Annotated in this window: 53 protein-coding genes and 1 other RNA gene (2 of these 54 running past the window's edge); 32 read left to right on the forward strand and 22 right to left on the reverse strand. The window is 58.8% G+C overall.

What is annotated here, in order from left to right:
* From ACN0Q0_RS13510 to ACN0Q0_RS13525, 4 genes are all read left to right on the forward strand, one after another.
* On the forward strand, positions 1-618 hold the 3' portion of the coding sequence (locus tag ACN0Q0_RS13510) for a GAF domain-containing protein (protein ID WP_417243929.1). It extends 333 nt beyond the left edge of the window; only the last 618 of its 951 coding nucleotides appear in the window; the start codon falls outside the window, past its left edge; it ends in the stop codon at positions 616-618.
* 179 nt (positions 619-797) lie between these two features.
* Positions 798-2318, forward strand: coding sequence for an aldehyde dehydrogenase (adh, locus tag ACN0Q0_RS13515; RefSeq protein ID WP_417243930.1), 1521 nt, complete (start codon positions 798-800; stop codon positions 2316-2318).
* Positions 2319-2467: 149 nt separating this feature from the next.
* Positions 2468-2827: a DUF779 domain-containing protein gene (locus tag ACN0Q0_RS13520; protein ID WP_417243931.1), complete on the forward strand. Its 360-nt coding sequence runs from the start codon at positions 2468-2470 to the stop codon at positions 2825-2827.
* A gap of 100 nt (positions 2828-2927) precedes the next feature.
* The gene (locus tag ACN0Q0_RS13525) at positions 2928-4964 is read left to right on the forward strand and encodes a DEAD/DEAH box helicase (RefSeq protein WP_417243932.1); all 2037 of its coding nucleotides are present in this window, start codon (positions 2928-2930) and stop codon (positions 4962-4964) included.
* A 142-nt stretch (positions 4965-5106) separates the two neighbouring features.
* Here ACN0Q0_RS13525 and rpsU read toward each other — a convergent pair whose 3' ends face one another.
* The gene (gene rpsU, locus ACN0Q0_RS13530; protein WP_058263026.1) at positions 5107-5313 is read right to left on the reverse strand and encodes a 30S ribosomal protein S21; all 207 of its coding nucleotides are present in this window, start codon (positions 5311-5313) and stop codon (positions 5107-5109) included.
* Positions 5314-5424: 111 nt separating this feature from the next.
* Here rpsU and ACN0Q0_RS13535 point away from each other — a divergent pair, with 111 nt between their 5' ends.
* Positions 5425-6117 carry a COQ9 family protein gene (locus ACN0Q0_RS13535; RefSeq protein WP_417243933.1) on the forward strand — a complete coding sequence of 231 codons (693 nt, stop codon included), beginning with the start codon at positions 5425-5427 and terminating at the stop codon, positions 6115-6117.
* 21 nt (positions 6118-6138) lie between these two features.
* Positions 6139-7125 (forward strand): NAD(P)H-quinone oxidoreductase, encoded by a 987-nt coding sequence (locus ACN0Q0_RS13540; RefSeq protein WP_417243934.1) that lies wholly within the window; start codon positions 6139-6141, stop codon positions 7123-7125.
* A 5-nt stretch (positions 7126-7130) separates the two neighbouring features.
* On the opposite strand, the gene ACN0Q0_RS13545 is transcribed toward ACN0Q0_RS13540, so the two are convergent.
* Positions 7131-7772 (reverse strand): ribonuclease T2 family protein, encoded by a 642-nt coding sequence (locus ACN0Q0_RS13545; RefSeq protein ID WP_417243935.1) that lies wholly within the window; start codon positions 7770-7772, stop codon positions 7131-7133.
* Positions 7773-7911: 139 nt separating this feature from the next.
* Here ACN0Q0_RS13545 and ACN0Q0_RS13550 point away from each other — a divergent pair, with 139 nt between their 5' ends.
* Positions 7912-8661: a DUF1013 domain-containing protein gene (locus ACN0Q0_RS13550; RefSeq protein WP_417243936.1), complete on the forward strand. Its 750-nt coding sequence runs from the start codon at positions 7912-7914 to the stop codon at positions 8659-8661.
* Between the two features lie 84 nt (positions 8662-8745).
* Here the strand turns inward: ACN0Q0_RS13550 and ACN0Q0_RS13555 are convergent, their stop codons facing one another.
* From ACN0Q0_RS13555 to ACN0Q0_RS13590, 8 genes are all read right to left on the reverse strand, one after another.
* A complete protein-coding gene (locus tag ACN0Q0_RS13555; RefSeq protein WP_417243937.1) occupies positions 8746-10341 on the reverse strand; it encodes a calcium-binding protein in 1596 nt (531 codons plus the stop codon).
* Between the two features lie 102 nt (positions 10342-10443).
* Complete coding sequence (recR, locus tag ACN0Q0_RS13560) at positions 10444-11091, reverse strand: recombination mediator RecR (protein WP_417243938.1); 648 nt, start codon at positions 11089-11091, stop codon at positions 10444-10446.
* On the reverse strand, positions 11051-11395 hold the full coding sequence (locus tag ACN0Q0_RS13565; RefSeq protein WP_417243939.1) for a YbaB/EbfC family nucleoid-associated protein: 345 nt from the start codon (positions 11393-11395) through the stop codon (positions 11051-11053). Before ACN0Q0_RS13565 ends, recR begins: the two co-directional genes overlap by 41 nt.
* Before the next feature lie 26 nt (positions 11396-11421).
* The gene (locus ACN0Q0_RS13570) at positions 11422-12660 is read right to left on the reverse strand and encodes a hypothetical protein (RefSeq protein WP_417243940.1); all 1239 of its coding nucleotides are present in this window, start codon (positions 12658-12660) and stop codon (positions 11422-11424) included.
* A gap of 71 nt (positions 12661-12731) precedes the next feature.
* On the reverse strand, positions 12732-14507 hold the full coding sequence (locus tag ACN0Q0_RS13575) for a DNA polymerase III subunit gamma/tau (RefSeq protein ID WP_417243941.1): 1776 nt from the start codon (positions 14505-14507) through the stop codon (positions 12732-12734).
* A gap of 61 nt (positions 14508-14568) precedes the next feature.
* Positions 14569-15612: a ribosome small subunit-dependent GTPase A gene (gene rsgA / locus ACN0Q0_RS13580; RefSeq protein ID WP_417243942.1), complete on the reverse strand. Its 1044-nt coding sequence runs from the start codon at positions 15610-15612 to the stop codon at positions 14569-14571.
* Between the two features lie 78 nt (positions 15613-15690).
* Positions 15691-15789: signal recognition particle sRNA small type (ffs, locus tag ACN0Q0_RS13585), an RNA gene on the reverse strand.
* Positions 15790-15905: 116 nt separating this feature from the next.
* Positions 15906-17816 carry a bifunctional 2',3'-cyclic-nucleotide 2'-phosphodiesterase/3'-nucleotidase gene (locus ACN0Q0_RS13590; protein WP_417243943.1) on the reverse strand — a complete coding sequence of 637 codons (1911 nt, stop codon included), beginning with the start codon at positions 17814-17816 and terminating at the stop codon, positions 15906-15908.
* Positions 17817-18165: 349 nt separating this feature from the next.
* Here ACN0Q0_RS13590 and nudC point away from each other — a divergent pair, with 349 nt between their 5' ends.
* Together nudC and ACN0Q0_RS13600 are read left to right on the forward strand one after the other, a co-directional pair.
* A complete protein-coding gene (nudC, locus tag ACN0Q0_RS13595; protein WP_417243944.1) occupies positions 18166-19134 on the forward strand; it encodes an NAD(+) diphosphatase in 969 nt (322 codons plus the stop codon).
* 37 nt (positions 19135-19171) lie between these two features.
* Entirely contained in the window at positions 19172-19645 is a 474-nt protein-coding gene (locus ACN0Q0_RS13600; RefSeq protein WP_417243945.1) for an SRPBCC family protein, read from the forward strand.
* 61 nt (positions 19646-19706) lie between these two features.
* Here the strand turns inward: ACN0Q0_RS13600 and ACN0Q0_RS13605 are convergent, their stop codons facing one another.
* Complete coding sequence (locus ACN0Q0_RS13605; RefSeq protein WP_417243946.1) at positions 19707-20537, reverse strand: prephenate dehydratase; 831 nt, start codon at positions 20535-20537, stop codon at positions 19707-19709.
* Between the two features lie 121 nt (positions 20538-20658).
* Here ACN0Q0_RS13605 and ACN0Q0_RS13610 point away from each other — a divergent pair, with 121 nt between their 5' ends.
* The 5 genes from ACN0Q0_RS13610 (at position 20659) to ACN0Q0_RS13630 (ending at position 27064) form a co-directional block, all read left to right on the forward strand.
* Positions 20659-21174 carry a c-type cytochrome gene (locus ACN0Q0_RS13610; RefSeq protein ID WP_417243947.1) on the forward strand — a complete coding sequence of 172 codons (516 nt, stop codon included), beginning with the start codon at positions 20659-20661 and terminating at the stop codon, positions 21172-21174.
* Between the two features lie 194 nt (positions 21175-21368).
* The gene (locus tag ACN0Q0_RS13615) at positions 21369-23228 is read left to right on the forward strand and encodes an extracellular solute-binding protein (RefSeq protein WP_417243948.1); all 1860 of its coding nucleotides are present in this window, start codon (positions 21369-21371) and stop codon (positions 23226-23228) included.
* Between the two features lie 32 nt (positions 23229-23260).
* On the forward strand, positions 23261-24352 hold the full coding sequence (locus ACN0Q0_RS13620) for a microcin C ABC transporter permease YejB (RefSeq protein ID WP_417243949.1): 1092 nt from the start codon (positions 23261-23263) through the stop codon (positions 24350-24352).
* A 1-nt stretch (position 24353) separates the two neighbouring features.
* Positions 24354-25460 (forward strand): ABC transporter permease, encoded by a 1107-nt coding sequence (locus ACN0Q0_RS13625; RefSeq protein ID WP_417243950.1) that lies wholly within the window; start codon positions 24354-24356, stop codon positions 25458-25460.
* Positions 25457-27064: an ABC transporter ATP-binding protein gene (locus ACN0Q0_RS13630; protein ID WP_417243951.1), complete on the forward strand. Its 1608-nt coding sequence runs from the start codon at positions 25457-25459 to the stop codon at positions 27062-27064. The genes ACN0Q0_RS13625 and ACN0Q0_RS13630 overlap by 4 nt, the downstream gene beginning before the upstream one ends.
* Positions 27065-27110: 46 nt before the next feature.
* On the opposite strand, the gene ACN0Q0_RS13635 is transcribed toward ACN0Q0_RS13630, so the two are convergent.
* Together ACN0Q0_RS13635 and ACN0Q0_RS13640 are read right to left on the reverse strand one after the other, a co-directional pair.
* On the reverse strand, positions 27111-28586 hold the full coding sequence (locus tag ACN0Q0_RS13635; protein ID WP_417243952.1) for a D-alanyl-D-alanine carboxypeptidase family protein: 1476 nt from the start codon (positions 28584-28586) through the stop codon (positions 27111-27113).
* Positions 28587-28909: 323 nt separating this feature from the next.
* A complete protein-coding gene (locus ACN0Q0_RS13640) occupies positions 28910-29617 on the reverse strand; it encodes an HAD family hydrolase (protein ID WP_417243953.1) in 708 nt (235 codons plus the stop codon).
* A gap of 134 nt (positions 29618-29751) precedes the next feature.
* Here ACN0Q0_RS13640 and clpS point away from each other — a divergent pair, with 134 nt between their 5' ends.
* Genes clpS through ACN0Q0_RS13655 form a run of 3 tightly spaced genes read left to right on the forward strand, consistent with a single transcriptional unit; the run spans position 29752 to position 31922 of the window.
* Positions 29752-30078, forward strand: a complete 327-nt coding sequence (clpS, locus tag ACN0Q0_RS13645) for an ATP-dependent Clp protease adapter ClpS (RefSeq protein WP_417243954.1) — start codon at positions 29752-29754, stop codon at positions 30076-30078.
* Between the two features lie 26 nt (positions 30079-30104).
* Entirely contained in the window at positions 30105-31070 is a 966-nt protein-coding gene (locus ACN0Q0_RS13650; RefSeq protein ID WP_417243955.1) for a methyltransferase, read from the forward strand.
* A gap of 39 nt (positions 31071-31109) precedes the next feature.
* Positions 31110-31922 (forward strand): SDR family NAD(P)-dependent oxidoreductase, encoded by an 813-nt coding sequence (locus ACN0Q0_RS13655; RefSeq protein WP_417243956.1) that lies wholly within the window; start codon positions 31110-31112, stop codon positions 31920-31922.
* A gap of 30 nt (positions 31923-31952) precedes the next feature.
* On the opposite strand, the gene ACN0Q0_RS13660 is transcribed toward ACN0Q0_RS13655, so the two are convergent.
* On the reverse strand, positions 31953-32330 hold the full coding sequence (locus ACN0Q0_RS13660) for a hypothetical protein (RefSeq protein ID WP_417243957.1): 378 nt from the start codon (positions 32328-32330) through the stop codon (positions 31953-31955).
* Positions 32331-32467: 137 nt separating this feature from the next.
* Here ACN0Q0_RS13660 and hemF point away from each other — a divergent pair, with 137 nt between their 5' ends.
* Positions 32468-33373 (forward strand): oxygen-dependent coproporphyrinogen oxidase, encoded by a 906-nt coding sequence (hemF, locus tag ACN0Q0_RS13665; protein WP_417243958.1) that lies wholly within the window; start codon positions 32468-32470, stop codon positions 33371-33373.
* 182 nt (positions 33374-33555) lie between these two features.
* Here the strand turns inward: hemF and ACN0Q0_RS13670 are convergent, their stop codons facing one another.
* Entirely contained in the window at positions 33556-34056 is a 501-nt protein-coding gene (locus ACN0Q0_RS13670) for a GNAT family N-acetyltransferase (RefSeq protein ID WP_417243959.1), read from the reverse strand.
* A complete protein-coding gene (gene hemE, locus ACN0Q0_RS13675; protein ID WP_417243960.1) occupies positions 34056-35090 on the reverse strand; it encodes a uroporphyrinogen decarboxylase in 1035 nt (344 codons plus the stop codon). The genes ACN0Q0_RS13670 and hemE overlap by 1 nt, the downstream gene beginning before the upstream one ends.
* A 111-nt stretch (positions 35091-35201) precedes the next feature.
* On the opposite strand from hemE, the gene hemC reads away from it, so the two are divergent.
* Entirely contained in the window at positions 35202-36146 is a 945-nt protein-coding gene (gene hemC, locus ACN0Q0_RS13680; protein ID WP_417243961.1) for a hydroxymethylbilane synthase, read from the forward strand.
* Positions 36147-36149: 3 nt separating this feature from the next.
* On the opposite strand, the gene ACN0Q0_RS13685 is transcribed toward hemC, so the two are convergent.
* From ACN0Q0_RS13685 to hemN, 3 genes are all read right to left on the reverse strand, one after another.
* Positions 36150-37361 (reverse strand): MFS transporter, encoded by a 1212-nt coding sequence (locus tag ACN0Q0_RS13685; protein WP_417243962.1) that lies wholly within the window; start codon positions 37359-37361, stop codon positions 36150-36152.
* Complete coding sequence (locus ACN0Q0_RS13690; RefSeq protein ID WP_417243963.1) at positions 37358-38758, reverse strand: FAD-binding oxidoreductase; 1401 nt, start codon at positions 38756-38758, stop codon at positions 37358-37360. The genes ACN0Q0_RS13685 and ACN0Q0_RS13690 overlap by 4 nt, the downstream gene beginning before the upstream one ends.
* Before the next feature lie 152 nt (positions 38759-38910).
* Positions 38911-40266 (reverse strand): oxygen-independent coproporphyrinogen III oxidase, encoded by a 1356-nt coding sequence (gene hemN, locus ACN0Q0_RS13695; RefSeq protein ID WP_417243964.1) that lies wholly within the window; start codon positions 40264-40266, stop codon positions 38911-38913.
* 85 nt (positions 40267-40351) lie between these two features.
* On the opposite strand from hemN, the gene fnrL reads away from it, so the two are divergent.
* Positions 40352-41092 (forward strand): transcriptional regulator FnrL, encoded by a 741-nt coding sequence (gene fnrL, locus ACN0Q0_RS13700; RefSeq protein WP_417243965.1) that lies wholly within the window; start codon positions 40352-40354, stop codon positions 41090-41092.
* Between the two features lie 86 nt (positions 41093-41178).
* On the opposite strand, the gene ACN0Q0_RS13705 is transcribed toward fnrL, so the two are convergent.
* A complete protein-coding gene (locus ACN0Q0_RS13705) occupies positions 41179-42018 on the reverse strand; it encodes a universal stress protein (protein WP_417243966.1) in 840 nt (279 codons plus the stop codon).
* A gap of 369 nt (positions 42019-42387) precedes the next feature.
* Between ACN0Q0_RS13705 and ccoN the strand changes: the two genes are divergently transcribed.
* The 8 genes from ccoN to ccoS all read left to right on the forward strand — a co-directional run bounded on the left by ccoN (position 42388) and on the right by ccoS (position 50407).
* Positions 42388-43983: a cytochrome-c oxidase, cbb3-type subunit I gene (ccoN, locus tag ACN0Q0_RS13710; protein ID WP_417243967.1), complete on the forward strand. Its 1596-nt coding sequence runs from the start codon at positions 42388-42390 to the stop codon at positions 43981-43983.
* 14 nt (positions 43984-43997) lie between these two features.
* Positions 43998-44723 (forward strand): cytochrome-c oxidase, cbb3-type subunit II, encoded by a 726-nt coding sequence (ccoO, locus tag ACN0Q0_RS13715; protein WP_417244015.1) that lies wholly within the window; start codon positions 43998-44000, stop codon positions 44721-44723.
* 12 nt (positions 44724-44735) lie between these two features.
* Positions 44736-44918, forward strand: coding sequence for a cbb3-type cytochrome oxidase subunit 3 (locus ACN0Q0_RS13720; protein WP_417243968.1), 183 nt, complete (start codon positions 44736-44738; stop codon positions 44916-44918).
* Entirely contained in the window at positions 44915-45772 is an 858-nt protein-coding gene (gene ccoP, locus ACN0Q0_RS13725) for a cytochrome-c oxidase, cbb3-type subunit III (protein WP_417243969.1), read from the forward strand. Before ACN0Q0_RS13720 ends, ccoP begins: the two co-directional genes overlap by 4 nt.
* Positions 45773-46111: 339 nt before the next feature.
* Complete coding sequence (gene ccoG, locus ACN0Q0_RS13730) at positions 46112-47545, forward strand: cytochrome c oxidase accessory protein CcoG (protein ID WP_417243970.1); 1434 nt, start codon at positions 46112-46114, stop codon at positions 47543-47545.
* A gap of 1 nt (position 47546) precedes the next feature.
* Entirely contained in the window at positions 47547-48032 is a 486-nt protein-coding gene (locus ACN0Q0_RS13735) for a FixH family protein (RefSeq protein WP_417243971.1), read from the forward strand.
* A gap of 25 nt (positions 48033-48057) precedes the next feature.
* Positions 48058-50244, forward strand: a complete 2187-nt coding sequence (locus ACN0Q0_RS13740; protein ID WP_417243972.1) for a heavy metal translocating P-type ATPase — start codon at positions 48058-48060, stop codon at positions 50242-50244.
* 1 nt (position 50245) lies between these two features.
* Positions 50246-50407 carry a cbb3-type cytochrome oxidase assembly protein CcoS gene (ccoS, locus tag ACN0Q0_RS13745; protein WP_417243973.1) on the forward strand — a complete coding sequence of 54 codons (162 nt, stop codon included), beginning with the start codon at positions 50246-50248 and terminating at the stop codon, positions 50405-50407.
* Positions 50408-50413: 6 nt separating this feature from the next.
* Here ccoS and ACN0Q0_RS13750 read toward each other — a convergent pair whose 3' ends face one another.
* A complete protein-coding gene (locus ACN0Q0_RS13750) occupies positions 50414-51118 on the reverse strand; it encodes an arylesterase (RefSeq protein WP_417243974.1) in 705 nt (234 codons plus the stop codon).
* On the opposite strand from ACN0Q0_RS13750, the gene ACN0Q0_RS13755 reads away from it, so the two are divergent.
* Both ACN0Q0_RS13755 and ACN0Q0_RS13760 read left to right on the forward strand, forming a co-directional pair.
* Positions 51117-51803 carry an ABC transporter ATP-binding protein gene (locus ACN0Q0_RS13755; protein WP_417243975.1) on the forward strand — a complete coding sequence of 229 codons (687 nt, stop codon included), beginning with the start codon at positions 51117-51119 and terminating at the stop codon, positions 51801-51803. The genes ACN0Q0_RS13750 and ACN0Q0_RS13755 overlap by 2 nt on opposite strands.
* Positions 51800-54322, forward strand: coding sequence for an ABC transporter permease (locus tag ACN0Q0_RS13760; protein ID WP_417243976.1), 2523 nt, complete (start codon positions 51800-51802; stop codon positions 54320-54322). The genes ACN0Q0_RS13755 and ACN0Q0_RS13760 overlap by 4 nt, the downstream gene beginning before the upstream one ends.
* Positions 54323-54334: 12 nt before the next feature.
* On the opposite strand, the gene ACN0Q0_RS13765 is transcribed toward ACN0Q0_RS13760, so the two are convergent.
* Positions 54335-55270: a LysR substrate-binding domain-containing protein gene (locus ACN0Q0_RS13765; RefSeq protein ID WP_417243977.1), complete on the reverse strand. Its 936-nt coding sequence runs from the start codon at positions 55268-55270 to the stop codon at positions 54335-54337.
* Between the two features lie 181 nt (positions 55271-55451).
* On the opposite strand from ACN0Q0_RS13765, the gene chvE reads away from it, so the two are divergent.
* A complete protein-coding gene (gene chvE, locus ACN0Q0_RS13770; RefSeq protein ID WP_417243978.1) occupies positions 55452-56504 on the forward strand; it encodes a multiple monosaccharide ABC transporter substrate-binding protein in 1053 nt (350 codons plus the stop codon).
* Between the two features lie 127 nt (positions 56505-56631).
* On the forward strand, positions 56632-57029 hold the 5' end (the start) of the coding sequence (mmsA, locus tag ACN0Q0_RS13775) for a multiple monosaccharide ABC transporter ATP-binding protein (protein WP_417243979.1). It continues 1117 nt past the right edge of the window; the window shows 398 of its 1515 coding nt (coding positions 1-398); its start codon is at positions 56632-56634; its stop codon lies off the right edge, out of view.

Here is a 57029-nt window from a genome sequence, read left to right on the forward strand (position 1 = left end):
TGGTACGGCGCCGATTGGTCGGAGGGAGCGGAGGGGACCAACGGTATCGGCACTTGCATCGCAGAGGCCCGCCAGATCACCATCCATCGTGATGAGCATTTCCTGAGCCGCAACACTGCGATGTCGTGTATGGATGCGCCGATTTTCGGTCCCGATGGGGAATTGATCGCGGCGTTGGATGTCTCGTCATGTCGCGCCGACCAAACCGAAGCCTATTCGCGACTGATTGCGGGCGTCGTCGCCCAAACCGCCAAACAGATCGAAACCGAAGCCTTTCGCGCGGCCTTTCCCAAGGCCCGTATCGTGACCTCGCCCGAGGAGCGTCCCGAGGGGGCGGTGTTGTTGGCGGTGGATCGTGACGACCTTATCGTCGGAGCAACCCGCGCGGCGCGGCGTGTGTTCGGGTTGGGACAGGGCGGTGCGCTCACACCGCGCCCTGCGTCGGATATTTTGGGACGTGACACAACCGCATCCGCCTTGGAACGGGCCGAACGTGCCGCGCTCAAACGCGCCATCGCACGTTCTGGCGGCAACCTGTCAGCGGCGGCGCGTGCGTTGGGAATCGGTCGGGCAACGCTTTATCGTCGCATGGGCCGGCTTGGCCTCGATGCGACCTGATCGGGCCATAGGGTGACCTGATCTGTTCGCTCGCAACGCCAATCTGTATCAAACTGTCTCACCCGTGAGACACTTTTGATCTGTTGTGGGAGAGAGGGGGCTGACGCAGCCGCGTGCGGCTTGTCATGATCCGGGTATACCGGCGGGAGGACGCCGGCATTCTTGGAGGAGAAAACCCTATGAACGTTCAGTCCAAAACTGATAGCAAATACACCAACCCGTTTAAGGCCAAATACGACAACTTCATTGGCGGGAAATTTGTCCCCCCTGTGAATGGTAAGTATTTTGAAAACATCACCCCGATCACAGGCCACAAAGTCTGTGACGTGGCGCGTTCGGACGCGGCGGATGTCGAACTGGCACTTGATGCTGCGCACGCCGCCAAGGCCGCATGGGGCAAACGCTCCGCGACCGACCGCTCCAACCTCTTGCTCAAAGTGGCTGACATCATCGAGGCGAACCTCGAACTGATCGCGACCGCAGAGACATGGGACAACGGTAAGCCGATCCGCGAAACAATGGCTGCCGATATTCCGTTGGCTGCTGACCACTTCCGCTACTTTGCATCCGTACTGCGCGGGCAAGAAGGTTCGATGTCCGAAATCGACGAAGACACCGTGGCCTACCACTACCATGAGCCGCTCGGCGTTGTCGGCCAGATTATCCCGTGGAACTTTTCCATCCTGATGGCCGCGTGGAAAATCGCACCGGCCCTGGCTGCGGGCAACTGTATCGTGCTGAAGCCCGCCGAACAGACACCTGCCGCAATCATGGTTCTGGCCGAGTTGATTTCCGAGGTGCTGCCCGCAGGGACGCTCAACATCGTCAACGGTTACGGTGCCGAAGTGGGCGCGCCGCTCGCACGTTCGCCCCGCATTGCCAAAATCGCATTTACCGGCTCCACCGCGACGGGCCGCATGATTATGCAATACGCCACAGAAAACCTCATTCCTGTGACGCTCGAGCTTGGCGGCAAGTCGCCAAACATCTTCTTTGCCGATGTGATGCGCGAAGATGACGCCTTCCTCGACAAGGCCGTTGAGGGCTTTGTTCTGTTCGCGTTCAACCAGGGCGAGGTTTGCACCTGTCCATCGCGCGCACTGATCCACGAGGATATCTACGAAGAGTTCATGAAGCGCTGTATCGCCCGCGTCGAGGCGATCGTGCAAGGCGACCCGCGCGACATCAACACGATGGTCGGCGCACAGGCCTCGCAAGAACAGCAGGAAAAAATCCTGTCCTACCTCACAATCGGTCGTGAAGAGGGCGCAGAAGTCCTGACCGGTGGCGATGCGGCAAAATTTGATGGCGATCTGTCGGACGGCTATTACATCCAGCCGACAATCCTTAAAGGTCACAACAAGATGCGTGTGTTCCAAGAGGAAATCTTTGGCCCCGTTGTGTCCGTGACAACGTTCAAAACCGAAGAGGAAGCCTTGGAGATTGCAAACGACACCATGTATGGCCTCGGTGCCGGTGTGTGGTCGCGTGATATGAACACCTGTTACCGCTTTGGCCGCCACATCGAGGCGGGTCGCGTGTGGGTCAACAACTACCACGCCTATCCTGCACATGCGGCCTTCGGTGGCTACAAACAGTCGGGTGTCGGTCGTGAAAACCACAAAATGATGCTCGATCACTACCAACAGACGAAAAACATGCTCGTCTCCTACAACCCCAACAAACTGGGCTTTTTCTAAACGCCTCGGTTGCGGGTTCCGGGCCGCCATTCGGGCGCCCTCCCTAAGAGACGTGCGGCTTCGCCTCAAGCTTTGCCGCACGTCTCGTCCCTGTTTTCCGGTGGTCCCGTTCCGTGGGGCCACCGTTTTTAATTCGGAAAGGATGCGAGATGACTGTTGAACGTGTTGTGGCGACCGAGGCGGCTCTGGCGCTTTTGGCGGATATTCGGGCCGATCATGGCGATGTGATGTTTGTCCAGTCGGGCGGGTGCTGTGACGGCTCTTCGCCGATGTGTTACAAAGAGGGTGATTTTAAAGTCGGGCCGCGCGACGTCCATCTGGGCGATGTTGCCGGTGCGCCGGTCTGGATTTCCGAAAGCCTGTTCGAGATTTGGCGCCATAGCCAGATGATCCTCGACGCCGGTGCCGGTAATGGCGCGGGCTTTTCACTCGATACGGGGCGTGGCACCTGCTTTCACTCCAAGGCGCGTTTGTTCACGGACGAGGAAAGCGCACAACTGAGCGCCTAGCGTTCACCCTTTTTCGTGACGGCAATGGACAAACGCGGCAAAACCCTTTAAATGGGCCCAAATTGCGCAGATTGACTGCGCGCCGATTGGACATTCCCACATGATTACGCCCCTCTCTGACGCGCTTGCCGAGCGCGGTTATGACACTTTGACCGATGTACAAACCGCTGTTACAGCTCCTGAATTGGAACAGGCCGACTTGCTTGTTTCGGCTCAGACAGGGTCGGGTAAAACGGTGGGCTTTGGTCTGGCCATCGCCAAAACCCTTTTGGGTGACGAGATTCGTTTTGGCCCCGCCGCCTCGCCGCTCGCTCTTGCGATTGCGCCGACACGCGAATTGGCCATGCAGGTCGCCCGCGAACTGGAATGGCTCTATGCCAAGACGGGCGCCAAGGTTGTGACCTGTATCGGTGGTATGGATGCCCGCACCGAGCGGCGTTCGTTGGAACGTGGTGCGCATATTGTTGTCGGGACCCCCGGGCGTTTGCGCGACCACATCATGCGCCGTGCGCTTGAGCTCGATGATATTCGCGCTGTGATCCTTGATGAAGCCGACGAGATGCTTGATCTGGGGTTCCGCGAAGATCTTGAATTTATGCTTGGCGAATGCCCTAAGGACCGTCGCACGTTGATGTTCTCGGCCACCGTGTCCAAGTCGATTAGCCAGATTGCCACAAATTTCCAACGCGATGCCGTGCGGATTTCCACCGTGTCCGAGCGCAATCAGCACTCCGATATTTCGTATCAGGTGATCCAGTGTGCCCCGCGCGATGCCGAGCATGCGATTATCAACCTGCTGCGCTATCACGATAGCCAAACGTCGATCGTGTTCGCCAATACCCGTGCCGCCGTGGCCCGTTTGACGGCGCGGTTTGCCAACCGTGGTTTCTCGGTTGTGAGCCTGTCGGGTGAGTTGTCGCAAGACGAGCGTAGCCATGCGTTGCAGGCGTTGCGCGACGGGCGTGCGCGTGTCTGTGTGGCTACCGATGTTGCGGCGCGCGGGATTGATTTGCCGAATCTGGAACTTGTGATCCACGCGGATATCCCGACCAACACCGAAGGCCTGTTGCACCGCTCCGGCCGCACAGGGCGTGCAGGTCGCAAAGGGACATCCGTGCTGATCGCGCCCGATAATGTCGCGAAAAAAGCGCAGCGCCTTTTGAAGTGGGCCAAGATCGAAGCCGAATGGCGCGGTGCGCCGACAGCCGAAGAGATTCTGGCGCTCGACGAGACCCGTTTGATGGATGACGCGGCATGGACCGAAGCGTTAACGGAAACCGAGACGGTGTTTGCGGCCACGCTTCTGGCCAAATATAGCCCCGAGCAAATCGCAACGGCCTGTTTGCGTCTCTACCGTGCGGGCCTGTCCGCGCCCGAAGAGATCAATGTCCACACAGGGTCGCGTCCGCAAAAAGACCCGCGCGAAACCTTTGGCCCGTCCAAATGGGTTGCGCTGTCCGTGGGGCGTGACAAGAACGCCGAGCCGCGTTGGCTCCTGCCATTGCTGTGTCGTGCGGGAAACATCGACAAGTCGAAAATCGGCAAGATCAAAATGGAGAACACGGAAACCTTCGTTGAACTTCAGGAAGCTGCTTTCCCTGATTTCATGAAACAGCTTGGTGCCGGTGGCGAGCTTGAGGATGGCGTGACTGCGCGCGCCGTCGAGGGGACGCCAACGTTTAGTTCCGGTGGACCGCGTTCGCCGAAGGCCCGCTTTGACGGCCATAGTGGCAAGCCACGCGGCGAAAAACCGGCCTACGACAAGCCCAAGTATGACAAACCGCGTGGTGACAAGCCCAAGTATGACAAACCGCGTGGTGACAAGCCGGGCTATGACAAGCCGAAGTATGACAAGTTCGAAAAGCCGGCACGCAAGGAGCGCGATGACGCTGTTCACGCCCCTGTAAAGCCACGCAAGGACAAGCCAAGCGATAAGCCCGCAGGCAAGTTCAAGGGCAAGCCGAAACCCGCAGGCACGGGTGGCAAGCCCGCCGGAAAACCGGCAGGCAAGCCCAAGGGCGGCAAGCCCGCAGGCAAGTTCGACAAAGCGGGCGCGGGTAAAAAGCCCCATCGCAAAGGTGCGGCCCCCAAAGGCGGACCAAAGGGCGGCGATGCGGTTTTGACACGTAAGAAATAAACGCAAGTTGCGATGACATCGATAGGGGCGGCGCGATCAAAACAAAACCCCCGCGGCGCAAAAGGCAGCGGGGGTTTGTATTCTTTTAATGTCCTCGCACTTGCGTGCTTCGGACCGTTCTAACATCGAACGGCTTTAGCTCTTAGAGCATGCCTTCGCGTTGAGCTTTTTTACGAGCCAACTTGCGAGCACGACGTACGGCTTCAGCTTTCTCGCGTGCCTTCTTGACGGAGGGCTTTTCGAAATGTTGCTTGAGCTTCATTTCACGAAAAACGCCTTCGCGTTGAAGTTTTTTCTTCAGAGCACGGAGTGCCTGATCGACGTTGTTATCACGAACGCTAACCTGCATGTGGTGTCACCACCTTCCTAGTTAGATTTGCATGAATTGCAGGAAGCCGCCGTATAGCAAAACGCCCCTACCTTGTCTACTATGTCCATAACCCCAAACAGGAGTGATCCGATGCAAACCACTGCTTATCTCGACCCGACCCGCGAAAAACTGCTTGATGCGGCGCTTGCGCACGTGGTGTTCGACGGATGGGGGCCCGAGACGTTCAAGTCGGCGGTTGCTGATTCGGGTATCTCGGAGGGATTGGCCAATGTGTCTGCGCCTCGCGGGGCCGCCGATTTGGCCGCTGCCTACCACAAGCGGGGGGATCGCACGATGCTCGCTGCGCTTGCGGATGCCGATCTGGGCGCGATGCGGTTTTCGGACCGGATCGGTCATGCGGTCTGGTTGCGATTGCAGGCGGTGGACCGCGAGGTGGTGCGCCGTGGCATGTCGCTGTTCTCCTTGCCGCATTACGCGCCTGAGGGGACCAAGCTACTTTGGGAAACGAGCGACGCAATTTGGAACGCGATGGGCGATACCTCGCGCGATGTGAACTGGTACACGAAACGCGCTACGCTTTCGGGTGTTTTTGCCTCCTCCGTGCTGTTCTGGCTTGGCGATGAGAGCGAAGAGTTCACCGAGACGCGGGCCTTTATCGACCGCCGCATTGCCAATGTCATGCAGATCGAAAAAGCCAAGGCTACTGTGCGCGAGAACAAGGCGCTTTCGGCGCTGTTCGCGCTGCCGACCGCGATCCTCGGCACGATCAAGGCCCCTGCGGGTGTGGGGCGTGACGACATTCCCGGCACGCGTTCTGATTAATTCGAGACCACGGAGAACCCTATGAGCCATTCCACCACCATGCGTGCCGTTGAAATCTCACAGGCGGGTGGTCCCGATGTGCTGCGCCTGTGTACGCGGCCCGTGCCAGTGCCGCGCGTCGACGAGATCGTGATCAAGGTGGCCTATGCGGGGGTGAACCGTCCCGATGCGTTGCAACGTGCGGGGATGTATAATCCTCCCGCAGGCGCGTCCGATTTACCCGGTTTGGAAGCGGCGGGCGAGGTTGTGGCCGTTGGTGCATCTGTGTCGATGTGGTCCGTGGGCGATCAGGTCTGTGCGCTCGTGCCCGGTGGGGGGTACGCCGAATATGTCGCGACCCCTGCGGCCCATGCGTTGCCTGTTCCCGCGGGTTTGACCCTTGAGCAGGCGGCCTGTCTGCCCGAGACGTTTTTCACTGTTTGGTCGAATGTGTTCGAGCGCGGCGGGTTGCGGGCGGGTGAGCGGTTTTTGGTGCATGGCGGTTCATCCGGCATCGGCACGACCGCGATCCAGTTGGCGCATGCGTTCGGCGCGCGGGTCTTTGCCACGGCGGGATCTGATGCGAAATGTGCGGTCTGTGCGACCCTTGGGGCGGAACGGGCGATCAACTACCGTGATGAGGATTTCGTTGAGGTGATGAAGGCGGAGGGCGGGGCCGATCTGATCCTTGATATGGTCGGGGGTGATTACATTCCCCGCAATGTCAGGGCGTTGGCGATGGAAGGGCGGCTCGTCAATATCGCCTTTTTGCAAGGGGCCAAAGCGGAGCTGAATTTTGCCGCCGTTATGATGCGGCGTCTGACGCTGACTGGCTCGACGTTGCGCCCGCAACCGGACGCGCAAAAGGCGCGGATCGCGGCGGAGCTACGCGACAGGGTCTGGCCGTTGCTCGCATCGGGTCGCATCGCGCCGGTGATGGACAGCCGCTATGCCTTGGCTGATGCAAGTGCCGCCCATGCCCACATGGAAAGCGGCGCACACATCGGGAAAATCGTGCTCGAGATTTGAGACGGCTATTCGATGTCCTGTAAAAGGGCATCGGTCAGTGTGCAGTCGCGAATTGTATCCGCGCCGCATGTGCGCGGTTCCAGTTCGGGCGTCAGGCAGACGCGCACCTCCTGGATCCGGTAGTCTTTGCAGGTCACTGTGATCTCGTTGGCGTCCAACCCCTCGTTCACGTTCATAAACGCCTCTTCGATGACCGCGGCGGGGACTTTGATATCGTGGGGCAATTTCATAAAGGCCGAGGGGCGTTTGATTTTGTCATAGGCGGCACGCGACAGGTCAAGGAACGCCTGAGCCTCTAGGCCCGAACATCGCCCGTGCTTTTTCCACTGATACCACGCGGCCCCACCGGTCCCCATGATGTCCTCCATCGCTTCGGTTTGACGCCGTGACGGGTCGCGCACCGAGGTGTGACAATAGGAGGGCCAACCGTCCTCGTATTGTGGCCAAAGCCCGTGCAGGACCCACCCGAGCTTGCGGTCGCATTGCGGGGAGTTGCGTGCATCGCCCTCAAGGGCGCACCACGTTGGCGACCACGACAGTGACAAGACGTAGTAGTCGAAATCGCCCGCTGCCTCGCCATCTGCCCATGCGGTCAGTCCAAACGTGGATGCGGCCAGTGCGACTGCGGTCACCAATCGTTTACTCATTTTCTCTTCCCCTTACGCAATTTCCGCACTATACACCGGCCAAGCTCCCTTACAACGGATACGTCCCCAAAGCGGGAAAGCCTTTTCAGGCGGCGCAGAAGTTCTGTTCGGGGCATAGGCATCGCAAGGAGAGTATTCCATGGCAAAACCAATTATGGCGAAAGCCACCGCCGTTTGGCTCGTCGACAACACGACGTTGAGCTTTAAACAGATCGCTGATTTTTGTGGCCTTCACGAGCTTGAAGTTCAGGGTATCGCAGACGGGGATGTGGCCGCCGGTGTGAAAGGGTTTGACCCGATCTCGAATAACCAGTTGACCTCCGACGAGATCAAAGCGGCTGAAGGTAATCCGGCACAAAAGCTGAAGTTGAAATTCAACCCCGCCGCCTCTGGTGAGGAAAAGCGCCGTGGTCCACGCTACACGCCGTTGTCCAAACGTCAGGACCGTCCCAATTCGATCTTGTGGCTTGTGAAATTCCACCCCGAGTTGGCGGATTCCCAGATTGCCAAGCTCGTCGGCACGACGAAACCGACAATCCAGTCGATCCGCGAGCGCACGCACTGGAACATTGCCAACATGCAGCCGATTGATCCGGTTGCCCTGGGTCTGTGTAAGCAGACCGAGCTTGATGCCGCTGTGCAAAAGGCCGCTGCGAAACGGGCCGCGGAAGGTGCTGCAATGACCGATGACGAGCGCCGCAAACTGTTGTCGACCGAGCAATCTCTGGGCATGGGGACCGAACCCAAAATGCCAACGGCCATTTCGGGTCTCGAAGCCTTCTCCTTGTCGGGTGATCTTGACGATGACGAAAAAGAGGGTCCGATCCCTGACGCCGACAGCTTCTTTAACTTGCCGGATAATGACGGCGATGAGGGCGACGATGATTGACGCCTGACCGAAACAAGGTCACGCCATTAAAAAAGCCCGCCAATCTGGCGGGCTTTTCTGTGTACGCATGTTCGTAGATCCAGCTTAGAAAATCCCGAAGAAGTTGAGATCTTGATACCCTGTCACATCTTCAAAGATGATGACCGTCCCGCTTTCAAGGGTCATGGTGGTATCGACCCCGTCATCGTTAAACGTCTCATACCGGCCTTCACTGATGCCGAGGATATCCCCGCCCACGACAAAGTCGGTGATGATATTCGTGCCTTCATTGACGGCGCTATCAAAGATAAATGTGTCGACGCCGCTACCGCCACTGAGCCTGTCATTGCCAGTGCTGCCTTTCAGCACGTCATCGTCATTCCCGCCATAGAGTTTATCATTGCCGGAGCCGCCATAGAGGATGTCGTCACCGTCATACCCTTTGAGCGTGTCTCTGCCGGAGCCGCCTTTGAGTTTGTCGTTGCCCGAGCCGCCCACAACCGTGTCGTTGCCCGAGCCACCATCCAGAGAGTCGTTGCCGGATCCGCCATCGAGGCTGTCATTGTTGTTGCCGCCGTAGAGTTTATCTTTGCCGGCGCCGCCACTCAGAGCGTCGTCGCCATCATAGCCCTTCAGGCTGTCGTTGCCATCGCCGCCTTTAAGGGTGTCGTTGCCTTTGCCACCAACCAAAGTGTCATTGCCTTTGCCGCCATCCAGAAGGTCGTCGTTTGTGCCGCCGTCCAAGGTGTCGTTGTCATTGCCACCGTAGAGTTTGTCTTTTCCGGATCCGCCATTCAGAATGTCGTCGCCGTCATAGCCTTTGAGTTTGTCGCTACCGGAGCTGCCTTTCAAGACGTCGCTGCCTTGACCGCCGGTCAGGCTGTCGTTGCCCTTGCCGCCTTCAAGAATGTCGTCGTCATCGCCGCCATCGAGTGCGTCGTTATCATTGCCACCGTAGAGCCTGTCCGCGCCGGAACCGCCAACAAGGGCATCGTTGCCGTCATAGCCCTTGAGGGTGTCGTCGCCCTCATTGCCCAAAAGGGTGTCGTTGCCCGCCCCGCCTTTGATGTCATCGTTCCCGCCAAGGCCGTAAACGATGTCGTCGCCGTCGCCCGCGTTGAACGCATCGGCAACTTCGGTGCCTTTGAATGTGTCATCTTCGCTTGAGGAGACAAAGCCTGCCACGTCAGTCAAATCGATCACATCGCCCGCGCCGTATCCGGTAGGGGGGGCGAAGCTGACATTGGTGATTGTTGTATAAAATGCCATAAAGTCCGCGGGACTGGATAGGGTTGGGAGTGTGTCGCCTGCGATAGCGATCATCAGGCCAACACTGTCCCAGCCGCCTGCATCCTGGTTCTCCCACTCCAGGAATGTAGACAGAAGTGTCGTTGACTTGGATCCCCCCCACTCAACCGTAAATGTCTCCATAGATACGTAATCCGCATCAAGAACAGAGGCGCCGCCCGTGCTGTCAGAGGCGTAGAGAAGCTCACCAATGCCGCTGAGCAAGATATCCGCGCCGGAAAATCCTGTGTCCTCTTCTGTATACAGGCCTTCGACCGTGTACGTCACTGATGTGCCTGACACGTCAGTGACGTAGTTGATTGTGTCGGAATACATTTCTACGACTGCAAATTCGTCGGTTTCCCAATCGTAGAATCCGACTTCGACCCATCCGTTAAAAGTATATGTTGTCATAATTCAAACCTTCCCCAGTGATACCCTAATGGCGTCAGGTTACCTTCCGAGGGGTGAATATGTAAACGGCAAATTAACCTTGAAGCACCCTTAGGGTGCGCTCTACACACCCTTTCGAGCGCGCAGGGCGGCGGTAATTGTCCCGTCGTCAAGGTAGTCAAGCTCACCGCCGATCGGCACGCCTTGGGCCAATGAGGTCACGGCGCAACGATTCGAGAGTTGATCCGCGATGTAGTGGGCCGTGGTCTGGCCGTCGACGGTGGCATTGAGCGCAAGGATCACCTCGGTGACCTGTTCATCGGCGACGCGGCGCACGAGGGCAGGGATGCGTAGGTCCTCGGGGCCGATGGCGTCAAGGGCGGAGAGCGTCCCGCCAAGGACGTGATAGCGCCCGCCAAAGACGTTTGCGCGTTCCATTGCCCAAAGATCGGCAACGTCCTCGACCACGCAGATTTCACCATTGGCACGTTTGCCCGAGGTACAGATGTCACAGATGTCAGAGGTACAGATATTGCCGCATTGCAGGCACTCGCGAGCGCTGTCGGCCACGCCCTGCATCGCGGTGGCGAGCGGCGCCATCAGGCGGGCGCGTTTCTTGATCAGGTGGAGGACCGCCCGCCGCGCCGAACGCGGGCCGAGACCCGGAAGCCGTGCCATAAGGTCGATCAGCGCCTCGATGTCCTGTGTCGCGTCCCCCACCCCCGTTGCCTCAGAACGGCATTTTGAAATCAGCAGGCAGGCCGAGACCATCGGTCACTTGTGCCATTTCCGATTGGGCGCGCTCGGCGGCTTTGGCCTGTGCGTCCTTGATCGCGGCGAGGATCAGGTCCTCGACCACTTCTTTTTCGTCGGGGTTGAAGATCGACGGATCGATGTCGAGCGCGGTCAACTGACCTTTGACGGTGGAGGTGGCTTTGACCAGACCCGCGCCGCTTTCGCCGACAACGGTCATGTCGGCCATCTTGTCTTGCAGGTCAGCCATTTGCTGCTGCATCTCTTTGGCTTTTTTCATCATGCCGGCCATATCGCCGAGATTGCCAAGTCCTTTGAACATCTTTGTGTCTCCTCTTCGGTTAAGCGTTAGATACGCGCAGCGGCTGCAGTTCTCAAGGTCAGCCATGCGTTGAGCCGCCACATCCCCCACGCCAGGGGAATAGCCGACAAGCCCGCGATGACATAGGCGAGGGGCTCGGTCGCAAAGCTTTCGAACATCTGGGTATAGGCGTGGATCGCGCCAAAGGTCACGGCGGTGTTGAACAGGCCGCGCAGGTTGCGGTGTGCCGCGAAGGCTGCAACCGCGATCAGGGCAAGCGCCCAAAGCACGGCGTAAATCTGTTCGGAGATCACCACTGCCGTGGCCTTAAACGCCTCACGCGCAGCTTGAACGGTGTCGTAATCATAAGGCTCTGACCCGTTGGTTTGCGGCCCCCAAAGGGTTTCGCCTACGACATCGCCCCAAAGCGAGCCGACAAGGGCGCACATGTTGGCGACGACAAAGGCCATGATCGCGAGGATAAGGGTATGGCGTCCGATGCGGCCCCCCCAACGGTCGCGGGTGACAACGGCCACCGTTATGAGGGCGGTCATTTGCAGGATCGAGAGCGTCGGTTCCCCGGAATAAAAGGCGTAAACGGCGTGGTAATATCCGGTGTTGGCGTCGAGCATTTGTGCAAACGGGATGATTGCGAGGGCTGTGATAAACCGCACGTCCACAAACATCCCCGCTGCCGCGATGAGGCCCGCGCCATAGAGTAAAACGGCGGCTTTGGGCCATCCGGTCACGTGGCTTTCGCTGATCCAGTAGGCGCATCCCGAGAGGTGTAGGGCACCCCCCATGATGACAATGGCCCCGACGACAAACGGATGGCGGGTCGGGCGGCGCAGTATCCATGCTGCGGGCCATGCGACCGCTGCGCCCGCGATCACGGTCACCGGCCCCGCGACCGCTGCGCCCGCGATCACGGTCACCGGCCCCGCGACCTGTTCATAGCTGATGAACGCCTCCGCGCCAAATCCGCCGACCAACAAACCTGCTCCGATGAGCGTTGCGGCCTGTCCGAACATGGCGAAGCTGTTGCTTTTCCGGCGTAGAATAAGAGATCCGAGGGCCAATAGAGCCGCGCCCAGAACGGCAACGGATAGCGCATCCGCGAGCCATGAGATCAGGCCGACAGTTGCCGCAAAAATACCACCGGCCAAGATAACGTTTACGATGAGTTGCGTCATCACGTTACGGGCGCGGGCCTCGATTTGCGCGGCTTGTTCAGGCGTGATGATGCCATCGTCTACGAGTTTGGTGGTGTCGGCAAGTGCGTGCATGATGCCCTTTCACGAGCGATCCGCGAGGTGCGGAATAGGTCTGGCCATGTCGCGCGGTCGGTCGCGCGGCATCAGTCCTCTTCGAACGGATCCCATTCGTCCTCGACTTCCTCAAGCGCCTCCGAGGCGGCTTGGGCCGCGATCTTTTCGGGCGTGCGGATGTCCGCGATTTTGGCCTCGGGGAACAATTCGAACACCTTGGCCACCATCGGGTGGCTTTTGGCGGCGGCCTCAAGGGCGAGACGGTCCGCGTCCATCACATCGCGCAGGGTTTTTGCGCTTTCGGGGGCGGCGGCAATCGAGACACCCCAGCGATGTCCGGTAAAGGATTGCAAGCGGCTCGACAGGCGGGCGGCCAGATCGGCGGGCGCGTCCCCAACGGGTTCGAACTCGATCCGGCCAGGTTTGTAGCTGGCAAGGCGGACGTGGTTTTCCACGTCGATCTTGAGCTTCATATCGCGGTGATATCCGATCAGCTCCACGACATCCTCGAACCGTGCATATCGGGCGAGGCCCGCATCGGGGATCTGTGCGGGGGCGGTCTGTGCCATCATGGTTGGCGCGTGGGTCATGCCACCTGCGCCACCTGCGGGAGCGCCGCCACCATGCGCTGTGGTCGTACCTCCCGATCCACCGCCCGAGGGCGCACCGCCTGCGGGACCAACGGGGGGGCGCGGGGGTGGGTTTTGCTCGTTGAGCTTTCGCACCAAATCCTCGGGCATGGGGAGATCGGCAACATGGGTCAGGCGGATAATCGCCATTTCGGCGGCCATCATGGCGTTGGGGGCTGCGGCGACCTCTTCGAGGGCTTTGAGCAACATTTGCCACATCCGCGACAGAACGCGCATGGGTAATTTTTCCGATAGCGTCAGCCCGCGGGCGCGTTCGTCGGGTGAAATGGTCGGATCATCGGCGGCATTCGGTGTGATTTTGATCACGGATACCCAATGGGTGATGTCGGCCAGATCGCGCAGCACAGCCAATGGATCGGCCCCGTCCGCATACTGCCCGCCGATTTCCTCAAGGGCCGCGGCGGCATCGCCCGCCATGATCATGTCGAACAGGTCCAACACGCGACCACGATCGGCAAGGCCAAGCATGGCACGGACCTGATCCACGGTGGTCTCGCCTGCGCCGTGCGAAATGGCTTGGTCCAGAAGTGACAGCGCGTCACGCACCGACCCTTCGGCGGCACGGGTGATGAGGGCAAAGGCGTCCTGCGCCACGTCCGAGCCCTCTTTGTCGGCGATAGACGACAGGTGGGCCATCATCACCTCGGGTTCGATGCGCCGCAGATCAAACCGCTGACAGCGCGACAGAACCGTGACGGGGACCTTGCGGATTTCGGTGGTGGCAAAGATGAATTTGACGTGTGCGGGCGGCTCTTCGAGGGTTTTGAGGAGCGCGTTGAACGCACTCGTCGAGAGCATATGCACCTCATCGATGATGTAGATTTTATAGCGGGCAGAGGCGGCGCGGTAATGCACGCTCTCGATGATTTCACGAATGTCGCCCACACCGGTGCGCGAGGCGGCGTCCATTTCCATGACGTCCACATGGCGGCCTTCGGTGATCGCCACGCAATGTTCGCACTGCCCACAGGGTTCGGTCGTCGGGCCGCTTTTGCCGTCCAGACCGATACAGTTCATCCCCTTGGCGATGATCCGTGCGGTGGTGGTTTTCCCCGTGCCGCGAATGCCCGTCATGATAAACGCCTGAGCGATGCGGTCGGCGGCAAAGGCGTTTTTAAGGGTGCGCACCATCGCGTCCTGACCGATCAGGTCGGCAAAGGTTTCCGGACGGTATTTCCGTGCCAGAACTTTGTAGCCTTCGGTGTTTTCGCTCATGCGCATGTCTCCCTTATCGCCGCCCAAGGTAAGGGTGCGGAGTGAGCCCCGCAAGCGGGTTTCATTCGCCGCGCCGTGCCTTTTTGGCCTTTAGAACCGACTTGGCCATTTTGGAGAACTTGCGGCCGCGATCGCGGGCCTCGGCGACGGTTTCGGAATTGCGCTCGTCTTCGTCACGCAATTTGCGCCACCGCTCGACGCGCTCGATGTCCAATGTGCCGTTTTCAATCGCTGCACGGACCTTGCACCCCGGTTCGGTGTCATGGGCGCAATCGGAGAATTTACAGGCGGTCGACAGGTCGGTGATGTCCTCGAACAAGGTGCCGATGCCCTCGGCTGCGTCGTGCAGCGCCAGTTCGCGCATCCCGGGCGTGTCGATGAGCCATCCGCCCTCGAGCATCGCGTGCATGGAGCGGGCCGTGGTTGTGTGGCGGCCTTTGGCGTCATCTTCGCGGATGTCACCGATGGCGATGTCGAGCCCTGTGAGGCCGCGTGCGATGGTGGATTTTCCAACACCGGAGGAGCCGACAAGAGCGAGGGTTTGACCCTTGCCGCACCAATGCATCAGCGCGCCGAATGCATCCGGGTCCTTGGCATTGAGAGCGACAACATCGGCGGGGGTGTAGATTGCCGTGGCGCGGGCAATGTAGTCATCAACGCTGCCCGCTTCGGGTGTGTCGGCTTTGGTGATGATGATGACGGGGTGGGCTTCGGCCTCGATGGCGATAGCGAGGTAGCGCTCCAGACGCGCCTCGTTGAAGTCCTCGTTGCACGAGGTGGTGATGAACAACGTGTCGATGTTGGAGGCGATCAGTTGTGTCTGGGACGTCACGCCCGCCGATTTGCGCGAAATGATTGTTTTGCGGTCCAGAAGCCGGATGATTTTTTCGCCATCCGTGAGGGCAAAATCGCCCACCGCGAAATCCGAGGCCACAAGGTCGCCCGTCAGGGCCAGTTCCAAACGGTCAAGCGCATCAGTGAGAGCGATGATGTGGCGGCGGCGCACTTCGGCAATGCGCACCGGGGTGAGTGTTTCGATCTCCTCCACGCTCATCTGCGCGGTGAAGTGTTGCGACCATCCGAGGCGCTTTAGGTTTGGGGTCATTGTGTCAGACTCATGAACATTGCGCCTATATTGCCTGTCGCGGCCGATACGGCAAGGGGCGCGGATGTAGGGGAGATAAGGTGAGAGGCTGGACAACGACCCAAACGGGCCTCGTTACGGCTGCTTCCTTCCGGACCTGACCGAGTTGGCGAGGTGCTTGCCCGCGCCAACCTCTCGCATGGGGATATAGGGGGGAGGCGATGAAATGGCAAGAGAAACGCCGCATTGCGAGGCACTATGTGGTGGTGGCGGGTTCGGTCATGGGGCGGGTGGGCTTTGCACCTGCACAAAACTCACAAAATCAGTTTGATTTGTGCGAACCCGGACGGGCTTTTCACCACGTCCTGCACCGTAAGGTGGTTCAGTTCGTCGAGGTGGTTTTGTGCCGCGGTGGCGGTTTCGTAAATCACGGGAGTCCCGCCGAGCGAGCAAAACGTCCAGTTGGGGTTGCTGTGTGCCGATGTCACGCCATGCGCACTGATGTGGCGGGTGAGGATGTCGATGCTGAGATCGTGACCCTCGAAGATGACCGTCGATCCGTCCGCCCCGGGGAATCGTCCGCCGCCATTGGCCCGGTAGTCACTGGTGACCACGATGAATTCCATCTCGTCGGTGACGGGCGCACCGTCAAAGGACAGGTTGCGAATGCGGTGGGCCGTCGGGTCGATGATATTGCCGGCCCCGTCAAACCGTGCGGGTTGTGACAGGTCGATTTGATAGGTGACCCCGAACAGGACATCGAACAAATAGGCCGGCGCCAAGGGGCTGCGCAGCATTTGGTCACTGGCGCTGGGCGTGATGCGGTTGAACACGGTCGTGGCGCGTTCCAGCCAGTTGAGCAACAGGGCGCCCGTGATGCGCACGGCGCAAATCCGGTTGGGAAAAGGATAGAGGTCCGCAACGTTTTTGAGCGCCAGAGTTCCTGCGGGGACCGAGCTGTAGTTTTCAGGCCCGCCGCGCCCCCCTGATTTGAGCGGGGAGACGGCCGCGAGGATCGGGAAGCTTGCGTATTCCGTTTCGGCAAGGGCCTCGACGGCGTATCTGCGCTGTGCCTCGGCGATCAACTCCATGGAGCGGTCGGTGGTGATGAGGGAGAAATAGGAATGCAGCGGCCCGTCCGTTCGGCCCACTGCGCGGTGGGTAAAATCCAACGTGTCCAAGTGGTCCTGTGCGATGGCGTCAATTACCTCCGGTACGCTTTCGACCAATGGAACAACGGTCCCGGTTTCGTCGCGGGTGCTGATAGGGCGCACATCGGTTCCCGATTTTATCACCTTCCATGTGTCGCCATCACGCTCGATCATCAGGTCGATCAGGCCAAGGTGCGATCCACCTGTTCCGGCCATGACGGCAGGTTTGCCGTGGATAAAGCCATTGCGGCTATCGATTGCGGCAATGTGATCGAACTGTGGTGAAGGAAAAACCATGTGCAAATGTCCCGTGACCAAAGCGTCGACGCCGTCGATCGCGGCCAAAGGAATGGCGGCATTTTCCATCCCTTCGTATTCAAGGACGTCATCGATTCCGGTGTGGCACAGCAAAACGATGAGATCGGCCCCGTTACGCTTCATCTCGGGGACGTAGGCGCGGGCGGTTTGCATGATGTCGCGGGTGGAGACCTTGCCCGACAGATGGGCGCGATCCCACGTCATGATTTGCGGCGGGAGCAGGCCGAGAAAGCCGATCTTGATTTTGTGGGATGCCCCCGCGCCATCGGTAATGTCGCGATCAAGGATAACATACGGGGCGAGGACCGGCGTATCCTGAAGTGGGGATGCGCCGCGTGTTTCGATCAAATTGGCAGAGACCATCGGAAAGGTCGCGCCGCTGACCACCCATTTGAGGTAGTCCAGACCAAAATTGAATTCGTGGTTCCCGACGGTTCCGGCATCATATCGCAGAGCGTTCATGGCGGCAATCATCGGGTGGGGTCTGGTCCGTCCGTTTTGACGGTCCGAGGCCGCAAAATCCCCCATCGGGTTGCCCTGAAGGAAGTCGCCATTGTCCACCAGGACGCTGTTGGTTGCCTCTTTGCGCCCTGCCACGATATGGGCAGCCGTACGGGCGAGGCCAACAGAGTGCGCCGTTTGGTCCCCGTAGTAATCGTAGGGGTAGATCTGCATATGAAGATCGGTGGTGCTCATGATCCGCAGGTGCGCCTGTCCGGCGCGTGCATCGGCGGAAAATGTATGACGTTGGCTCACAGCGGCTCCTGTTGGCAAACCGGAGAGCGTGTCCCGGAGTTTCATTTGAATTGTACCGTTTTCGAGAAATATCCCGGCGGACCCGAAATCGGGGTTCCGCCAATCGCCATCGGGCAATCTACCACGTTGACATTATCAGAAATGTGATCTGCAACCAACTCCTATTAGGTGCATTTTACGCAACGTAAACAACCCTAGGGTGAGTTTCTGATGAAGATACAAATTACCGAGCGATGCGTAGGCTATAGCGGTTGCACGTTAATGAACCGTTAGCCTTGACCATCCGCGCGGGTTGCGATTTGGACGGAAGAGGACTTTCAGGGATCACATGTAAAAAGGGGGCGCGCTCGTGAGTCGAACGACATCTGTCGCGAATCATGCCGTTACATTGGGGGCGGGTACTCTGGATCGGGCGGCGCAGTTGCGCGGGGATGTGCATTGCGTCTGGGCGCAAGCCGCGTCGCGCGTTTTGCCGCTATGGTCGCTCAAACCGTTTTGCCGCGATGGCGGCGGGTTGGCCACGTTGAGCACACATGATCCGCGCGTGGCGGATTTGGCGTCCGGTGCCATTTTTCTGGGTGTCGATGATGCGGGCGCGGCGATGTTTGCGGTCGATGTGACCGGTGTGTGGGAGGTGAGCGACCTCGCGTTGTTGGAGGCCGGGTTTCTGGATGCCTCGCAACAGCGCGTAGAGGGCGTGCCGGATTGTGCCTTTTACGAGCTGCGTGCGGTGATGACGATCCTGTCGCCGTGGGAGGCCGAAGTGGCATCGACCGCGCGGGGATTGTTTGAGTGGCATCGCCGTCACGGGTATTGTGCGGCCTGCGGGGCGAAAAGCGATATGGCGCAGGCCGGTTGGCAACGCGATTGCCCCGCGTGTGGCGCACCGCATTTCCCGCGCACGGACCCTGTCGTGATTATGTTGGTGACGCGGGGCAATTCGGTTTTGCTCGGACGCAATGAAAACTGGCCCGAGGGAATGTATTCCCTGCTCGCGGGATTTGTCGAACCGGGCGAGCCGATCGAGGCCGCCGTGCGACGCGAAGTGTTGGAGGAAACGGGGGTCCATATCGGCGGAGTTTCCTATGTCGCGTCCCAACCGTGGCCGTTTCCGGCCTCCTTGATGATCGGGTGCGCTGCGCAGGCGACAAGTTCGCAGATCACGATCGACCCCACCGAGCTACAAGATGCCATGTGGGTCACGCGCGAGAATGTGGCATTGGCGATGGCGGGCGGCCATCCCACGCTCAAACCCGCACGAAAAGGTGCAATTGCGCAATTTCTTCTGGCAAAGTGGCTTGCAGACGAGATTGAATAGTCCGATATTCCGGCGACAAAAAACGAGGTGGGACAGTATGAAGTTTTCGACGCGCAAAGACATCGAAGCACCAGCAGAATACGTATTCGAGCGGATTGCGAATTTCGAGGCCCTTGAGCGTCAGGCCATGCGTCGCGGGATCGATGTGGTCCGCAAAGATCCGGCACAGCCGCGCGGTGTCGGTGCGGGATGGATGATGAAGGTTCCGTTTCGTGGAAAGACGCGCGACCTCGAGGCCGATATCGTGACATATTCGGAGCCCAACGGATTGACCGTCAATGTCACCTCCGACGGGCTTGATATGGTGCTTGACGTTGAGCTTGTTGCGCTTAGCCCCAACCGGACACGGTTGGCCATGACCTATGATGTTAAGCCTCAAACCCTGTCCGCACGTATTCTGGTGCAATCCATCAAGTTCGCCAAGGGGACGCTTGATCGACGGTTCGACCGTAAAATCGGACACTTCTGTACGATTATTCGCGAAGACTTTGACAAATCCCAAATGGCGTGACCCATCGGGCTCCGTGATCTCTTGTGATCGGTGGAGCCCGACGCATTCTATGCGGCCGCCGTTATTTGCGGCGCGGGTCGGCGGGATAGACCCCCAAAATTTCGACCATCTCGGTGAAATACCCTAACTCGTCCATGGCCAGTTTAACGTTGGCATCGTCCGGATGGCCCTCGATGTCCGCATAGAACTGGGTCGCGGAAAAATTGCCGTCGATCATATAGCTTTCCAGTTTCGTCATGTTGACGCCATTGGTCGCAAATCCGCCCATCGCCTTATACAGCGCCGCGGGGATGTTGCGCACACGGAACATGAATGCGGTGACCATGTTGTCGGACCGGCGTGATGTGTCGGCATTGCGCGCCATGACAAGGAACCGTGTTGTGTTCAATTTGTGATCTTCGATGTCGGGCGCGATGACCTCAAGCCCGTAAAGCTCTGCCGCCAACTTTGATGCAAGGGCGGCTTGGGTTTTGTCGCCGCCCCCCGCCACGTCACGCGCCGCGCGGGCATTGTCGGAACTTGTCACGCCCTTGATTTTGTGGTCGCGCAGGAATTTGCCGCATTGGGGCAAGATCACAGGATGGCCGTGGGCATGGGTGATGTCGGATAACTTGGTGCCTGGCAATCCCAACAGGTTCACATGCACGCGGACAAAAGTCTCGTCGATGATATGAAGGCCGGCTTTCGGCAACAGGTGGTAGACGTCCTGCACGCGGCCATATGTCGAGTTTTCCACCGCAATCATTCCCAGATCCGCGTCTCCCGATCGCACTGCTTCGAGCGCGTCCTCAAAGGTCGGGCAGGGCAGGGGGTCAAAGTCGGGCCGTGTTTCGACGCAAGCCTGATGGGAATAGGCGCCGAGTTCCCCTTGAAAAGCGATGCGTTTTGTCATTTTCGTCTCTTTTCGATCTAGTTTGTGCGGAATGTTTATTGGTCGCGGGTCTTATACCTTGAAAAGTGGTGGTGGAAACGGATAGATAACGCGCGACCCATGCACCAAAACGGAACGCGACATGTTCAACACTATGACCCTTACCAAGATCGTCGGCGGTATCTGCGGAACGCTCTTGATCTTCCTCTTCGCCAATTGGGGCGCAGATGCGATTTATCATTCCGGCGGCGCAGGCCACGGCGAGCACGCTCAGGCCTATGTCATTGCGACAGGTGACGAAGAGCCCGTCGAAGAGGAAGTCGTTGTCGAAGCCTCCTTCGACGATCTTCTGGCCTCTGCTGACGTCGCCAAAGGCGAAAAAGTCTTCAACAAATGCAAAGCCTGCCACAAGGTGGACGGCTCCAACGGCACCGGCCCGCACCTTGACGGTGTTGTCGACCGCGACATCGCCGGCGTTGACGGTTTCAAATACTCTGATGTTCTGGCCGGTATGGAGGGCGCATGGACGACCGAGCATCTCGACGCGTTCCTGCTGTCGCCGAAAGAGTACGCGCCAGGCACGAAAATGTCCTTTGCGGGTTTGAGCAAAGCCGAAGATCGCGCAAATGTTGTGGCCTACCTTCAGTCTTTGAACTGATCGTACCAACACTGATTTGAATTCAAAGCCCCCGCAGCCTGTGTTGCGGGGGCTTTTTGTATGCGCAAGGACCGATGTGATCACGGGCCGATCACAGTTGCATAACTTACCCATTGGAAGTCGTGCAATTTCAGGCCAGTTTGGTAACACTGTTGCTTAATATTGAGACGTCACCAATTGACCGGAGGTCACACATGGTCGCTAACCGCATTCGCCTCGCCATCCTTGCCACCGCTATGGCATCAAACGCCGCATGGGCGCAGGATGATACGCTGATTACCTCGACATGGTTTTCGGATTGGAACGAGGCAAAGTACAGTGCGCCTGTCGATCATCTGGATTACGTGAACCCCGACGCGCCAAAGGGTGGCAAGATCGTGCTTGGAACGGTCGGGGATTTTGACAGTCTCAACCCGTATTCGACGCGCTCGGGAACGCCCGCGGCCAATTCGTCGATACCTTATGAGCGGCTGATGACAGGGGTGTCGGACGAGGCGTTGGCGGCGTCTTATTGTTTGTTGTGCGAAACCATTGAGTATCCCGAGAATCAGGAGTGGGTGATTTTCAACCTGCGCCATGATGTGACGTTTTCGGACGGCACGCCCATGACCGCCGCCGATGTGGTGTTTACCCATGAAAAGTTTATGGCCGAGGGGACGTTGTCGTGGCGCACGGGGGTGGGCAACATGATCGCAAGCGTTGAGGCGCTTGATGACTACACCGTCCGGTTTAACTTCCAACCCGACGCGCCGCGCAATGGATTGATCTCACAGGCGGGATCGACGCTTGTCATGCAAAAGGCATGGTTTGAGGCAACAGGCGCAAAGATCGATGAGAAACGGTTCGATGTCTCGCCGGGGACGGGCGCCTATATGCACGGGGCCTTCGAGGCGGGGCAGTGGGTCGAATATACCCGTAATTCGGATTATTGGGGCCGTGACCTTTGGCTCAAAAAAGGCACCGAGAATTTCGACACCATCCGTATCGAGTATTTCGGCGACACCATCGGCGCGTTCGAGGCGTTCAAGTCGGGTGAAATTACATTCCGCCAAGAGAACTCGTCTCTCAATTGGGCCACGGGTTATGATTTTCCCGCGCTTGCGAATGGGGACGTGATCAAGGCCGAGTTGCCTGACGGGAGCCTGCCCAACGCCACGGGCTTTGTCTTCAACCTGCGCCGGGAAAAGCTACAAGACCGCAATGTACGCCGTGCACTCGGCCTGATGTATAATTTCACATGGACCAACGAGACGTTGCAATACGGGCTGTTTGCGCAACGTGAAAGTTTCTGGGACACTGAAAAGCTCAAGGCCGTGGGCCTGCCCGAGGGTAAGGAACTGGAATACCTCGAGATGGTGCGCGACCTCGTTCCCGCCGAGATCTTTACCCAAGAGGCCGCGTTACCGCATGTTTCCGGTGCGCGGTCGCTTGATCGGAAAAACATGCGTCAGGCGCTCGCCTTGATGGCCGAGGCGGGCTACACGCCGGGGGCGGATGGCAAGTTGCGTGATGCGAACGGCCAGGTGCTTCAGATCGAAATTCTGGAAAACACCCCGTCGTTTGACCGCATTTTGATCCCCTATGTCGAGAACCTCGTCGCGTTGGGCGTGGACGCCGTCTATAACCGCGTTGACACCAACGCCTATCAGGCCCGCACCCAGAGCTTTGATTACGACATCATTTTCGGGGGCTATACGAGTGGCTTCGAGGAGGGTGTGAGCCTGACCCAGAAATATGGATCGGACGGGGTCGATGATGTGTTCAACCCTGCGGGCTATGCCTCCGAGGCTGCTGATATCTTGATCCAACAGGTGATTGAGGCCCCGACCTATGACGACATGGCGGCCGCCCTCAAAGCTGTCGATCGCCTGTTCCGCTATGACTACTTTCTCGTGCCGACGTGGTTCCTTGATAAGCATTGGGTCGCCTATTACGACATGTACGAGCATCCACCAGAGGATCGGATGGCCCCGTATAATCTGGGCTATCTGGATTACTGGTGGTATAACGCCGACAAAGCCGCGCAGTTGAAAGCGGCAGGGGCCATCAAGTAACGGCCCAAGAGGAAAGAGCGGGAGCCACCCACATGGGAGCCTATATCCTTCGGCGTTTGTTGCTGATCATTCCGACCCTGCTCGGCATTATGATCATCAACTTTGCCCTGACCCAGTTCGTCCCCGGCGGGCCGGTCGAGCAAGTGCTCGCCGAAATGCGTGGCGAGGGCGATGTGTTCGAGAGCATTTCGGGTGGATCCGGCGATGTCGAGGTTCAGCTCGAAGCCGCCAGTGCGGAGTCCGAATACATCGGCGCGCGCGGTCTCCCGCCCGAATTTATCGCGGAGTTGGAGCGCCAGTTCGGTCTCGACAAGCCGCCGCTCGAGCGGTTCTTGTCGATGATGTGGAATTACATGCAATTCGATTTTGGCGAGAGCTATTTCCGCAGCCAAGGTGTGTTGGAACTGGTCTGGGACAAGTTGCCCGTGTCGATCACGCTCGGCCTTTGGGCGACGTTGATCTCTTATATGATTTCTATCCCCTTGGGCATCCGCAAGGCGGTGCGGGACGGATCCAGCTTTGACACGTGGACCTCTGCCATCATCATCGTGGCCTACGCCATTCCGGGGTTCTTGTTCGCGATCATGCTGCTCGTGTTGTTCGCAGGCGGCTCGTATTGGCAGATTTTCCCATTGCGCGGTCTCACGTCCTCGAACTTTGACGAGTTGAGCGCCTTGGGTAAGGTGGGCGATTATCTCTGGCACATCACATTGCCGGTTCTGGCCTCGCTGATTTCGTCATTCGCCACGCTGACCCTGCTCACCAAAAACTCGTTTCTCGATGAGATCCGCAAGCAATATGTGGTGACGGCCAAGGCCAAGGGCCTGACCGAAAGCCGCGTCCTTTACGGGCATGTATTTCGCAATGCGATGTTGATCGTTATTGCGGGATTTCCGGGTCTGTTTTTGTCGGTGTTCTTTGGTGGTTCGGTCATTATCGAAACCCTGTTCTCGCTTGACGGTTTGGGGCGGATGGGGTTTCAGGCGGCCTTGCAACGCGACTACCCCGTGATCTTTGGGACACTGTTTTTCTTTGGCCTGATCGGCCTGTTGATCAATATTGTGTCCGACATGATGTATGTCTTTGTCGATCCGCGCATCGACTTTGAAAAGCGGGAGAGCTGAGATGCGCCTGTCCCCTCTCAATCAACGCCGGTGGCGCAATTTCAAGGCAAACCGCCGTGCGCTTTGGTCGCTGTGGATTTTCTCGTTCCTGTTCGTGTTGTCGCTGTTTGCGGAATTCCTCGCCAATGACAAACCGATCATCGTCAATTATCGCGGCAGCTACTACACACCGATTTTCAACTTTTACCCCGAAACCGCATTCGGTGGCGATTTTCAAACCGAGGCGGTCTACCGCTATCCCGAGGTGGAATGCCTGATCGTTTCAGGCGGGTTGGTTGAATGTTTTGACGATCCCGACGCCATCATCGCGGACGCTCAGGATGGCGAAGTGAATGGCGAGACGATCGAGAAAGGGTGGCTGCTCTGGCCGCCGATCCGCTATTCGTTCAACACGCAGGTCGAAGGTCCGGGGGCGGCGCCGTCGCCGCCGACCACGCAAAACTGGCTCGGGACCGATGACACCAAACGCGATGTGGTCGCGCGGGTGATTTACGGGTTCCGCCTGTCGATCTTGTTCACACTCATCGTGACCGTTGTGGCCTCGACCATCGGTATTGTCGCGGGCGCAATTCAGGGCTTCTTTGGCGGGCGCACCGATATCGTGTTTCAACGCGTGTTGGAAATCTGGGGCTCCATGCCCTCGCTCTATGTCATCATTATCCTGTTCGCCATTCTGGGGCGAAGTTTCTGGCTGTTGGTCTTTGTCACCATCCTGTTCGGGTGGCCCGCGTTGGTTGGTGTTGTGCGCGCCGAATTCTTGCGCGCGCGTAATTTTGAATACATCCGTGCGGCGCGGGCTCTGGGCGTTGGCAACTGGACGATCATGTTCCGCCACATGTTGCCCAATGCGATGGTCGCCACGCTGACGCTGTTGCCGTTCATCGTGACAGGGACCATCGGCACATTGGCGTCGCTCGACTTCCTCGGCTTCGGCTTGCCGTCGTCCTATCCGTCACTGGGTGAGCTGACCCTACAGGCCAAACAAAACCTGCAAGCGCCGTGGCTCGGCTTCACCGCGTTTTTTACCTATGCCATTATGCTGTCGCTTCTCGTCTTTATTTTCGAGGGGGTGCGCGATGCCTTTGATCCGAGAAAGACCTTTCAATGAGCCTTCTTGAGTTCACAGATTTGCGTGTGTCGTTCAAACAGGACGACGGCCTTGTCGAGGCTGTAAAGGGCGTGTCGTTTCGCGTCGAAAAGGGCGAGGTTGTCGCTTTGGTCGGTGAAAGCGGCTCGGGCAAGTCCGTTACGGCGCTCTCAACGGTCAACCTGTTGTCCGACAATGCGGTAATCGGCGGATCGATCCGCTATGAGGGCAATGAGTTGGCGGGCGCCAGCGAGACTGTGCTGCGCAAAATTCGCGGCAATGATGTCAGCTTTATCTTTCAGGAGCCGATGACCTCGCTCAATCCGCTGCATACGATCGAGAAACAACTGGCCGAGATTTTGCTTGTCCACCAAGGGGTGACAGGCGCAAAGGCCCGCGAACGTATTTTGTACCTTCTGGACCGTGTGGGCATTCACAATGCGTCAGAACGGTTGGGCGCCTATCCGCACCAACTGTCAGGCGGGCAACGTCAGCGTGTTATGATCGCAATGGCGCTTGCGAATGCACCGAAACTGCTGATTGCGGATGAGCCGACGACGGCATTGGACGTGACCATTCAGGCGCAAATCCTTGATCTGTTGATGGACATCAAGCGCGATGAGGGCATGTCGATGCTGTTCATCACCCATGACCTCAATATCGTGCGCAAATTTGCCGATCGTGTCTGTGTGATGAAAGACGGTGAAATCGTCGAGGCGGGCAAAACGGCGGATATTTTCGACGCGCCAAGCCATCCCTATACCAAGCTGTTGTTGGAGGCCGAGGCAACGGGGCGTCCCGTCCCCGTCCCGGCGGATGCAAAGGTCGTGGCCGAGACCAAAGACCTGCGCATCTGGTTCCCTATACAGCGCGGTTTTTTGCGGCGCACGGCGGGCTATGTGAAGGCGGTGAATGCCGCAACATTTTCTGTGCGCGAGGGCGAGACCGTGGGCGTCGTGGGCGAATCCGGGTCGGGCAAAACCACACTGGCGCTCGCGATGATGCGGCTCATCCCGTCGCAAGGTCCTGTTGTTGTGCTTGGACAAGACGTGCAGGGGTGGAGCAACCGTGATTTGCGCGGTCTGCGCGCCGATATGCAAATCGTGTTTCAGGATCCCTACGGGTCGCTGTCGCCACGCATGACCATCGCGCAAATCATTGCCGAGGGATTAGGCGTGCACGGGTTGGGCGAACACGCGTCCAAAGAAGATGCGGTGATCGAGATTATGCACGAGGTCGGCCTCGACCCTGACACGCGCCACCGCTACCCGCACGAGTTTTCGGGGGGGCAACGCCAACGGGTGGCCATCGCCCGTGCCATGATTTTGCGCCCGCGATTGGTGGTGTTGGACGAGCCGACTTCGGCGCTTGATATGACGGTACAGGTGCAGATCGTGGATCTGCTGCGTGACCTTCAGGTCAAACACAAACTCGCCTACCTGTTCATCTCGCACGACCTGCGCGTGGTGCGCGCACTTAGCCACAAGGTGATGGTGATGAAACGTGGCGATGTGGTCGAGGCGGGGGATGCGGATGCGATTTTTGACGCGCCACAGCAGCCCTATACCAAGGCACTCGTGGCCGCCGCATTCGATCTCAAAGTAGAGGACGGCGCAGGCGTTTAGACGCCCACGCCGCTCTGGTGGTGATCTTGTTGAACTGGTGTGGCCGTCAGGTCGGGCCGATGGGGTTGCAATCCACGCCGCGTGCCGCAAGGCGACGACAGGTCATGCCGGCGAGGTCTTCGGTCAGGCCAAGGAAATTTGCCTGATAGCCACGGTTGGATTTCACGACTTTGCGCAGGGCGCCGTCGAGCATATCGAGTTCCGTGAGCGCGGTTTTCAACAGCACTTTGCGGGCTTCGTATTCGGACCCGTAGGTGCCGATGTTCACCCCCCAATGGCGTGAGCCGGAGGTGGACAGGCGGGTGACGATTTCGGGGGCGGCCTCGGCGGCAATTGCGCGTGCGGGCAGCTGTGCGACCGTTGGCGTAATCGCAACAAGTTGCAACGAGGCGGGGCGCGGCGTTGGTGCGATGTCGGCGATGCCTGCGGGAGCGACCTGTGCGGTGACCTCTTCGAGAACCTCGGCGGCCTGGGTTGTGGCTGCTTCGGCCAGTGCGAGCACCTGTTCTGTCTCTTGGGCCTGCGTCACGGCGTTCAGAATATCATCCGACATTGCGACGAGAAGTGTTTCTTCCTCGGGGGCCAGTTCACGCATCGGGCGGGGTTTCGGGATCGGGCTTTTGGTGATGTTGACAGTGACGCGAATGGTTTTGGACGACAGGCCCGGAATATCGCCCTGTGCGCTTGCCACCATTTCGGCCCCGCCGGCCGTCTTGCCGCGATAGGGGGGGCGTTTGGGTTTGACGACGGCCACGTTGCTTGGTGCGCGTTTGAACCCGAGGTCCATCAATTCGGTGACCCGCGCGTTGCGCGAGGCGGTCGAGCGGCCTCCGAACACGGTTGTGATGATCCGTTCACGCCCCCGTTCGGCGGAAGCGACAAGGTTGAACCCTGCGGCAGAGGTATATCCTGTTTTGATCCCGTCAGCGCCGGCGTAACTGTTGAGAAAACGGCTGTTGGTATGGGTCACGGTCCGCACCCCTGCGTCGGCGGTCGTGCGCGAAAAGATGTTATAGTAGCCCGGATAGTCGTAAAACACGTGGCGTCCCAATACGGACATGTCCCGCGCTGTGGACAAGTGGCCAGTGGCGGTGAGGCCGTGGGCGTTTTTGAATGTGGTGCGCGACATGCCGAGATCTTTGGCGGTGCGGTTCATGCGGCGGGCAAATGCGGCTTCGGATCCTTCGATGGCCTCGCCAATCGCGGTGGCGGCATCGTTGGCGGATTTCACGGCAGCGGCGCGAATCAAATAGCGCAGTTTGATTTTCTGTCCGGGTTTCAGGCCCAGTTTTGACGGTGGCTCGGCGGCGGCATTTTTGGAAATGGTTACAAGCGTATCGAGACCGATCTCGCCGTTTTCCACCGCCTCGAACGCGATGTAGAGCGTCATCATTTTTGTCAGGGAGGCAGGGTGCAACCGTGTGTCGGCGTTGCTTGAATGCAGGATGTTTCCGTTGCGGGCGTCCATCACCAAAGCCGCGTATTCGGCGGCCATGACCTTGGCTGATACGCCGATGATCATCGCGAACGCGATCAGGAAAACGGGAAAAATACGCCCTATAACGGCACGCGGGTATACCCACGCTCGCACGTTGCTCAACATCATTGCTCTGCCTCGAATGTGCCGGATCATTTCGCCCAGCTTATGGATGCAACGCTAGCACAGGCTTTGAAATGTGAAAACCTCCAATTTTTTAGGGTGTTAGAAGATGGTATTGGTGCAACGCCAGATATGGTGGGCGCCTTCAGGGGGTGCCGCTAAATGAAGTGTTTGTTCGGGTGGTTCGCCGATTGACAAATTTTTTGCACGGCCTGGCGGTCCCTGCGTCGCGGCGGTCCGGTGGCCTATGAGCCCGAAATTGCGCCGACAAATTCGGGCAACTCGACGAGTTTTTCGAGCTGTTTGAACCGTGGATGTCCGTCAGGCGCATCGGCGTGTTCGATCTCCCATGTGATGGAATGAGGGATATAGACCCCCCACGCACCTGCCGCGATCGGCGGAAGGACGTCGGACTTCATCGAATTTCCGACCATGACAGCGCGCTCTGGCGCCACGCCATGACGGGTGAAAATATCGGCGTAAACGGGGGGTGTTTTGGCGGAGACAATCTCGACCGCATCGAACAGATCACCCAGTCCAGATTGCGCAAGTTTGCGTTCCTGATCGAGCAAATCGCCCTTTGTGACCATGATGAGGTCGTGATCGGCGGCCAAGGCACGCACGGTGGCCTCGACCCCGTCGAGCAAGTGGATCGGGTGGGACAGCATTTCTTGTCCGGCTTCGATCAGCTCCTTGATCACCTTGGCGGGGACGGCTCCGTCGGTGACTTCGATGGCGGTTTCGATCATCGACAGCACGAAGCCCTTGATCCCGAACCCGTAACCGCCAAGGTTGCGGCGCTCGGCGGCCAGTAGCCGTTCGGCAAGGTGGTCGGCGGCGGTGTAATCCGCCAAGAGGGCCGCAAAGCGGTCTTGCGTCATGCGGAAAAACTGTTCGTTTTCCCATAGGGTGTCATCCGCATCAAAGGCGATGGTCGAGATTTCGGCGCACATTTGTGTCTCCCCTTTACCCTGTGTGGATAACCCCCTTTATTGATACGAGAAAGAGGCTATATACAGCCTCTAACCGAACGATTTTGGTATTGTGTAGAACGGGAGACGCCAGAGTGACCCTCTCGCAGCATATTATGTCCGACGATGACGACCGCTATGATGATGGCGGCGAAACCTCACTTGCGACCAAAACCAAGCCAAAGACAAAGCGTCCGCCACTTTATAAGGTGATGTTGCTCAACGATGATTACACGCCGATGGAATTCGTGGTGTTGGTGTTGGAGCGCTTTTTTGCCATCGGGCATTCACAAGCGACAGAGATCATGTTGACCGTCCATAAAAAGGGACTGGCCGTGGTCGGTGTCTTTCCCCATGAAATTGCGGAGACAAAGGTGAGCCAGGTTATGGATTTTGCCCGACGTCAGCAGCACCCGCTGCAATGCACGATGGAAAAGGAATAGAGCCGGCTCACGCCGCGCCTGTCACAATGAACGCATCCCGCATCTCTTTGCTCCTTGACGGGCAACCCGACCGCATCGTGATTTACCGTCCCCGTATCGGGGCCGATCTGTCGATGTTCGATCCTGCAAAGGTTCAGATCATCCAAGGGTTCAAGCCCGATCACGATGCCTTTGCAGATGCCGGATTTGACGTGCGTGTTGCGCCAGAGGGCGTATTCGATCTCGCCATTATCGCGGTGCCACGGTCCAAGGCAGAGGCCCGCGCGTTGATCGCCGATGCAGCCTCGCGTGCGACCACGGTGATTGTGGACGGGCAAAAGGCGGACGGTATTGACAGCATTGCGCGGGATCTCAAAAAACGTGGTGGCAACGTCCGTGTCGAATCCAAATCACATGGCAAAGCCGTTGCATTCGAGGGTGGTTCGTTTGCCGATTGGGAAAACCATGGCCCGCTAACCTCCGTTGCGGGGTTCGAGACCCGTCTGGGCGTGTTTTCCGCGGATCGTATCGACAAGGCCTCGCAACTCCTGATCGGGTCGCTGCCCGACAAACTGCCCTCAACGATCGCCGATCTGGGCGCAGGGTGGGGGTATCTGTCGCGTCATATCCTTGAACGCGACGGCGTAAAGGCGCTGCATGTGGTTGAGGCCGAACATGCCGCCCTTGAATGTGCCAAAGTCAACGTGACCGATCCGCGTGCCACGTTCCATTGGGCCGATGCCACACGGTTTGACCCGAAAGTGCGGTTTGACGGGGTGATTATGAACCCGCCGTTCCATACCACACGTGCTGCCGATCCCGCATTGGGTCAGGCGTTTATCATGGCTGCGGCACGTTTGTTGCCCACGCACGGACAGCTTTGGCTCGTGGCCAACCGGCAACTGCCCTATGAGGCAGTCCTGTCAGAGCAGTTCGCCGTTGTGGAAAAACGCGCGGATACAGGCGGGTTCAAGGTGCTGTACGCAAAGAGACCCCTTCGCACGCGGGCGTGAACCTCGTAGGTTAGCGCAAACAGAATCGGGGATGATTTCATGAGCTTTTCGATTGCCGGAAAAACGGCCATCATTACCGGCGCCGCGAACGGTGTCGGTCTCGCGATTGCGCGACATTTCGAAGCCCAAGGGGCAAATGTGATGTTTGCTGACATGGACGAAGAGGGATTGATTGCCGAAGTCGGTGATGCTGCGGAACGCGACGGCGCAAAGGTCGCCTATTTTGCGGGCGACCTGCGTGAAAAACTCACCATTGCGAACCTTTTGTCGGCCACGGTTGATGCCTTTGACGGCGTGGATATTTTGGTCAACGCATCGCGGCAAGTGGCGCAAAGCGATCCGCTCTATGCCGAGGATGACTACGTTGAGGCGCTGTTGGAACAGAACCTTTTGACCGCGCTGCGTCTGACGCAACAGGTTGCAAAGTGGATGATCAAGCGTGCTGAAAAAGACGAGCGGACCGAGGGGATGCTTGGCTCCATCGTCAATTTGTCGTCCGTAGCGGCGCGGCGTACACAGCCTGAAATGCTCGCCTTTTCGATCTCCAGTGCGGCGGTCGAGCAAATGACCCGCTCCATGGCGGTGGCGCTTGCCCCGAACCGCATCCGCGTCAATGCGGTGGCGTTCGGATCGGTTCTAAGTGCAAGTTTGAGTGACGTTTTGTCCGAAAACCCTGATTACCGCGACGAAATTTTGCTCGGAACGCCGTTGGCCCGTGTCGCACCCGCATCCGATGTTGCCGAAACGGTGCAATATCTCGCCTCTGAAGGTTCGGGGTTTGTCACGGGACAGGTGTTGGACGTGGATGGCGGGCGCACGCTTCTGGATGCGGTTCAGGCCCCGACACACTAAACCAACCGAACACATTAATCTGAACGCGGGTTAGCCGTCGGGGTAGGCGGTTTTACAGGCGGCGATTTGTTGGGTCGCGAGGGCGGCCAACTGTGCCTCTTTGCGTTGTAGCGTCGCGAGTTTTGCCGCTTCGGCGTCAAGGTCGATTGCTTTTGGCCGCATCTCCGTATCCTTTACGGGAACGCGACAGAATTTTGTGGAGCCGTCTTTTTTCGTGCCGCAGGCTTTGGTCTCGAAGTCGATGACGTCCACCTCGACCAAGGCGTACCCGCGCCGCAAATTACTCTCGGCCTCTGTCACAAATCCGCGCACGATACGCAGGTCTTTTGTCGCGCTTGAAATGCACATCTGTTGCTCCGAACAGGCGGCGAGGATCGGCAGGACGGCCAGTGGCAAAAACCAACGCATTGAGAACTCCATCAAATAACTGTGTCGAACAGTGGTTCGAGCATAGCGCCTTTTGGCCGCAGGGAAAGCGGGCTTGGCAGGGTCGGCGCATTCCTGCTAGGTCTGCGACACACATACCGCGCACGAAGGATCCCACCATGACCACACAGCCCCAATCCGAGATGAGTGACGAAAAGGCCCGCGCATCTGCGTGGTTCAGATCGGTGCGCGATGACATCGTTGCCGCGTTCGAGGCGGTCGAGGACAGCCAGACCGAGGGGCCGTTTGCGCACCTGCCCGCAGGCCGGTTCGAGGTGACAGAAACCAAACGGGCCTCAACCGATGGATCGGATGCAGGTGGCGGATTGATGTCGGTGATGCGCGGTGGCCGTGTGTTCGAAAAAATCGGCGTTAATGTTTCGACGGTGTTTGGCGAGCTTGGTGAACGCGCCCAGAATGCGATGGCGGCCCGCAAAGGCATTCCGGGCATGGCGGATGACCCGCGCTTTTGGGCGGCGGGGATTTCGCTCGTGGCGCATATGCAAAACCCGCACGCGCCTGCGGTTCATATGAATACGCGAATGTTCTGGACCCCGCATGCGTGGTGGTTCGGCGGGGGCTCCGATTTGAACCCGTGCATTGAATATGCCGAGGACACGGCGGCGTTTCACAGCGTCCAAAAAGAGCACTGTGACCGTCATGACACGGCCTATTACCCCCGCTTTAAGGCATGGGCTGACGAGTATTTCTATGTGCCGCACCGTGGGCGCGCCCGTGGTGTCGGGGGGATCTTTTTCGACGATCACAACACGGGGGACTGGGACGCGGATTTCGCCTTTACCCAAGATGTCGGCCGCGCGTTTTTGCCGGCATTCCTCGGCGCAACCGAGAAACGCCGCAACACACCATGGACCGACGCGGACAAAGATCAACAACTGGTCCACCGCGGCCTCTACGCCGAATACAACCTCGTTTATGATCGCGGCACGAAATTCGGTCTTGAGACGGGCCACGATGCCAACGCGGTGCTCATGAGCCTGCCGCCCATGGCGAAGTGGGTGTAAACGGATTAGGGGGCCAATTGGCCCCCTTGTCGTCTACGCAAAGATAAAATCGCCCTCGGTCATGGATGACAAACTGGTATCCTGCAACGCGGCCATATCTTTGATTTGGTCCAGAATGTTGTCGATATCGTTGTGATTGCTCCGCAAGAACAGCGAGTTGACGCGTAATTTGTGCGGTCAGCTTAGGACGCTAAAATGCTCAGATCGGCCCAGTGGACGGGGTAGGTCTGGACGGGTTCGCCGTAGAGTAGTTCGTCTTGTTTCGGACCGAAGTCGCCGCCCATTTTGCGGTAGAAATTTACGGCACCTTCGTTGTCGGTGATGACGGTCAAATAGGCGCTTTCGTGGCCGCGTTCGATCAGGGCTTTGGCTGCGGCGGACATGAGCGCTGCGCCGATCCCTGCGCGTTTTCGGGCAGGGTCAACGTGCAGGTTGTCGATATAGGCGGGGTGTTTGCCACCTTTGACGTAGATGAAGCCCGACACGGTGTCGTCTTCGATGGCCACGAGCAAAATGTCCTCGGCGGGAATATCCATGCCGATCCATTTGCCGTTGAGATCGTCCGCAACGGGTTGGGCGAGGTAGTCGTCGGACAAAAGCCCGCGATAGGCCACGCGCCAACTGGCGACATGGATCGCCGCAACGGCGGGTAGGTCAGATTGAGCGGCGTCACGGATATCCATCAAACAGTCTCGCGCAGGGTTTCGATCATCAGGGACACGTTGTCAGGGTCGGCATCGGGTGTGATGCCATGCCCGAGGTTAAAGATGTGCGGCCCGTTGGAGAACGTCTCGCGGATATGGCGCACCTCGTCGATCAAATCCTGACCGCCCGTGACCATATGCGAGGATTTCAGGTTGCCCTGAACACAGCCGTCTTTTTGCACGTTTGCGGCGGCCCATTCGGGGGAGACGGAATTGTCGAGGGCAACGCAATCGACGCCGGTTTTTGCGTGGAACCCGATGTAGCCATCGCCCGCTTCGCGCGGGAACCCGATGACCGGAATGCCGGGGTGGCGTTTTTTCAACTCGGCGGTGATGATGCGTGCGGGTTCGACGGCATATTTTTCAAAGGCGTCGCCTTTGAGCGAGCCGGCCCAACTGTCAAAGATTTTGACAACTTCGGCACCTGCCTTGATCTGCATGTCGAGGTATTCGATGGTGCTGACCGTCAGCAAGTCGATGATCTTTTCGAACAACGCGGTGTTGCCCTCGCGCAGCGCGTGTGCGGGGCCTTGGTCCGGTGTGCCGCGCCCTGCGATCATGTAGGTGGCTACGGTCCATGGCGCACCCGCAAAGCCGATCAATGTCGTCTCTGCCGGCAGCTCCCGTGACAGGATTTTCACGGTTTCATAGACGGGCGCCAATGTGTCGTGGATGTCGTCCTTGCCCTTCATCGGTGCGAAATCGGCGTCGCTTGTGATGGTGGACAGGCGTGGCCCTTCGCCGGTGACAAACCACAGGTCGGCACCCAACGCTTGCGGTAGCAACAAAATATCCGCGAACAGGATGGCAGCATCGAACCCAAAACGGCGGATCGGCTGAAGCGTCACTTCGGCGGCCAGATCGGGATTGTAGCACAGCGACAAAAAGTCACCCGCTTGGGCACGTGTTGCTTTGTATTCAGGCAGGTAACGGCCCGCTTGGCGCATCATCCAGATGGGGGGAACGGCTTGCGTCTCGCCTTTGAGCGCTTTGAGGATGGTCTTGTCAGTCATGTCGTTCTCCCAATCATTTCGCTGTTGGTCCCTTTCCTGCGTGCTTTTGTCAAGGTCGGATAGGTCAGGGATCACTTGTCAGGCGCATCTGTCGCGGGTAAGCGTGTGCGTATGACATTTACGCTCCCGACCCCCGCCCAAACGTTCAAGATCGGCACCCGTGGCTCGCCGCTTGCCCTCGCGCAAGCGCATGAAACCCGTACCCGTATCATGGCCCATTTTGATCTGCCCGCCGAGGCCTTCGAGATTGTTGTGATCTCGACCCAAGGCGACCGCGTGTTGGACCGCGCCCTCAAGGAAATCGGGGGCAAGGGACTGTTTACCCGCGAAATCGAGGATCAGTTGCTGGACGGCTCCATCGACATCGCGGTGCATTCGATGAAAGACATGCCCGTGGATCAGCCCGCGGGGTTGATGCTGGATTGCTATCTGCCGCGCGAAAACCCGTGCGATGCGTTCATCCAGTTGGGGGGCGGCAAATTGGCGGACCTGCCAAGCGGCTCGGTGGTCGGTACCTCGTCTCTGCGCCGCAAATCGCAGCTCCTGTACAAGCGTCCCGATCTGACGGTTGTGGAATTTCGCGGCAACGTTCAGACCCGTTTGAAAAAGCTGCACGATGGTGTTGCGGCCGCAACCTTTCTTGCGATGGCGGGGCTGAACCGTCTGGATGCGACGGATGTGCCGCGCACAGAGATTTCGCCCGAGGATATGTTGCCCGCCGTGGCACAGGGCGCGATTGGCATCGAGCGCCGCGCCGACGATCATCGCTCCGGCGCGATTTTGGAAGCCCTGCATCACCGTGAAACGGGTGAGCGTCTGGCCGCCGAACGGGCGTTTCTGGCGGCTCTTGATGGCTCGTGCGAGACACCGATTGCGGGTCTGGCGACCCTTGACGGTGGTACGCTGCGACTGCGCGGCGAGATCCTGCGCACGGACGGGTCCGAGGCCTTGTTCGATGAGATTTCCGGCGCGGTTGAGGATGGCGCACAGTTGGGGCGCGACCTTGCGGCGCGCTTGTTGGCGCGGGCCGGTGACGACTTTTTCGATTGGAAATAACGGTTAGGGCGCGGGCCTTGTCGCGCGGCTGTCGGCCACGCGCAGGGTGACGCCCGCGCCAATCGCCGTCACCGCGCCTATGGTCATCACGAGGCTATAAGAGGCCAGTGATGTGCCGACCCAGAATATCCCCCCTGCGATCAACTGGCTTGTCACCTGATTGACCGACTGCAGCGACGAGCTTGCCCCCGGGCGGTTCCACAGCAGGTCTTGGAAATAGGCGATGGGCAGGGTCAAAAGAGCTGCGGCGCCGATGGCGGCGGGGATCGCCAAAAGCCACACCGCATCGCCGCCTGCCATGCGCGGAAACAACAGCAAAAACACCGCATAGATTGCCGCAGCGCCAAGCAGGATCGTGCTCTTGCTCATCCGCGCCGTGAACCAGGGGATCAGCATCATAACCGGAATTTCAAGCCCCGCGATGAGGGCCGCAAGCCGGGCGGTGCGGGCGGCTCCCTCGGGGTGGGAGGCCTCGAAAATCAGGCCCATCGTTTGCATGTAGATGGTGTTGGCGGCAACAAGGGTGGCAATGAGCAACAGGCGTGACACAATGCGCGGTTGGGCCAGTTCGGACATGGATTGCCGGAACGAAAGGCCCGATTTGGTCTCTGTACCGCCCTCCAACCCGTCTTCGGGCAAGAGAAAATAGAGTGCCGCGAAACAGCCGGTCGCGGCCAGTGTGACCACGCCGTACAGATGGATCAGCCCCATGCCACGCCCGATCGCAATCGACAACAGCGGCAGGACAACGATGAACGGCACCGCAAAGCCCGCCCGGATCAAGGCCATTACGCCGTCCCGTTCGGCGGCGGTGCGTGTGCAGACCGCAAGGCGGGCGATGGCGAACAGTTGGCCCATGAGGGCAAAGCCGATGGGGATCAACACTGTTGCCGCGAGGACATAGGCGATGGGGGAGCGGGTGAGGTACACGCCGCCAACCCCCGCCACGGTGATCCCCGCACAGATCAGCGCGGTGGTGCGGCGCGAGGCCCATTGGTCGGTGATGATGCCGGTGTAAAGCGACGAGGCCACCGAGGCCGCGGCGCCGACGACCATGATCGCGGCGAATTGCGCATCGCTAAAGCCAAAGAGCTTGATCGCGATCAACCCTTGGTAGGGGGCAAGGGCCGCCGCCAGAGCGCCGATGAAAACCATCGCAATGGTCGTGGTGCGCAGGCGGCGGCTGCTTGCAATGATCGCAAGGGCGCGGATCACGGGAGAACTTTACCCGGATTGAGGATGCCGTTGGGATCCATCGACGCCTTGATCGCGCGCATCACGTCGAGGGCCACGTGGGATTTACGGCGTCGCATGGAGGGGAGTTTCGACAGGCCGATCCCGTGTTCGGCGGAGAATGACCCGCGCATTTCCTGAACGATATCCTCGACGGTTTCCATGATTTTATCGGACAGGGTGGCGTCATCTATGGACGGGTAGGCCGTGTAATGGACATTGCCATCGCCCAAATGCGCAACGGTGCAATCGGTCAGGTCGGGATCAAGGGTCTTGAGGCGTGCAATGGCCTCGGCGCAAAAGGCCGCGACTTTATCGACGGGCAGGCACAGATCGTTGATGACGAGGGGCTTGGTGTTGGTGGAAACCTCCGCCGCGGCTTCGCGCATTTCCCACATGGTGCGCCGTTGGGCTTCGGACCCCGCAAGCGCCGCATCGAGGACCAGACCTGCCTCGAACATTGTCCCCAAGGCGTCTTCGAGGTGGGTGGTCAGGGGGACCACACCGCTGTCGTCCTCGGTGCAATCACGGGGAATGGTGGAGGCAATTTCGAGAAAGATCGTGTGCTCGGCCTCATAGCCGAGCGGCGGGACCAGATCGGGACGATAGGATTTGAGCCGCCCCATGTAGTTGCGCGGCATGTATTCAAAGGCCTCGACCATGCCACCGGTGCGTTCCTGCAGTGCGTTCAAAAGCTGTAGTGCGCCGGATAGATCGGGGACGGTGACCATCGCCGTGGCGTATGCTTTGGGGGCGGGGGCCAGTTTGAGGACGGCGGCGGTGATAACGCCAAGTGTGCCCTCGGAGCCGATTATCAGGTCGCGCAGGTCGTACCCCGAGTTATCCTTGTGCAGCTCGCTCATCAGGTCAAGCACGCGCCCGTCGGCCAGAACCACCTCGATCCCGAGGCACAGATCACGGGTGTTGCCATAGCGCAAAACGTTGGAGCCACCCGCGTTGGTGCCAAGGGTGCCACCGATACGGCACGATCCCTTTGCGCCAAAGGTCATCGGGTATTTGAGCCCCGATCCCTCAAGGTGGTCATGCAGGTCTTGTAAGATGACACCCGCCTCGACGATGGCGATCCGTGCCTCTTTGCGGACCTCACGCACGGCGTTCATCCGCTCCATTGATAAAATGATCGCACCCTTGGCGAGGGTCGCGCCGGTCAGACCCGTGTTTCCGCCCATCGGTACCACTGCGGTGCCTGTCTCGTTACACAGCGTAAGAACCGCAGAAACCTCGGCCGTTGTTGCGGGGCGTACCACGGCCAGAGGTTCTGCCTCGTATTTGCCGATCCAGTCACGGGCATAGGACGCGGTGTCGGGGCCTGTGAGAACCTGAGGAGTGATGGCGCGGAGATGGTCGAGAATATCCAAAAGAGATGTCCTTGTGCAAAGGGTGGCAGCGGTTGCGCACAGGGTTCAATCAAATCAGGGCCGGAGACAAGGGTGTAAAACGATAAACGCCCCCGACAAAACTGCCGGGGGCGTACTGGGATTTTTTGCCTAAACGGCGGCGTAAGCTGCGCTTAAACCGCTGAGGAATGTTGCCCTTGGCCCATGTCATAGGCGTCGAAATGACGGGCGATTATACGGGTCAGCGGTTTGGCGTGATCAAGGATGACAATCTCCTCGGACGAGATGCGCAGCATGTCGGGGAAGGCGGCATCCACGCTGCGGGCGAAGTCGTCAAAGGCCTCTTGGCGCATATCGAACCGCTGCACGAGGTCGGCATGCGCCACACGGAACTCGCTCATCAGGGCTTCGATAATGCGACCGCGCAAATGGTCCTCGGCGGTAAAGGTATGGCCCTTGGTGATGGGCAGGCGACCTGCACGCACGGCCTCTTGGTACTTTGAGGTCGCGGGGGCGTTTTGTGCAAACCCTTGCGGGTATTTTGCGATTGAGGATGCGCCAACACCGATCATGGCGGAGCATTTGTCATCTGTGTAGCCCTGGAAATTGCGGCGCAACTTGCCGGTGCGCAGAGCAACCTCGAGACCGTCGCCTTCGCGGGCAAAGTGGTCGATGCCGATCTCGGCGTAGCCATCGGTGACGAACATGTCACGCGCGATGTTGAACAGGTCCAAACGTTCTTCGGGGGTCGGAAGCTGATCGGTCGGGATCATGGTTTGACGACGTGCAACCCACGGTACGTGCGCATAGCCGAACAGCGCCACGCGATCAGGCGAGAGCGACAACAGTTTCTGGACGCTTTCGGAAATTTTTTCCGGCGACTGACCTGGAAGGCCGTACAGGATATCGGCGTTGAGAGAGCGAATCCCGCGCGCCCGCAAACCATCCACGGCGGCCTTTGTAATCTCGTAGGACTGGATGCGACCTATTGTCTCCTGAATCGCCGGATCAAAGTCCTGAACCCCGATGGAGGCGCGGTTCATACCGGCGGCGGCAAGGGCGTCCAAGCGGGCATCATCGATCTCGTTTGGATCGATCTCGACCGAAAACTCATAGCTTTCGGCAAAGGGGGCGACCTCGGAAATCGCGCCGGCCAGATCCGTGATCATGTCGGGCTCAAGCAGGGTTGGTGTTCCGCCACCCCAATGCAGATGCCCGAGGGTAAGTCCTTCTGGCAAATGATTTTTTACCAGTTTCAGCTCGGCTTTCAACGTCTCCACATAGGCGGCAACGGGGCCTGCGGTTGTGGTGCCCTGGGTGCGGCATGCGCAAAACCAACACAGGCGTCGGCAAAACGGGACATGCACATAAAGCGATGCGGGCTGTGCCGGATCGAGCGCGGACAGCCATGATGCAACATCGGCTTCGCCAACGTTGGTGTTGAAATGCGGGGCCGTGGGGTAGCTCGTGTAACGGGGGACACGCGCGTCAAATAGGCCCAGATTGCGGAGTTGAATGTGCTTGTTCATAAGGATAGGCTCTAGACGAAGTAGGGTCTGGCTCCCTTGACCCAGATCAAGAAACAAAAAACTCGAATATACGAGCGCACAATTTATGACCGATGTTGTTTTCGACCACAAAGACTGTGGGACGTGCCCTATCAAGCATCGCGCCGTTTGCGCGCGCTGTGAGGCCGACGAGCTCGCAGAGCTTGATAATATTAAATATTACCGCTCGTACGAGGCGGGGCAGCCGATCGTGTGGTCGGGGGATCGCATGGATTTTGTGGCCTCTGTGGTCAGTGGCGTGGCGTCGCTATCGCAAGCGATGGAAGACGGGCGCACACAGATGGTTGGCCTGTTGTTGCCCTCTGATTTTCTGGGTCGTCCGGGACGCGATGCGGCCCCTTATGATGTTGTGGCCGTGTCGAACCTCACGCTGTGTTGTTTCCGCCGCAAGCCGTTCGAAAAAATGATGACCGGCACGCCACATATCAGTCAGCGTCTTTTGGAAATGACGCTCGATGAACTGGACGCGGCCCGTGAATGGATGCTCATTTTGGGGCGCAAAACCGCGCGTGAAAAAATTGCTTCTCTCTTGGCCATTCTTGCGCGACGCGAGTCGTCTTTGGCGTTGAAAACGACCGAAGACGGAATGGTGTTCGAACTGCCTTTGACCCGTGAGGCAATGGCGGATTATCTCGGTCTGACATTGGAAACCGTGTCGCGTCAGATTTCCGCGCTCAAACGTGAGGGTATCATTTTGCTTGAGGGCAAGCGCCGCGTCGTGATCCCCGACTTTGACCGGCTTCAGATGGAAACGGGTGATGATGCGGATGGCGGTATTATGGTGTAACGCCTGACGCCCCACGCCGTTGGAGAACCGAAAAAAAGCGCACCGATCGGGGTGCGCTTTTGTCATTTCAGGATCTGTGGCTGCGGTTAGTGCGACATGAGAACCGGGATCTCGACCGTTTCAAGCATATTGCGTGTCGCGCCACCAAGGATCGATTCGCGGAACCGTGAATGGCCATAGGCGCCCATCACGATCAGGTCGGCGTCTTTATCGCGCACATGGCGGGTCAGGACATCGGCCACGCGCGGCATGGTTTTGGCAAGCACGGATACCTCGGCACGCACGCCTTGGCGCACAAGCATTTGGCACAGCGAACCACCGGGGTCCGAGCGGTCAGGGCCATGACGTGGCGGGTCGATAATGGTGATATCGACCAACTCGGCCTTTTGCAGGATCGGCAATGCCGCACGGATGGTGCCAAGCGCCTCGACGCTTTCGTTCCATGCAACCACAACACGTTGGATGGTGTCGGGCAGGTCGGCGTTGTCGGGAATGACAAGCACGGGGACATGACCCGAGAACAGCGCCGCCTCGAGGATTTCCTCATGCTCGTGGCCGCGTCCGGTCCCGTAAGGGCGCGGCAGGACAACGATGTCGGAAAAGCGCAGAAAATGCGCAAGCTGCGGAGTGAGCCCCGCCATTTGTGCCGTCAGCGCATTGGTGGACCATGCAATGTCCTCGGAGGCCAGACGTTTGGTCACAGCGTCATCAATCGACTTGCTGTCCGCCTGCGCTTGCTGGAGGTTGTCTTGTAGGGCGAGAGCATTTGTTCCGGCGTAATAAAATCCGGGTTGGGTGCGGTCCAACCCGAGGCAAAGGACATCGAGGTGGGCGTTTTCGCGACGCGTCAGAGCAATGGCGGCATCAAGCGCGTGGCTGTCCGCTTCCATTGAGCACACGACCGTCGTTACGGTCTTGAAGGGCATGGATGCCTCCTGAATTTGGTTGTTTGTTCTGGAAGTGTGACGGTAAATTGACGCAGGGGCTTTGATCAGGATCAACACTTTTTGCACAGCTGCAAAAAAGCGCGGTGTTTTGCCGCTATGATGCAATCATGATCTGTTTTTTAACCATAATTCGTGCAAAAGTTGCGCGGCGAGCGGGCTGCGGTCCACGCGCGGAGTCGTGGCCTTGCCACGGTCTCGACGACACCAAAGTCTTTAAGTTCAACAGCTTTGACTCAGATCAATGTTGATGACGGGGTTGTCGTTCAAACCGCACAATGTCGATACCTGTGTCCGAGCAGGATTGAGACTATGCCTCGAAAAAAGAGGTACAGAACGAAGGGACGCAACATGTGGAACTATACTAAGTTGGCAGCTCTGGGAATCTTTGTGGTTCTCGCAGGGCTGGCCGCCAACTACGGGCGCGATTTTGCCTATCAAGTGCACGCGCTTATTTTCATGGCCGCCGCGGCCGTGACATTCATTTACACCCTGCGCACGATGGGTGATGTCAAACCGGCCGCAACAGGCTACCTCGACAGCGTTGTGCGCTACGGTGTGACCGCTACAGCTTTTTGGGGCGTTGTCGGGTTCCTGATGGGAACAATCATCGCATTCCAGCTCGCCTATCCGGGGCTCAACTACGAGTTCTTGCAAGGCCACGGGAACTTTGGACGCCTGCGTCCGCTGCACACCTCTGCTGTGATTTTCGCGTTCGGTGGCAACGCACTGATCGCTACATCATTTTATGTCGTACAGCGCACCTCGGCTGTTCGTCTTTGGGGCGGGAACCTCGCGTGGTTCGTATTCTGGGGCTATAACCTGTTCATCGTTCTGGCGGCGACGGGCTATGTCATGGGTGTGACCCAGTCCAAAGAATACGCCGAACCCGAATGGTACGTCGATATCTGGCTGACCATTGTCTGGGTTGCCTACCTGCTCGTTTTCCTCGGGACACTTATGACCCGCAAGGAAAAGCACATTTACGTGGCCAACTGGTTCTACCTGTCCTTCATTGTAACCATTGCGATGCTGCATATCGTCAACAACCTCGTTATTCCCGTGTCGTTCCTCGGCTCGCGCTCTGTGATGGTTATGTCGGGTGTTCAGGACGCGATGACGCAGTGGTGGTACGGCCACAACGCCGTGGGCTTCTTCCTGACCGCAGGCTTCCTTGGCATGATGTACTACTTTGTGCCAAAGCAAGCCGGTCGTCCGGTATTCTCGTACAAACTGTCGATCATCCACTTCTGGGCTTTGATCTTTCTGTACATCTGGGCTGGTCCACACCACCTGCACTACACGGCTTTGCCTGACTGGGCATCGACGCTCGGTATGGTGTTCTCGATCGTGCTCTGGATGCCCTCATGGGGCGGTATGATCAACGGCCTGATGACCCTGTCCGGGGCATGGGACAAACTGCGCACCGATCCGATTATCCGTATGATGGTGATCTCGATCGGTTTCTACGGCATGTCGACCTTTGAAGGTCCGATGATGTCGATCCGCGCCGTGAACTCCTTGTCGCACTACACCGACTGGACCATTGGCCACGTTCACTCCGGCGCCCTTGGGTGGAACGGTATGATCACCTTTGGTGCTCTGTACTTCCTCGTTCCCAAACTCTGGAACCGTGAACGCCTCTATTCTTTGGGTCTCGTGTCCTGGCACTTCTGGCTCGCCACCATCGGTATCGTCCTCTATGCGGCGTCCATGTGGGTGACGGGTATTATGGAAGGCCTGATGTGGCGCGAAGTCGACAGCCAGGGCTTCCTCGTGAACGCGTTCGCTGACACGGTTTCCGCGAAACATCCGATGTATGTGGTTCGTGCTCTGGGTGGGGTTCTCTATCTCACTGGCGCACTCATCATGTGCTACAACCTCATCATGACTGTTCGTCGTTCGCCCGCTGTGGTTGACGATGCGGTCATGGCTCCGGCAGAATAAGGGGGCTGATGCAAATGGCACTTCTTGATAAACACAAGATCCTCGAAACCAATGCGACCCTGTTGCTGGTCTTCTCCCTCCTGGTGGTGACCGTCGGCGGCATTGTAGAGATTGCACCCCTCTTCTACCTCGAAAACACGATCGAGGATGTCGATGGTATGCGTCCCTATTCGCCGCTCGAATTGACGGGCCGTGAAATCTACGTCCGCGAAGGCTGCTATGTCTGTCACTCACAGATGATCCGCCCGATGCGCGACGAAGTGGAACGCTATGGCCACTACTCACTGGCAGCGGAGAGTAAATACGACCATCCGTTCCAGTGGGGCTCAAAGCGCACGGGGCCTGACCTCGCGCGTGTCGGGGGCCGTTACTCCGATGCGTGGCATGTCGATCACCTGACAGATCCGCAGTCCGTGGTGCCTGAGTCGGTTATGCCGAAATATGGCTTCCTCGCGGATCGCTACATCGAGCCTGCTTATGTTCAGGATCTTTTGAAAACTCACCGCATGGTTGGTGTTCCGTACACCGACGAGATGATCGAAGCTGCAGATGAGGATTTCCTCGCCCAAGCCGACCCCGATAGCGACTATGACGCTCTCGTGGAACGCTATCCGGGTGCGGTTGTCAGCAACTTCGACGCGAAGGATGGCATCACAGAAATGGATGCTCTGATCGCCTACATGCAGATGCTCGGTACGTTGGTCGACTTCTCGACCTTCACACCGGACGCATCGCGCTAGGGAGTGGGTGATATGGACTATCATATCCTGCGTGAGTTTGCGGATAGTTGGGTTCTGTTGGGAATGTTCGTGTTCTTTGCTGGAGTTATTGTCTGGGCTATTCGCCCGGGCAGTAACAAACAGCACCGTGACGTCGCCAACTCCATCTTTCGCAATGAAGATAAACCGGCCACATCTGAGGAGGCTCGGACATGAGTAAACAAGACAAGAATCAGGTCGAAACAACCGGCCACTCTTGGGATGGGATCGAAGAATACAACAACCCCCTCCCGCGTTGGTGGTTGTGGAGCTTCTACCTGTGCATAATCTGGGCTATCGGTTACTCGATCGCTTACCCTGCATGGCCACTCGCCAAAGAAGCAACCGCGGGTCTACTCGGGTATTCAACCCGCGCCGAAGTTGCCGAAAAAATCGCCTCGTTCGAGGAGATGAATGCGGCGGTGGAATCTGAATTGGCGGCTGCCGATGTCACACTCGTGGCTGTTGGCTCTGATGTTCACAACTATGGTGTGAACGCCGGCGCCGCTGTGTTCCGCGCCAACTGTTCACAGTGCCACGGCTCTGGTGCGGCGGGCAACAAAGGCTACCCGAACCTGCTCGACAACGACTGGCTTTGGGGCGGCACCGTGGATGAGATCGCCTATACGATCCAACACGGCATTCGCAACGAAACAGACGATTCGCGTTACTCCGAGATGCCAAAATTCGGCGCTGACGAGTTGCTCGAAGACGAACAGATTTCGCAAGTTGTCGAGTATGTCCTGTCGATCTCTGATCAAGAGCACGATGCGGCCCTCGCGACCGAGGGGGCTGTGGTCTACGAAGAGAACTGCGCGTCCTGTCACGCCGAAGATGGCACTGGTGACATCTATCAGGGTGCGCCGAACCTTACCGATGCGATCTGGCTCTACGGTGGTGCGCGTGAGGACGTCCACGAGACGGTCTATAACGCCCGCTACGGTGTTATGCCGGCTTGGGGGCTGCGTCTGTCCGAGGCCGAAGTCAAAGCGGCCGCTCTCTACGTCCACAACCTGGGCGGCGGCGAGTAAGCCCGTTGAAATTCGGGCGGCAACGCCCGGGTTGAGGCACCGGTCCGTGATCCTGTTCGCGCGTTTCTTAAGGACCGGTGCTGACAAAATTCAAAACACCGCAGCCCACAAGCTGCGGTGTTTTTTGTGGTAAACCCAAAGACACGGCGATTCTTTGTGTTGCGCGATAGCCCCCGTGATTTCACCCGAAATTCGGGCGAGACAGAATGCCGCGAGAAAAACATATGTATTTAATGCATGTTTGGAGGGCCGCAGGAAAAATGTTGATCCACATCAATGCTTCACCGCGGCTCGGCCACCATTAAGGTGAAAACGCGAATAGTGCAAAGGCATGCTCCCATGAGCTCATCAGATAGCGCCCCGAAACTTTACGAAGCCCGTGAACCGGTATTCCCGCGCCGTGTCAAAGGTCCATTCCGTTCGCTGAAATGGATTATCATGGCGGTCACTTTGGGCATCTATTACCTCACTCCGTTGATCCGGTTTGACCGTGGCCCGAACCTGCCCGATCAGGCGGTTCTGATCGATCTCGCGAACCGCCGCTTCTTTTTCTTCTGGATCGAGATCTGGCCGCACGAGTTCTATTTTATCGCCGGTCTGTTGATCATGGCGGGCCTTGGCCTGTTTCTCTTTACGTCTGCTGCGGGCCGCGTTTGGTGTGGCTATGCCTGTCCACAGACGGTTTGGACCGACCTTTTTATTCTTGTGGAACGTTGGGTCGAGGGCGACCGAAACGCGCGTCTGCGTCTTTACCGTCAAAAGAAAATGGACTTTCGCAAGCTGCGCCTGCGGATCACCAAATGGATCTTGTGGCTCGTCATCGGTGCGGCAACGGGCGGCGCCTGGGTGTTCTATTTTGCCGATGCTCCAACGCTTTTCATGGATTTGATCACCGGTCATGCGCACCCGCTGGCGTATGCGACACTCGGGATTTTGACCCTGACGACGTTCTTTTTCGGCGGGGTGGCGCGGGAACAGATCTGTATCTACGCATGTCCGTGGCCGCGCATTCAGGCCGCAATGATGGACGAAGATACCATCGTGGTGGGCTACCGCCATTGGCGTGGCGAACCGCGCGGCAAGGCACGCAATCAGACCGATGGCACAACGGAAATGGGCGATTGCATCGACTGTATGGCCTGTGTGAACGTCTGTCCGGTCGGGATCGATATTCGCGACGGTCAACAGCTTGAATGTATCACCTGTGCGCTGTGCATCGATGCTTGTGACGAGATTATGGATAAGATCGGCAAGCCGCGCGGCCTTGTGGACTACATGGCGTTGACCGACGAGGCCCGTGAAATCTCCGGTCAGGCAACCAAATCGATCTGGAAACATATCTTCCGCCCGCGCACCATTCTTTACACGGCTCTTTGGGCCGGTGTGGGGATTGCGCTTGTCGTGGCCTTGTTTATCCGTCCGGACATCGACATGACGGTGGCGCCGGAACGCAACCCGACCTTCGTGGTTCAATCAGATGGCTCTATCCGCAACATCTACAATGTCCGTTTGCGCAATAAACACGGCGAGGACCGCCCCTTCCGCATCTCTGTCACAGGCGACCCTGCATTGTCGGTACAGGTCGAGGGGACCCCTTACGAAGTGGTCACGGTCGGTGCGGACGAGATGAAAATCCAACGGGTATATATCACGGCGGCGGCAAAATCCGGCCCAGCTACGACTGACCGGAGTGACATTACCATCTGGGTGACCGATATCTCCAACAATGACCGTGCGCATACCGCGACGGTGTTCAATGGTCGGGGAAAATAAGATGGCTGATAAAACAACGGGCGAAAAGAAAGAGTTCGAAATTACCGGCAAGCATGTCTTGATCGGGATGGTCGGTGCCTTTTCTCTTATCATCGGGGTAAATGTCTTTATGGCGGTGAGCGCCGTGCGGACATTCCCGGGGTTGGAAGTCAAGAACTCCTATGTTGCCTCGCAGCATTTCGATGATGACAAGGCCGAGCAACTGTCGCTTGGCTGGACCATCGAGACGGCGGCAAAGGATGCATTTTTCCGTGTGGCAATTACGGACGAGGCGGGCAACCCTGTCGAGGTCGAAACGATTAGCGGCACCATCGGGCGGCCAACCTCCGTCGTGGACGACCAGACGCCGGAGTTTGTGTTCGACGGGACGGCCTATGTGGCCGAAACGGGAAAACTCGAAGAGGGCAATTGGAACTACCGCATGGTTGCGACCGCCAAAAACGGGGCGCATTTCAAACAGCGGATTGTCTTTTACGTCAAACACTAACGCCACCTGAACGGAAAACCGCACGATGTCCGAAGCCCAGATTTCCGCCTGTCCGGCCTGTCTTGCCGCCCCTGCCGCCGGGAGCGCCGCAGGGGCGCGTGACATTCAGGATGCCCGTATCGTTTTGTCTTTGCCGACAGCGCATTGTGCCGCCTGTATTTCCGCCGTCGAACGCGCATTGAACAAGGTGGATGCGGTCCATAGCGCCCGCGTGAACCTGACCCTCAAACGCGCACTCATCGAAGCCGATGAATCCGTGACACCCGACGATATGATCAAGGTGCTTGAGGGGATCGGATACGAAGCCTACGAATTGGACGCAGGTGCGATTTCGGCCACTCAGACCGACAGGAACGGACGGGCCATTTTGACCCGTATCGCCGTGTCGGGCTTTGCCATGATGAACGTCATGCTCCTGTCCGTGGCGGTGTGGTCGGGGGCGACGGATGCGACCCGCGACATGTTCCACTGGATCTCCGCCACCATTGCCTTGCCCGCTGTTGCCTATGCCGCGCAGCCGTTTTTCAAATCGGCATGGTCGGCGTTGCGGGTGCGCAGGCTCAATATGGATGTGCCAATTTCATTGGCCATTATCCTCGCCGTTGGCATGTCGATCTACGAGACCGCGCAATCGGGGGCGCATGCCTATTTCGATGCAGCCCTGTCGCTGACCTTTTTCTTGTTGGCGGGGCGCTACCTTGACTACCGCACGCGCTCTGTGGCGCGGTCGGCCGCCGAAGAACTCGCGGCCCTCGAAGTTCCCCGCGCCACTTTGGTCGACGGCACGGTGCGACCGATCTCGGAAATTGCAAAGGGCGATCTGGTGCGCGTGGTTCCGGGGGCGCGTGTGCCCGTCGACGGTGTCGTGACCGATGGCGCGTCCGAACTGGACCGGTCGCTTTTGACGGGCGAAAGCCTTCCGGTGGCTGTTGGCCCAGACACCGTGGTGAGCGCGGGCGAAGTCAACCTGACGGGGGTGTTGAGTGTGCGCGTCACGGCGGCGGGGGTGGACAGTTCTCTACACCGCATGGCCGATCTGGTGGCGATGGCCGAAACCTCGCGCAACCGCTATACCTCGCTTGCGGATCGCGCCGCACAGGTCTACGCGCCGCTTGTGCATATCCTTGCCTTTGTGGCCTTTGCGGGGTGGACATGGGCCACGGGGGATGTGCGTCTTGCGCTGAATATCGCCGTTGCGGTTCTCATTATCACCTGTCCCTGTGCGCTCGGTTTGGCCGTGCCCGCCGTGACCACCGCCGCCTCCGGACGTCTGTTTCGCGCGGGCATGTTGATCAAGTCGGCCACCGCCATTGAACGTCTGGCCGAGGTCGACACCGTGGTGTTCGACAAAACCGGCACCCTCACGACGGGTCGTCCCGAGTTGTCGAACCTCACCGCGATCGAACCGCGTGCACGCGGTATTGCCATGGCGCTTGCTGCGGGCTCCGCGCATCCGTTGTCCGCCGCGATCTACGAGGCCTGTCGCAAAGCGGATGTGATCCCCGCGAAACTTTCCGCGATGACCGAAATTCCCGGCCACGGGGTCGAGGCGGTGTTTGACGGCAAGCCTGTCCGCCTTGGTCGCGCCACATGGATCGGGGCGCAGCCCTTGCCCCAGACCGCGACCTATCTGCAGGTGGGCGATGGCGCGACCGTGGCTTTTGCCTTTGTCGATCATTTGCGCGATGGCGCCGCACAGGCGGTTGAGGCGCTCAAGGCCCAAGGCAAAGAGGTGATCCTGTTGTCGGGCGACGCGCCCGCAGCCGTGGCCGAGATCGCCGAGCGGATCGGCATCGACGCGTGGGAGGCGGAGTGCCTGCCCGAGGGCAAAGCGCAACGAGTGGGTGAATTGACCCGTATGGGCCGCAAGGTGTTGATGGTCGGGGACGGCCTCAACGACACCGCCGCGCTTGCGGGTGCGCATGTCTCGATCTCGCCGGCCTCTGCTTTGGAGGCCACCCGCGTGGTGTCTGACATTGTGCTGTTGGGCAATTCGCTTGCCCCCTTGGGGGAGGCCGCGCAGGTCGCCAAATCGGCCACGCGCCGGATCAAGGAAAACTTTGCCATTGCGGCGGGCTATAACATGATCGCCGTGCCGCTTGCGCTTGCCGGATTTGCCACGCCACTCGCGGCGGCCTTGGCTATGTCGTTCTCTTCCATTACTGTCTCGCTCAATGCGTTGCGCCTGCGGGCGCGCAAAAAGGTCACCTGATATGAACGTGCTTGTCTACCTCATCCCCGTCTCGATTTTCCTTGGCGGGATCGGACTTGCGGCGTTCTTTTGGTCGATCCGCTCGCATCAGTTCGACGATCCGCAAGGCGACGCGAGCCGCATTTTGACCACCGATTACGACGATCACCCGCGCGAGGATTGATGCCGCTTACGGTGCCGCGCGTGCGGCCAGATCGGCCACCATCGGTCCCATTGCGTTCACAATCACCGACACGCCGTGTGCATTGGGGTGAACCCCGTCGGATTGGACGTGGGTTTTGATCGTCTCGCTCATGTCGCCCAGATCCGTGAGCGGCTTGAGAAAGCTTTCGAAATAGAGCGCACCGTATTTTTCGGCCAGATCGGGATAGATCGCCTCGAAATCCGTCTTGTAGTCCTGGCCATAATTGCTTGGAACCGAGATGCCGACGATCATCATCGGCACGCCTTTTGCCGCACCCGCCGCCATGATCGTGTCGAGGTTCGAGCGGGCCAGTTCGGGCGGGATGCCCCGTAGGACATCGTTGCCGCCAAGGGCCACAATCAGCGCGTCGATGTCGTCCGTGAGGGTCCAATCCACCCGCGACACCCCGCCCGACGTGGTGTCGCCCGACACGCCCGCATTGACGATGGTGGCGGCGGTTCCCTGTGCATCCAACCAGTCCTGAAGCTGTGCGGTGAACCCCTCGTGGGCCAGTAACCCGTAGCCTTGCGTGAGGCTGTCGCCAAGGGCAGCGATGCGCACTGTTTGCGCCTGAGCGACAATCGGGGCTGCGACCATTAGGGCGATGGAAAGGAAAACTGCCGACAATCGCTTGCCGATGCCGGATAAGACCCCATATCCAAAGTGAAAGATCAAAAGGACCTGCCCCATGCGTGACGCCATTATTTCCCTGTCGGGTGCAAACCTCATCCTCGACGGCAATGCGGGCCGCGTAGAGATTTTGCACGACATCTCGCTTGACGTGATGCGCGGGGAGACCGTTGGGCTGATTGGACCGTCTGGTTCTGGCAAGTCGTCGCTCCTCATGTTGCTCGGTGGTCTGGAACAGGCCACGGGTGGCATCGTTACTGTGCTCGGTCACGATCTCACGTCGATGGACGAGGATCAATTGGCACGCTTTCGTAGGGATCATATGGGGGTTGTGTTCCAATCCTTCCACCTCATTCCGACAATGACCGCGCTTGAAAATGTCGCAACTCCGTTGGAACTGGCCGGCGCACCCGATGCGTTCGCGCGGGCGCGGGCGGAATTGGAGGCGGTCGGGCTTGCCGCGCGGATGGATCATTATCCGTCACAAATGTCGGGCGGCGAACAGCAACGTGTAGCGCTTGCCCGTGCGGCGGCGCCGCGTCCAGAAATCCTTTTGGCCGATGAACCCACGGGCAACCTTGATGGCACGACGGGCGAGGCCATCATTGAATTGCTGTTCGGCCTGCGCGACCGTCACGGATCGACGCTTGTTATGGTGACGCACGCGCCCGAACTGGCCGGGCGTTGTGATCGGGTGATCCGTCTGCGCGACGGGCATTTGGAACCGGCGGAGGTCATCGCGTGAAGGTGGCATTGGCATGGACCATCGCGCGGCGTGAGTTGCGCGCAGGGATCAAAGGGTTCCGTGTTCTCATCGCCTGTCTGGCACTTGGCGTGGCGGCGATTGCGGGGGTCACATCCGTGCGCGAAAGCATCGCGCAGGGATTGGACCGCGAGGGCGCTGCGTTGCTCGGCGGGCAAGCGGAAATGGAGTTCACCTACCGGTTTGCCACCGCCGATGAGCGGGCATGGATGGACGCCAATGCCGATGCCGTATCCGAGATTGCCGATTTCAGGTCCATGGTCACAACCGGTGACGAACGGGCGCTGACCCAAGTGAAAGCCGTCGACAATGCTTACCCGTTGATCGGCGCTGTAACATTAACCCCTGACATGCCCATTGAACAGGCGCTTGCGGGGCAGGACGGTCTGTCGGGCGCGGTTCTGGACCCGATGCTGTTCGAACGGTTGGGCCTTTCCGTGGGCGATGAAATTGCCATTGGTGGCGAGCCGTTTGTGGCGATGGCCGCCCTTACGCGCGAACCGGATAATGCCTCGGCGGGGTTCTCGCTCGGGCCGCGCTCTATCGTGGCACTGGAGGCATTGCGCGGGACATCTTTGTTGTCGGCAGGAACGTTGTTTGAAACCGCTTACCGTATGCGCCTGCCCGTTGACACCGATCTTGATGCCTATGAGGCGCGGGCCAAAGCGGAGGTGGCGGATGGCGGGTTCCGGTGGCGTGATGCCCGCAATGGCGCCCCCGGTGTGGCGCGGTTTGTTGACCGGTTGTCCTCGTTCCTTGTTCTTGTCGGACTGGCGGGTTTGGCGGTTGGTGGCGTGGGGGTGTCGGCGGCGGTGCGGGCGTATCTCGACCGCAAAACCGCCGTCATTGCGACCTTGAAAACACTGGGTGCGGAACGCTCGACCATTCTTATGATCTACGCCTTTCAGGTCGGGGTTCTGACGCTCGTTGCCATCGCGATCGGGGTGGTTCTCGGGGCTGTTGCCCCCCTGTTGGCCGCGCCGGTGATCGAGGCGCAATTGCCCGTTCCCGTGGCCATTGGTGTGCATGTCGGGCCGCTCGTCGAGGCGAGCGTTTACGGCCTGTTGTCTGCGGCAATTTTTGTGCTGTGGCCCTTGTCGCGTGCGGAACAAATCCGACCGGCGGCGCTTTACCGCGATGCCGGGTTCGGTCTGCGCGGGATGCCGCGTCCGCGCTATATCGCCGTTATGGCGGTGATGGTTGTGATGCTCGTGGCATCGGCCATTGTGTTCACCGACAGTGCGCGTTTGGTTCTTTGGTCCTTTGTCGGGGTGGTCGGATCATTCGCCCTTTTGGGTCTGTCTGCTCGCGGGGTGTCACGTTTGGCGCGCCGCCTGTCCAGGGCCCGCTTTGCCAAGGGGCGCACGGGGCTGCGGCTTGCGCTCTCTTCCGTGGGTGGTCCGGGGGGCGAAACGACATCGGTCGTTTTGTCGCTTGGCCTTGGCCTGACGGTTTTGTCCGCAGTGGGTCAGATCGACACCAATCTGCGCAACGCCATTGCGCAAGACCTGCCCGAGGTCGCGCCCTCCTATTTCGTGGTGGATATTCAACCCGATCAGATCGACGGGGTTCTCGAGCGCCTGTCCGGGGATGCGGGCGTGCGGAAATTCGAGAGTGCGCCGATGCTGCGCGGGATCATCACGCATATTAACGGTGTGGACGCCGAGGCCTATGCCGGACCGCATTGGGTCATTCGTGGCGATCGCGGGATCACCTATTCCGCCGCCAAACCCGAGAATGCCAAGATCACCGCAGGCGCGTGGTGGCAAGAGGATTACACAGGCCCGCCACAGATCAGTTTTGCCGCCGAAGAAGCCGAAGAGATGGGCCTCACCCTTGGCGACACCATGACGGTCAACGTGTTGGGGCGCGACATCACGGGCGAAATCACGTCCTTTCGCGAGGTCGATTTTTCGGGCGCGGGCATGGGGTTTGTGTTGTCGATGAATGATGCCGCTTTGCGCGGGGCGCCGCATTCCCATATTGCGACGATTTATGCGGAGCCCGAGGCCGAGGCACCGTTGATCCGCGACCTTGCCAAAGCCTATCCCAACATCACCACGATCCGGGTGCGCGATGCCATCGGTCGTGTCGTCACCGTCCTCGAAGGCATTGCCGCCGCCACAACCCTCGGCGCGCTTGCAACGCTTGTCACGGGCGCGGTTGTGCTCGTGGGCGCGGCCGCTGCGGGGGAAAACACACGGCGCTACGAGGCGGCAATCCTCAAAACCCTCGGCGCAACCCGCCCTGTGATTTTGCGCAGTTTTGCGCTGCGTTCGGCCGTGACGGGATTTGCTGCCGCACTTGTTGCTCTTGCGGCGGGTGGTTTTGCGGCGTGGGCGGTGATCCATTTCGTGATGAAATCGGATTTCCAATTCGCATGGGGTCCGGCGGCACTCATTGTGGTGGGGGGCGTGTTGCTCACACTTTTGACGTCCCTGTGGTTCTCGTGGCGGGCGATGCGTGTGCGGCCCGCGCGGGTTTTGCGATCCGCCGATTGAGACCGGTGCGGGTCATGCGGTCTTGTTGCGTTTGATCATATCGTTAACGAGGTCGCGCACACGATCCGCCGTGGGCGTCAAATGCGCCCCTGCGCGGGTCAGGATGCCAAACTCGTCCACAGCCAGATTCATGGTTGTCTCGAGTGTTTTGATCTGGCCGTCCGCCCCGAAGATTTGCGCCACAGCGGAGGCAATCGGGGCAATGGCGTTGGACTGTCCCACTGCCGCAAGCGTGAGCAGAAATGACGATGTATTGAGCACGCGGGCGGGGGGCGCGTGGCCAAGGTCGCGGAGCGAACGTTCAACCGTTTGGCGCAAAATGGCACCGGACGGCGGCATCACCCAATCATAGCCCAAAAGGCGTTCGATGCCGATTGGCGTTTTGGCCCGCAACAGGGGGTGGTCACGGCGTGCGATTATGCTCATGGGTTCGATGCCGATGGGCATGTAGTCAAACTGGGAGGCCGATGCATCATCGGGCAGACGGGCAATCGCAAAATCGAGCCGCCGGTCCAGAACCATATCGCGCAGGTGATCAGAGGTTGCGACCTCGATTTCAATCTGTGCATCGGGCATGTCGATCCGCGCGTGGCGCACCACGGGCAGGACGAGATCGATTGCGGGTCCCGTCACCGCGCCAAGCGCCACCGTCCCCGTAAGCCCGCGGCGCAGTTCGTCTATTTCGCGGCCCGCATCCCCGATCTCGTTCAGAATCCGGTCGGCACGGATCGCAAGGGCGCGTCCTTCGGCGGTCAGGGCGATCCCGCGTCCCTCGCGGCGGTAGAACGGCGCGTCGATGATGGCCTCGATTTCCGACGCCAGCCGCGACGCGGCGGGCTGCGCAATCCCGAGTGTATGGGCGGCGTCCGTCAACTTGCCATCGGCCATGAGGGCCGCGGCAAGGCGGAGGTGGTTGATCTTCATTCCTTTGCGCAAAAGATCATTCATGTGACGTGACTCCGATCAATGGCGACTGGCGTGATGGCGTAAATGGTATGATTTAATAATTATACATAATTTGACTGGAATGATAAGCCAAGGCTTTATCATGCACGACGTGACACGCGTCGGGGCCGATTCCGGCCTGATTGACGACGACCGGACAATTCCGGTCTTGGGAGGATACAAAATGAAACTTACAAAAACACTGGCGCTTGCCGCCGCTGTCTCTACGCTTGCCATCTCCGCTTGGGCGGACGGTACGGTCGGGATTGCCATGCCGACCAAATCTTCGGCCCGTTGGATCGCTGATGGCGACAACATGGTCAAAGAACTCGAAGCTGCGGGCTACACGGCCGATCTGCAATACGCAGAAGACGACATTCCCAACCAACTCGCGCAGATCGAGAACATGGTCACCAAAGGTGTGGACGTGCTCGTGATTGCTGCGATTGACGGCACAACCTTGTCCAACGCACTTGCAAACGCCGCTGCCGCCGGTGTGAAGGTCATCGCCTATGACCGCCTGATCCGCGATTCCGGTGATGTTGACTACTATGCCACGTTCGACAACTTCAAAGTTGGCGTTCAGCAGGCAACAACAATCGTCGAAGGCCTCAAAGCCCGCTTTGGTGACGGTCCTTATAACGTTGAGCTGTTCGGCGGCTCGCCTGACGACAACAACGCCTACTTCTTTTACAACGGCGCGATGTCCGTCTTCGATCCTTTGATCGCAGATGGCACCATTGTGGTTCAGTCCGGTCAGATGGGCATGGATAAAGTCGGGACATTGCGTTGGGACGGTGCCGTTGCACAGGCGCGCATGGATAACCTGTTGTCCGCGCACTACACCGACAAAGAAGTCCACGGCGTTTTGTCGCCTTACGATGGCCTGTCCATCGGCATCCTGTCCTCGCTTAAAGGCGTTGGATACGGATCCGGCGATATGAAAATGCCAATCGTGTCGGGTCAGGATGCGGAAGTTCCGTCCGTGAAATCCATCCTCGCAGGCGAGCAGTATTCCACGATTTTCAAAGACACACGCGAGCTTGCAAAAGTGACCGTGGGTATGGTGGACGCCGTTCTCGGCGGCACCGAGCCACAGATCAACGACACCACCACCTACGACAATGGTGTCAAGGTGATCCCCGCTTACCTGCTTGAGCCGCTTCCCGTGGATGCGTCCAACTGGGAAGAGCGCCTGATCGGTTCCGGCTACTACACAATGGATCAGATCAAGTAATCGACTTGGACTGAACACGACGAGGTCGCCCGAGTGTCCCTAGAGGCTCGGGCGGCTGCGCCGTCGCACAGATCCGTGCGAAAGAGTAGCGAACAGGGGCGATCAGTCCCCCGCAGAAGGGCAAGCCATGACCACACTTCTGGAAATGCGAAACATCACCAAAGAGTTCCCCGGCGTGAAAGCGCTCGATCAGGTGAACCTGAAGGTGGAAGAGGGCGAAATCCATGCGATTTGCGGCGAAAACGGTGCCGGAAAATCGACATTGATGAAGGTGCTTTCGGGCATCTATCCAATCGGAACATATGACGGCGATATCCATTACGAGGGCGATGTTGCGGCCTTTAAAACGCTCAGCGATAGCGAGAGCCGCGGCATTGTGATCATCCACCAAGAGCTTGCCTTGGTGCCTGATCTGTCGATTGCCGAGAACATTTTTCTGGGCAATGAACGCGCCTCTAATGGCGTGATCAATTGGCACGAAACCAATGCACGCACCGAAGAGCTGTTGAAAAAGGTCGGTCTTGT

It is taken from the genome of Celeribacter sp. (assembly GCF_048259695.1).
GTDB lineage: Bacteria > Pseudomonadota > Alphaproteobacteria > Rhodobacterales > Rhodobacteraceae > Celeribacter.

Bases quoted from the DNA above. Each gene is read 5' to 3' on its own strand.
- adh (WP_417243930.1), top strand. From the start codon at position 798: ATGAACGTTCAGTCCAAAACTGATAGCAAATACACCAACCCGTTTAAG.
- ACN0Q0_RS13520 (WP_417243931.1), top strand. From the start codon at position 2,468: ATGACTGTTGAACGTGTTGTGGCGACCGAGGCGGCTCTGGCGCTTTTG.
- ACN0Q0_RS13525 (WP_417243932.1), top strand. From the start codon at position 2,928: ATGATTACGCCCCTCTCTGACGCGCTTGCCGAGCGCGGTTATGACACT.
- rpsU (WP_058263026.1), bottom strand. From the start codon at position 5,313: ATGCAGGTTAGCGTTCGTGATAACAACGTCGATCAGGCACTCCGTGCT.
- ACN0Q0_RS13535 (WP_417243933.1), top strand. From the start codon at position 5,425: ATGCAAACCACTGCTTATCTCGACCCGACCCGCGAAAAACTGCTTGAT.
- ACN0Q0_RS13540 (WP_417243934.1), top strand. From the start codon at position 6,139: ATGAGCCATTCCACCACCATGCGTGCCGTTGAAATCTCACAGGCGGGT.
- ACN0Q0_RS13545 (WP_417243935.1), bottom strand. From the start codon at position 7,772: ATGAGTAAACGATTGGTGACCGCAGTCGCACTGGCCGCATCCACGTTT.
- ACN0Q0_RS13550 (WP_417243936.1), top strand. From the start codon at position 7,912: ATGGCAAAACCAATTATGGCGAAAGCCACCGCCGTTTGGCTCGTCGAC.
- ACN0Q0_RS13555 (WP_417243937.1), bottom strand. From the start codon at position 10,341: ATGACAACATATACTTTTAACGGATGGGTCGAAGTCGGATTCTACGAT.
- recR (WP_417243938.1), bottom strand. From the start codon at position 11,091: ATGGTCTCGGCCTGCCTGCTGATTTCAAAATGCCGTTCTGAGGCAACG.
- ACN0Q0_RS13565 (WP_417243939.1), bottom strand. From the start codon at position 11,395: ATGTTCAAAGGACTTGGCAATCTCGGCGATATGGCCGGCATGATGAAA.
- ACN0Q0_RS13570 (WP_417243940.1), bottom strand. From the start codon at position 12,660: ATGCACGCACTTGCCGACACCACCAAACTCGTAGACGATGGCATCATC.
- ACN0Q0_RS13575 (WP_417243941.1), bottom strand. From the start codon at position 14,507: ATGAGCGAAAACACCGAAGGCTACAAAGTTCTGGCACGGAAATACCGT.
- rsgA (WP_417243942.1), bottom strand. From the start codon at position 15,612: ATGACCCCAAACCTAAAGCGCCTCGGATGGTCGCAACACTTCACCGCG.
- ACN0Q0_RS13600 (WP_417243945.1), top strand. From the start codon at position 19,172: ATGAAGTTTTCGACGCGCAAAGACATCGAAGCACCAGCAGAATACGTA.
- ACN0Q0_RS13605 (WP_417243946.1), bottom strand. From the start codon at position 20,537: ATGACAAAACGCATCGCTTTTCAAGGGGAACTCGGCGCCTATTCCCAT.
- ACN0Q0_RS13610 (WP_417243947.1), top strand. From the start codon at position 20,659: ATGTTCAACACTATGACCCTTACCAAGATCGTCGGCGGTATCTGCGGA.
- ACN0Q0_RS13615 (WP_417243948.1), top strand. From the start codon at position 21,369: ATGGTCGCTAACCGCATTCGCCTCGCCATCCTTGCCACCGCTATGGCA.
- ACN0Q0_RS13620 (WP_417243949.1), top strand. From the start codon at position 23,261: ATGGGAGCCTATATCCTTCGGCGTTTGTTGCTGATCATTCCGACCCTG.
- ACN0Q0_RS13625 (WP_417243950.1), top strand. From the start codon at position 24,354: ATGCGCCTGTCCCCTCTCAATCAACGCCGGTGGCGCAATTTCAAGGCA.
- ACN0Q0_RS13630 (WP_417243951.1), top strand. From the start codon at position 25,457: ATGAGCCTTCTTGAGTTCACAGATTTGCGTGTGTCGTTCAAACAGGAC.
- ACN0Q0_RS13635 (WP_417243952.1), bottom strand. From the start codon at position 28,586: ATGATCATCGGCGTATCAGCCAAGGTCATGGCCGCCGAATACGCGGCT.
- ACN0Q0_RS13640 (WP_417243953.1), bottom strand. From the start codon at position 29,617: ATGTGCGCCGAAATCTCGACCATCGCCTTTGATGCGGATGACACCCTA.
- clpS (WP_417243954.1), top strand. From the start codon at position 29,752: ATGTCCGACGATGACGACCGCTATGATGATGGCGGCGAAACCTCACTT.
- ACN0Q0_RS13650 (WP_417243955.1), top strand. From the start codon at position 30,105: ATGAACGCATCCCGCATCTCTTTGCTCCTTGACGGGCAACCCGACCGC.
- ACN0Q0_RS13655 (WP_417243956.1), top strand. From the start codon at position 31,110: ATGAGCTTTTCGATTGCCGGAAAAACGGCCATCATTACCGGCGCCGCG.
- ACN0Q0_RS13660 (WP_417243957.1), bottom strand. From the start codon at position 32,330: ATGCGTTGGTTTTTGCCACTGGCCGTCCTGCCGATCCTCGCCGCCTGT.
- hemF (WP_417243958.1), top strand. From the start codon at position 32,468: ATGACCACACAGCCCCAATCCGAGATGAGTGACGAAAAGGCCCGCGCA.
- ACN0Q0_RS13670 (WP_417243959.1), bottom strand. From the start codon at position 34,056: ATGGATATCCGTGACGCCGCTCAATCTGACCTACCCGCCGTTGCGGCG.
- hemE (WP_417243960.1), bottom strand. From the start codon at position 35,090: ATGACTGACAAGACCATCCTCAAAGCGCTCAAAGGCGAGACGCAAGCC.
- hemC (WP_417243961.1), top strand. From the start codon at position 35,202: ATGACATTTACGCTCCCGACCCCCGCCCAAACGTTCAAGATCGGCACC.
- hemN (WP_417243964.1), bottom strand. From the start codon at position 40,266: ATGAACAAGCACATTCAACTCCGCAATCTGGGCCTATTTGACGCGCGT.
- fnrL (WP_417243965.1), top strand. From the start codon at position 40,352: ATGACCGATGTTGTTTTCGACCACAAAGACTGTGGGACGTGCCCTATC.
- ACN0Q0_RS13705 (WP_417243966.1), bottom strand. From the start codon at position 42,018: ATGCCCTTCAAGACCGTAACGACGGTCGTGTGCTCAATGGAAGCGGAC.
- ccoN (WP_417243967.1), top strand. From the start codon at position 42,388: ATGTGGAACTATACTAAGTTGGCAGCTCTGGGAATCTTTGTGGTTCTC.
- ccoO (WP_417244015.1), top strand. From the start codon at position 43,998: ATGGCACTTCTTGATAAACACAAGATCCTCGAAACCAATGCGACCCTG.
- ACN0Q0_RS13720 (WP_417243968.1), top strand. From the start codon at position 44,736: ATGGACTATCATATCCTGCGTGAGTTTGCGGATAGTTGGGTTCTGTTG.
- ccoP (WP_417243969.1), top strand. From the start codon at position 44,915: ATGAGTAAACAAGACAAGAATCAGGTCGAAACAACCGGCCACTCTTGG.
- ccoG (WP_417243970.1), top strand. From the start codon at position 46,112: ATGAGCTCATCAGATAGCGCCCCGAAACTTTACGAAGCCCGTGAACCG.
- ACN0Q0_RS13735 (WP_417243971.1), top strand. From the start codon at position 47,547: ATGGCTGATAAAACAACGGGCGAAAAGAAAGAGTTCGAAATTACCGGC.
- ACN0Q0_RS13740 (WP_417243972.1), top strand. From the start codon at position 48,058: ATGTCCGAAGCCCAGATTTCCGCCTGTCCGGCCTGTCTTGCCGCCCCT.
- ccoS (WP_417243973.1), top strand. From the start codon at position 50,246: ATGAACGTGCTTGTCTACCTCATCCCCGTCTCGATTTTCCTTGGCGGG.
- ACN0Q0_RS13755 (WP_417243975.1), top strand. From the start codon at position 51,117: ATGCGTGACGCCATTATTTCCCTGTCGGGTGCAAACCTCATCCTCGAC.
- ACN0Q0_RS13750 (WP_417243974.1), bottom strand. From the start codon at position 51,118: ATGGGGCAGGTCCTTTTGATCTTTCACTTTGGATATGGGGTCTTATCC.
- ACN0Q0_RS13765 (WP_417243977.1), bottom strand. From the start codon at position 55,270: ATGAATGATCTTTTGCGCAAAGGAATGAAGATCAACCACCTCCGCCTT.
- chvE (WP_417243978.1), top strand. From the start codon at position 55,452: ATGAAACTTACAAAAACACTGGCGCTTGCCGCCGCTGTCTCTACGCTT.